We start from the raw sequence: 57113 nt of genomic DNA on the forward strand, positions 1-57113 counted from the left end.
TGGTGACCTCGTCAGGATTCAGAAATAACGCCTAATTAATTCAAAATCAATATGTTTTTATAAAGTGTTGCGGTAATCGCAACTGTTATTTTGTTTTACCTTTCTTGCCTTTGATTTTTTCCGACTCGATAAGTCTTATTCCCTCTTTTATTAGTTCAATTCCAGAGGCTTCATTTGAGCCTGTTCTTGTTTTTGAAAGACCCAGAATCCAGTCAGTTGACACGTCTGTTATCTCTGCCGCTTTTACAATCTGTTCAATCGTAAATCCACGTTTGCCGCTTTCAACTTCGATCAAATTGCTTTGTCGGATCCCGATCAGCTCACACCATTCTTTCTTAGTTGCTGCAACGTCACTTCCAACTGCCTCTTTCATCAGCTGCAGCATGCGTGTGTTCCATATTTTTAACTCTGTACTCAATATGAATATTTTATTACTTTTATAGTAAATTACGATTATGCTCAATCTGCAATTCGATACGCAATCTTATATTGATCATGCAAAGCGCGCCTTGGACCTGTTTAATCAACTCAAAGCGCACATTGAATTTGCGAATCCTCATTTCAAAGCTGATATCATGTTAAAATTCGAAAATGGGCAAACTGCTCACAAGTGCGAATTTTCTTTGTCATATCCTTTACTACACGATACCGATGAGTTCAGAGCCAAACATCCTCAAAGATTTACACCGCTTAAGGACTATCAAGGGCTACCACTTATCGAAGTTTCTGGGACAGTTCAGAAATTAAATCGGCCCACAGATCAAAAGGTTCCATAAATTCTGGCATTGGTAAGCTTTCACCAACACTCGCAAATCCATCTGTCAATAAAGCCAAAAAGTTTTGCTTTGATACTTCGTATGCTAAGCTCAAATCGAATATATTATAGTTTGCCGCGCCAGTTCCAAACCTATCTTCCGCGAGAAGATTAAAGAAGACGTTTGTCCCGTTTAAAATTATATATTTCCATCTAAAGCAAATTCCTGTAGGCATACGATCTTCACCATAAGTTATAACAGCACGAAAGCTTGCATCAGGATCCGATGCCATCCATCTATTTTCTGGATGATGTTCAAAATGCCTTAGAGTAATGTTTGATTTCAACTTCATTGCGTGTAATCAATTTGATTCCTTAATTGCTTTTTAGTTCATTTGTAGCTGATCTTTTCAGGCTTTTCCACTTGGAATCAACGTTGCATTTATTTACCATCAAAAAGTGAATTCGCCTGAGGTGGGTTGTGAGTAGGAAGGCCGTTTCCGGTCTTTAATTCTAGCTCTACGCTTCGGATGCCATTTAATGATCCTTTTAATGAACGATGATTTTGTCTTTCCAGATAATAGACCCATTGTTCACCCTGTTGCCCGTGATGCCCAACTATTACAACTTTCCCGCGGTTGATATCATAGTGAAAATAATCGATAGTTAGATACAGGTTGTTTTTCGTGTTCTCAAAACGTTTGTAAACATATTGGTCTCGAAATTCGAGTAATGACAGTTCTGCATCTGGTCTTAGTCTGCCTATGATTGGCTTTTCTGAAGCTGGTTCCTCACGGTATTGCCATTCTCCCGCCATTATGTAATAGCCGAATTCTTGATCATAACGGGAAATTTGATCCTTTAGCCTGTTGATTTCGGCCTCAAGCTCCATTTTCTGTGTCTTAAATTGTTCGTTTTGGCTAATGCTTTCTCGCTCATCTTGAATTACATTTTCAAGAAGTGAGGTTCTTTTTTTATATTCATTTCTTAAAGCCAAATATTTTCCTATTGGCACCGATCCGTCTTTTCTAATTGCTAGATTCCAGTTTGTACTCCAGTTGTTAATATATGAATTGAACGCATGGATACATGTTCGGATATATGGAAACCCAAAAGTATAAACCGAGGCACTAACTAACGGCCAAAGGTATTTCGTCTTCCAATTGCCAGTCTGCAGAATCAAATTGAAGACCTCAGATGCAGAATTCATGTAAAAAATACCAACTGGAATTCGCCAATTAAAAATCAGCCAAGCTATTAGAGCTGAACTGATAAAAGGATTTGACAGACGATCCTTGATTGCGTTAAAAAAATCTGTCACTTTATCCATTGATTAGCGGTTGTTGAAAAATCAGGTAATTATTTGCATCCCTTCTGTTCCGGATAGATATCTTAAATAGGTGCTGAAAATAGTTATTCAATATCAGACAGTAGTCTATCAATTTCATTATTTATGTTTTCAAACACTTTTCGTTGAACTTCAACGCCCAGCTCATCACAAACGAAGTCACACAGCCGCCTTTTGTTTAAAGTCGATATTGATTTAGGAGCTCCATATTCATCTGTCGAGTTGGATGTATTATAAAAACCTTGACGAACTAGATCAAAATCGGGAATCTCCTCCACTTTAAGTAAATTTTCTATCCCGATTTTATAGATGGTGTTTGTGTCATTTTTGGACATTCGTCTCGTTAGCAAGTTGCCATTTGCATCCTCTGGCTTATTCGTGTCACTGTCATAAAGCAAGATAATTTTTGAAGTAGCATGGTCTATGTTTGCATTAAAGAATGATTTAGCCTGGTTAAGGGCATTGTCACCGGTGTTTTCGGCTTGTCCTCTATCATTAAGTTTTCCTATCCAGGAAAATTTTATTGACTGATCTCGCTTGTTAAAGATTTCTAAGCATTTATTAAAATATTGCTCATCCGTTTCTCCCTCAACAAAAACTACTGCTTTCCCATCCAGAAGAATACTTGCCAAATTAAAGGCCTTTTGAATTAATTTCTCGTTTGACCAGGTGAAAAACTTAGGGTCAGTTGCTGCAACTATCTTCCCTTGATTATTTTTTTCCAAAACGATCACTTTGTCTTCTATCCGTTTGGAATTATGCACCACAAAGGGTGAATGTGTTGTTACAATTAGCTGCGATGTCTGGACTCCTTCATCAGTCGTAAAAAGTTTTCTAAAGAAGTTCATAATTTCCAGTTGCCATCGTGGATGTAGACTGGTTTCTGGTTCATCAACTAAGACAACTGCACCCTTCGTCAAATTGTAATCTTTTAAAAGAAAGCTTCCTCGGAAAACAATCTGCTTTTCACCTGAACTTAATTGTTCAATGGTCATCGTCTTTCCGTTCTCCTCAAATACGATCTTTTTTCCTTGTTCCCCATTTTGGATTCCAACAAAGCGTTTGTTTGGAAAAATTGAATGAAACGCGTTGGTAAATCTACGAGTTCTAATATTCATTTTGCTTTCGTCGATTGGCTGACCAACATGCTCTTTTGCCCAGTTTGTAAATTCTATCGCATCCGAATTTTGGATATCAACTAATAACTGAGCAATCTCGGTTGATAATTTACTGTTGGATCTTTGGCTTCCATTATGAGCTCTATCTACGTCCGCGTTTGTTACACTTTTAATGGACTGGGGATTAAAATTGATTTCAACATCTGAATATATTGATCGTAAAATGATAGTGTCGCGGCGGACCAGGGTACCATCGCCCAATAGGATGCTCCCATCTTTAGTTTTACCGTATATTTTTATTTGCTCATAGTTATTAATTGGCCTGCAGCTTTTGACAATTGTAAGAATGTTTGTCAGTCCTTCCCGGGCAAAAGCGGAATTAGACGCTTGTAATGATTGCATCTCAATCGGGCTAAATTCAAATTCAGCCGTAATAACAGTTGGGCTATCGATTGCGGTAATGGCCAAATGTGTAAATTCATAGATTTCACTTAGAAGTACGGATTTGCCCGTTCCATTTTCCCCAGCTATAATGATATTGTTAACACTATTTCCATTTTCGTCGATAAAGTTAACATTCAAATCACCAAGAACAGGGTGTTTGTCAAATTGGATATGACGAATTTTCATACTTAAAAGATTGGTTTTTGTTACTGTGATGACTAAGGATAAAAAGACAATCTATCGCAGGTCTCGAACAACTCTGTCGGCCGACGTATAATGCGTATCCAATGGAACATTAAGGTCAAGCGAGCCATTTAAGTAATAAAGCGAAAATTCCAATCACAATTGCAGCGGCAATAACTCCTATGATAGTTAGTTGCCTGTCGTTAGTCTTTAAAAACTTATAGGCGGCATGGACATCCGAGCTTCTTTGACGCTCAGGAGTATTTGCTAAATAAATTTCCTCAGCGTAAGAAAAGTCTTTGCTTTCGTACGCATGATAAAATTCGTTTTTCCATTCATTGTATTTCTGGATGTCCTCACGCATGCTTTCTGCCTCAGTTTGTTTATGCAGCTTCTCTGGATTCCATTTATTTCCGCATGATAAGCATGTAATATCAATATCAGAACTGCCATGAAAGCCTGCAAGTAAACCCACTCCGCCAGTTAAAAAAGCGCCAGCGACACCTTTCGTTGCACTATATCCTTTCTTCTGGGCAGTCAATTGAGTAGATCCGCATTTTGGACATTTGATTTCGTTGGTCATCGGGTGAAGTTTTTTTAAAGTTTTAAAATTGATCGTAAATCCTTTCTATATATGTATCTCAAACTTCTTTGGCGGAGCCATCTCCCAGTCCATCTTTCTTTTCACAAGCCACAACTCTCTAATATCTCCCATATGCAACCCAAATTGCGGGAAGAATTCTTCGTTGTCACTAATGGCAACAAACTCACTGTCGCTTTTTCGGTAAAGTCGTTTGAGCATAACTCTGTCTTCTGTTACTATTACGTACACGTAATAGTTGGGGACTTGGGCGTAAGAATCTTTTTCAACTAACTCTCCTAAAACGTGGTAGCCGTGTTTTAAAGTGGGTTCCATGCTTTCTCCATCAACCTCGAAAATTCTATACTTGTCTCCCCGGTAAGGCATTCCTGGGATGTAGATTTTCTGTAGGGATTTCACGAATACTGGATTAAAGTAGTGCTTCGAGTAACCTGCTTGAGCACCTATGGGTACGTATGTAATTCCTTCTAGTTCCGGATTAGTTTCAATCTTGGGTTTGCGGATAGACTTTTGATCCGCAGTCTCTAAGTCGTCTGTTTTTGGTGTTTCGTCAGAATCTGATGTTTTAATGAAATTCAACAATTTTACAGTGTCTTCACCTTTAGGCTTTGTCCCCTTGCTTTTCCATTGATATATGCGATCCTGAGGAATGTCAAGCATTTCGGAAGCTTTAACCACGGAAATTTTTCTTTTTTTCAAGAGCGTAAAGAACTGATCTAGAATGTTAGATTCCATTAATGCAATAATGTTTCAAAAATAAATTAAGTAAAACATCAGATTTTTCTTTGAAATTCTGATAAATGTCAGATATTTGTGTTGTCATTGTGACAAACCAAAATAACAATAAAAAAATGGCAAAACAAAGAATATCAGATAAGGCAATAACGGCAATTCGCCAGGATAACGGATTGTGTGCGGCAGTTTGTGATGCTATTGGAATTAAGGTTATCTCAATAGATCGATATATAAGAAGAATGTCAAATAGTTTGACATCACATCATGTAGTAAAAATTATTGCTGACAGGACGGGTCTTTCGATTGAAGAGATATTAGAAGATCGGGCCGAATTGTCTACAAATGTATAAAGCAAAATTCCAAAACGCAACATTAAAATTTCCTGATATGGCTTATGGGTTTTCTGACTATATAGCAATTCTACTGAATTCAGACAATACGGAATTAGTAAACAAAGGGGTTCGATTCTCGATTGTTCATGCTTCAATCCAATCTCTTAAATCATTAAACACAGAGTGTGCATCGAAAGAGGTAAGAGACCGAATTGACAAGATTTCTCTCAAAGCATTAGACTACTTAGAAGCAAATATTGATACAATAATGACTGTCTCGAAGGACAATATCAATGATAAGCCTTCCCAAGCTCAGCAGGGGTTTTTCCGGGCCGTAGAGGCTTTTTTTCAAGCGCTGAAACCGGAACGGTTAACTGAGAAAAGCCACCAGCCTGATTCTTAGACAGTATTAAAGCAAAGTCGCCTGTTTTTAATGACGGTATACCATCGGCTAAAAACGCGGTGAGGGTTACAGGAAGTCCTTTGAATAACACTTCCTCCATGATCTGAAATAATTGAACTGACATTATTCTTTGTTTTTGTGGTTACTAACAAAGATACGGATTCCCGGCGGGTAGGCACATAACGTTCGAGTCGTTAGCGGGAGCAAATTTTCATAGCGATGTCTCAAATAACAATAGAAAGCAAGGCTTTCAAGATCATCATGGATAAGCTTGATTACTTGGAAAAGACAATCAAGGTAATGAGCTCAAACAATGGCTTTTCAAAGTGGATGGATGAAACAGAAGTGATAGCCATGACTGGACTGTGCAAGAGAAGTCTGTTAGAAAAAAGAAAAGCCGGTGTATTCAACTGGTCATCTGCAACAGGCAGAAAAATAAAGTATCTAAGAAAGGATGTAGAAGGATACCTAAATAGAAACTCAACTCTCATCGCAAAATAAACCCTATAGCCATGAACGCACAGGAAATGATCAAACTGCACGAAAGAGCCATCGCTTGTCTGGTTCTTATCGATTCGCCAAACAGCAGTGAATTTGACAAAGGCGTTTTCCAAAAAGCTTACGCTAATACAATGATGAAATTGGCGCAGCCTGGAATTGAAAAAGCTTTACCTGAGTTAAAGAGTGATGTTCCTTCACTTGCAAACATGGGAGTTAGAAAAGACGGAACTATCGCTTACTGTTAAAAAAAAACAAACCTGAAACACTTTTAAATAGTTCAACCATGCCACTTATAATATCAATACCGGTTGCCATCGTAGTCATAATAGCTACACTTTATGGAATCGTTTGGGTTCTACACTATGGATATGAGTTTAAAGAAGATCCTTTTGAAAAAGCAAAGGACGAAGAGTACTTCAAGCGAGTATTGGATCAACCTGATTCTGCAAAGAAGCCAGTTAAAGGCCTCACTGAACTTACAGAACATCTTTACTATAACTAGTTGGGGGATTGCGTTCCCAAATAGTGGACACGGACACTTAAAACCACCGGTGAGTTCTTTCATGCAATCAATTGTTAGATGATCCTACGGAGGATCAAACTTGAACGATTGCCCCGTTCCTGAAATTGCGGGGCAATACAGCGAGGTGGCGGAAAGTGGCAGACGCTTAAAAGATGTGCTCGAAAACGATAGGTCTAAAAGCCAACAATATTCTTGAGCTGCTTTGAAAATCTCTTACAGCACGTGATGTAAGTGCGCAGGTTCGAATCCTGTCCTCGCTTCTTTCATATGGCAAGCTATATACCTGGTTATTCTTGGCCGGGTAATTAATCTGTTTGGCTGCGGGTTGCTGCTACCTAATGTGCCGAAAACTGAAAAAATGCAGCGTAACTGGAGTGGCGAAATAGTAGACGCACATAAAGCAAATGTTCTTTATGGTTCACGTAATCAGAGGATGAAATGAATACAGGTTCGAATCCTGTCTCCGGTTCACTTTTCAGATGTTGGATGTTTTAAGGGTTTAGGCCCGGCTATTCTTGGCAGGGCTTTTATAAAAACGAATTGGAAACAGGGGTAACTACGCATGATGCAGCGTCCAGACATGACAAACGTTACAATTCCCGGTGTGTGAGTGATCGCTATCCGGGAGCAACCTCAAGGCGGACGATAGCTAGTGATGATTCGCCCCTAAGGTAAAGCGCGCGCTGCGGGGCATAAGTAACACACGCTCCATGTGGGTCACATGGTCTAAGCCGGTCGGGTAAGTGCCGGCATCTTTTAGAAAAAAATTCAATTAAGAAAATGGTAACTGATAGAGCACTTGAAGCTATTAGGCTTTACATGCAAGGGTATTCGCCCAGGCAAATACTGAAAATCCTAAAGTCAAAATTTAGATAAATAAAAAAGCCTTGCTGGTAACAAGGCCTATTCTTAACAAAAACTAGAATTCAAATCATGGCAAAAGTACAATTAAAAAGTTTAACCCTGATCAACTTTAAGGGTATCAAAAATCTCGTCATTCACTTTAAGCACATCACAGACATTTTCGGTGACAATGGAACCGGCAAGACGACTGTATTCGATGGATTTACCTGGTTACTGTTTGATAAGGACTGTAACAACAACACAAAGTTCGGTATTAAAAACCTTGACAAAGACGGCAAAACAACAGATCAAACGGAGATTCATGTATCTGCTGAGCTTGATGTTGATGGTAAAATCGTTAGTCCAAAGAAAGTAATGCGTGAAAAGTGGACCACTAAAAAAGGTAGGTCAAAAACAGAGTTCACCGGTAACGAAAACATCCACTTCTGGAATGACGTGCCAGTTAAGCAATCTGAGTTCGACAAGAAAGTGTCCGACATTCTGGATGAAGGCTTGTTTAAGCTTATCACAAACCCGCTGTACTTCAACAGGAATCTCAAATGGCAGGATCGTCGCAATGTACTTATGGAGCTTGCCGGCAATATCAGTAATTCGGAGATTGCCGCGAGCAATGCAAAATTCCGGACAGTCTTGGATGCATTGTCTAATAAGACTCTCATTGAATACAAGCGTGAAATCGGAGCGAAAAAGTCCAAGATTAAAACAGAGCTTGATTCTATTCCTACACGCATCGATGAGCTGGTAAGAAGCCGACCTGAAATGATGGACTTCAATGCTATCCGTACACAGCTGCTGAGAAAGGAAACGGAGCTTGAAAACCAAGACAATTACTTGCTTGATCGGTCAAAAGCAAATTCTGAATACCACAATAAGGTAGTCGCCTGGCAAAACAACATTCACTCTCTTAAAAACTCAATGCGTAACATAGAGTTTGAAGAAAGACAAAAAGCCACATCATCAACGTCGCAGAAAGTTGCCCAGGTAAATAACCTTACAAGGGAAATATCAGATAAAAAAGGTGTGATCAAATCTAAGGCGCATGAACTAAATACGCTTGAACAGCAGTTGTTGAATTCAAATAGTGCAAGAGATATGATCCGGAAAGAATGGATGGACGAGAATGAAAAGGTGATGGAGCCATATCCTGAATTCACTTTTGACGAGAGCTCTTGCTTTTGCCCTACCTGTAAGCAGCATCTGCCAGATGGTGACATCGCGACAAAAAAGGGTCAACTGCTAACTAATCACAATGAAGCGCAAGCCAAATATGAGATCTCTTTTAATGAAAGCAAGACTAAGAAGCTTGCTGAACTCAATGCGAAAGGTGTTGCCGAAAAGAAGAATGGCGAAATCCTGGCTGAACGCATAGAAAAGGCTAAGGCTGCTTTGGTAATCCTTGAAGATGAGTTGAAGGCCTTGGAAAGTAAGTTGGCTTCATTAGAGTCCGATTCTGCACCGGTAATAAATGTTGATGAAGTTGTTGCCAATGCTTTGGTCACCAATCCTGAATATACAAAGCTCAAAACTGATCTGGAGCTGGCAGAAGCGAATCCTGTGAAAGAAGAAAAAGTAGATCTGTCATCGCTACAGCAAGCGAAAACAGCCATACAAGCCGAAATACAAGGATTGCAAAGGACTTTAATGAACGAAGAGTTGATCGAAAATGCCAACGTCCGTCAAGCAGAGCTGGAGCAGCAACAAAAAACTCTCGCCCAGGAACTTGCAGACCTTGAAAATATTGAGTTTACTCTGGACGAATTCAACAGGGCCAAACTTGACATGGTTGAAAGCCGCATCAACGGAAAATTCAAATATGCTAAGTTCAAACTCTTCGAACGCCAGGTAAATGGGGGAGAGGTTGAATGCTGCGAAACTACATACAACGGTGTTCCTTTCTCTGACTTAAACACTGCCTCTCAAATATGGGTCGGCTTGGATATCATAAACACTTTGCGCGAGCACTTCAATGCAGATGGGCCGGTCTTCCTTGACAACCGGGAAAGCGTTTGCCAAATACCTGAAACAACAGCGCAAATCATCAACCTGTTTGTTTCACCACAGGACAAAAAATTGAGAGTAGCATAGTCGAAACCTCTAACGTGTAACAAATTAATCAAACGATTTAATCATTCTTTTAATACGATAACATGAACGCAGAATTAGTAAAGCAAAATGAAGCCGCCGCACCGAGAATGGTGGTTGTAGATATGAACGACGTAGACCTTCCGGATCTGGATGACGCAGACGTCCTTCCAATGGAATTGACAACGTTTTATTGGACGCCTGAAAAGGCAGAGGAAACGAAGCGTGTGTATTTCGACTGCATTAAGTTCAGGGAAATGCCAGCGATTAAAGAAGGAGAGGAGCCGCAGATTTTGCCATGTGCTCATTTCTACGAAAAAATTGATGGTGAAATGATGGCCATCTGCAATGCAAGCAAAAGGCTGGTGGCGGCAATTGAAGGCAGCTTTGTTAAACGTGGAACTCCGTTGATCATTACTTACAAGGGCAAGCGTAAGAATGCTACCAATCAATTCCAAAGCGATTCCTGGAGCATTAAGCCTCTCATCCCTAAAGGATTGCTGATCGAAAATCATGTTTCCGATCAGATCACTACAAAGGCGAATGTTGGCGAGGAGATAGGCTTTGATGAAACACCCGCGGCAGAAGTAGTTAAAACAACTGTTAAAGCAACGCCAGACTTCTAATGAAATTAAAAATCATAGGCAGCAGCTCAGCCGGTAACTGTTACATACTGGAAAATGACAAAGAGGCTTTGATCATTGAGGCAGGTGTAAGGTTCGAAAAGATTAAAAAGGCTTTGAATTTCCAATTGTCAAAAGTCGCCGGCTGTCTGCTTACTCACGAACATGGAGACCATGCAAAGGGTGTGAACGAGGTGATGGCTGCAGGGATAGATGTTTACTCAGCACCAGGAACATTTGAAGTGCTGAAAATTAACAACCATCGTGCTAAAAAGCTCACCGTAGGACAGGTATTCAGTGTTGGCAGTTTCAAGGTGATTGCCTTCGATGTTAATCACGACGTAAGGCAACCAGTCGGCTTTATTATCAACCATGAGGAAACTGGGAATGTGTTGTTTTTGACGGACACATACTATGTAAGTAACAAGTTCAAAAACATTCACAACATCCTGATCGAAGCGAACTATTGCCTGGATATCATTCGCAGGAAAGTTGATGAGGGAAGGTTGAAAGACTTTCTAAAGGACCGTGTGATCCAGTCGCACATGAGCATTGACACATGTAGGAATACACTTCTTGCAAATGATCTGAGCAAAGTAAACAACATTGTTTTGATACACCTGTCCGATAGCAACAGCAATGCCGCGGAGTTTCAACAAAAGATATCACGTGCAACAGGTAAGACCGTTCACATAGCTGATGCTGGTATCGTAATCGAAAACTTTAATAAAACGCCTTTTTGATATGGAAGTAATGGTGATAATAAAGAACGGACAGATTTACAACAAATCGGATGTAAAGCAGGCTTTTAAACTGGCAGACGGAGACTGGAAAATGACTATAGAGCCTTACAGAGTTCGCAGTTTGAACCAGAATGACTATTACTGGAGTGTTGTGGTGCCGGCTGTAAGATCTGCTTTGAAGGACGTTGGATATAGTGAGATAAAGAATGATAAGCAAGCCCACGAGTTTATGAAGGCGATGTTCCTGGCTGAAAGGGATATCTCGCTGGACATGCTTTCAAAGCTGGAGGAAAAGAAGCTCACAACGACCACATTGAGCACTCTGCAATTCAATGGCTATGTCGAAGATATCATTCAATGGGCCGCGGAGTATTTAGGAATTGTTATTCCTCCGCCGATGAAAGACCCTGTAATGATAGCCAGCTACGACAACGAAGTAAATGCAACAATAATCGAGTAGTGTACTTAAAAGAAACGATAGTGAAAGCATGGGGCACAGCTCCAGCCAACCAGGAAGTAAAACTAATAGCAGAACATGGTGAGGTATTGATTATTGAGGCTCAGGATGGGAATAGGTTTTCAGTGAAGAGAGATCTGGTGAGCTCAGACGAGCAAGAAACAACAATCCAAGAAAGTAAAGAAGAGCCGGTAAAGGTGCAAGAATCAGCAAGACAAATCAAGTCAGTTAGATCAAAGCCGATATCAACCCCGATCCCACAGCAAACCACGCTTTTTTAAATATTTAAACAGTAACACCAATGAGCAGAAAATATTTGCCTCCTGTGCATCTAGCATGTGGAGACGACGAGATGCGGCCAGCATTAATGTACGTGGAGATTTTGGATGGTATAGCAACGGCCACAAACGGCTATATGATATGCCGACTAAATCTTTCGGAATACTCAAACCTTGATGAAACAACTCTTCAGCAGTTATCGGGAATGTACATCCATCGGGATGCATGGAACTTAATATGTGATGCAGAAATAATCACTCTGTCGGACGAGTATGACAATACCCTAACCTACGTGAAAGGTGGTGTAGAGGCAAATATCCAAATAAAGGGAGATAACGAGGTTAAATATCCGGATTATCAATCCCTCATTAATAAGATCGCTAATTCCAGGTTCGATAAGAAATCTTTTATCGGTTTTGATCCAAAGTGGATTGAGATATCGAAAAAGATTTTTCAGTCGAAAACTATAATCATCCGCTTTTACGAACAGGAAAGCATGTTCACGATTTTTCCGGGCAATGATTCAAAAGCCTTTATTGGAATCATGCCGATGGTTCTAAAGGAGGAGGATGCGGTAATTGATTTTTCACTTAGCTAATCAACTCCATGGAATCAGCAAACTCACCTCCGCTAATGAAAGATGCAAAACCAACATCAAAGCAGAAAGCAATCGAAATAACCATGTTCAAGCTCCAATACTCAGGAAAAGAAAAGATAGAAAAGACGCTACAGCAGTTATGGAACCAGGCTTATAGCGAAGGATTAAGAGACATGGACCGGATGCATGGCAAAATTGATAACAGCAAAACTTAGAACATGAATGCAATGCCAGGACTTCAATACTCATTTGAATCATACCCTGTATGGCTGTATGATATGAGTATTGAAAATGTCGAAGAAAGAAGAAAACAGCGCCAATATTTCAGAACCGCAACAGCAGCAGCAAATTTTTTAGGTATCGTCCCGCGACGACTATTTACAAAGGTCGCTACCAAGGAATACGCATATCATAAAGAAACAGGTAAGAAGTATGCGGTAAGAAAGGCGATCAGTGAAGGTGTCACGATTTAAGAATGTGTATTTAAGTCAGCAGTATCCAATGAATTATTTAGAGCTAATTAACCAATACTGGGACTTGAGGGAACAAGGCATTTTACTGGGTTCTGAAGGCGAATACTATTTGTTTCTATTACACAAATGTAATCGCCTTGCCTGGAAGAATCCGTTCAATCTATCGAATCAGCTTTGTTGTGGGTATTTGGGCATACAAGAAAAGAGCCTTATTAAATATCGGAACAAACTAAAGCAGGTGGGTCTTATAGATTTCAAGTCCGGAACAAAAGGTAATAATACAGAATACAGGATACACTTCCCAAACACCTGTAAAAAATACAGTGAATCGGGTAGCCTTTCGGGTAGTCAAATGGGTAGTGAATCGGGTAGCCTTTCGGGCGAAAAAAGGCCAGACAACATAAAACAAAAACAAGACTATACTAAACAAGACAATAGTGAAGTAATTACATCACCTCCGCCTGAAAATTCAGTTCCGCAGTTTAACCTGGGCAACTCGAATCTGTATCGCCAACCTAAAATACCAACCATAGAGGATGTTGAAAGAATTTTTATGCAGCACGGCGGCACAGTAGAAATGGCAAAAAAATTTTTTGAAAAAAATAATGCAGTCGGCTGGTTTATGAATAACAATCCGATTGTGCGATTTGAAAATCTGGTTCCTGGATTTATTCAATCATGGAGGAAAAACGAAAACAATGGAAAAGATCAATCAAGTGCTAAAAAACTTCAAGGACGAATCGACTATACAGGGGCTTTATGACAGCATAGAGCTCACCGAAGAGGAAATGCAGACGGCAATTTATGCAGCAAAGGCTGAAAAATACTGGCAATTGGAAGAGCAGAAAAAGAAGGATGAGAAAATAGCGGCCATGCAGGAGTGTCAACGCCCTTGGTCAACGGAAGAAATGTTTGAGCGTGCCGTTCACGAAGCAAGACGTTTAGCTAGTCTGTCCGACAAGGAACATAAGTTGGATAATTATGTGAGGCCCGTTTTCCAGCTGCTTGCTCAGTATTTCACCAACAATCCCGAATTCGAGAAGGGGGATTACAAGCTTTCCAAGGGCATCATGATTATCGGAAACGTCGGAGTTGGCAAAACCGATATACTTAAATCTTTTCGCCTCAATAAACGCCAGTGCTTCTTTCCGGTGAACTGCCTGGAGATTGAAGAAAGGATAAGGAAGAACGGTTTGGATTATTGGAAAACATATACTGGCTATGTTCCTGGCCACGGCAACACTCCTGGTGTTTTCATGCAGCCAAATATCGGATGGATGTTCGATGACCTCGGAGTTGAAGGAATCATTAAAGACTTCGGAAATGAGTTGGACGCCTTGGAGGTGATCGTTCAAAACCGGTATTCAAACCGCGAAAGGGTTCCATTCTCTTCGTTACAAATAACTACAAACCTTAACGGAGAGATGATCGAAAAGAGATATGGTGCCAGGATGCGAAGTAGGTTAAGGGAAATGTTTAACGTCATCATTTTAAATGGCGAAGACAGACGGGCATAATAAACCGACGTAATAATCATCGTATAGCCAGAAAGTTGTCTAGCAAAATTTTATCTACAAACAATTAAAAGTGTAAGAATCATGAAAGGAACTGAAAGTTTTAAATCTGTTATTCAGAACTATCTCAACAGTTTGGCTGCGAAAGATCCTTTGTTTTCTGAGACATTCAAAAAGGCAAACAAGAACATCGATGACTGTATAACATACATACTGAATACTGTTAAGGAAAGCGGTTGTAATGGCTTTGCTGATGAAGAAATCTTTAATCTGGCTGTGCATTATTATGACGAAGATAATATTAAGCCAGGCGACAAAATTGAAGCAACTGTTGTAGTAAATCACCATGCGCAACTTACGGAAGAGGAAGTAAAAGCAGCAAAAGAAGAAGCACTTCAGAAAGTCATCGCAGAAGAAACCAATAGGATAAAAAAGAAATCTCCATCGAAAGTCGCTTCCAAAGAAACAGAAACCAAATCAAAAGAGCTTTTATTATTTGAATAGTCATGAAAGCAAGAACCAAATTACAAATCAGGGTAAAAAGGCTGAGCGAAAAGTTACCGCGAATTACAAAGTCGCAGGAAGAGTGGGCCTATAGTGAGTGTCTTCCTCACTTGGCGTATGCGAATAAATCATCCGCGTTCTGTTTGGATTGTGGTAAGATGTTCTCATTGGAATTGGTTAACCGTAGCAAGCGAGCCACCTGTCCTCATTGTAACACAAAGCTTAAAGTTGAGTATACACGAAAAACAACACACAAGAAAGTGAACTATTTCGCTATCACTCACATCGTTGAGGAATTTCAGGTTGCTGAATACTTTGAGCTTTACGCTTATTATAAAAAAGGAAAACCGGTAAAGTACTTTCTTCATGCCATTTTGGAGGATTGGATCTTACCAAACGGTAAAATCACTAAAATCGGACTGCTTCACAATTGTACCGGGTATTGCGATTCTTGGACCGGCGACTGGGAGATCCGGGAAGATCGAATAAAATATTACTACAACTCAAGGAAGTATGATGTGTATGCAAGAAAGTATCATCCCGCGTCAGCCTTTAAGCCTGAATATTTAAAAATCGGCATTAACAAGCATCTCGCAGGGATGACCCTTATAGAAGCAATTACTATTATTCCTACAGAACCCAAAGCCGAAACCCTGCTTAAGGCGAAAAGGTTTGATTTATTGGAGACAATGGTAAGTAGCAGTGGCGCTATATCCCGGAACTGGCCATCAATTAGAATAGTGCTGCGGAATAAATACAAAATCAATGATGTATCTATTTGGTTTGACTACCTGGATCTACTTCGGTATTTCAACAAAGACTTGCACAATGCAAAGTATGTATGCCCAAAAGACCTGAAAAAAGAGCATGACCGCCTTGTCGCTAAAAAACGAGAACGCGAAAGGATGGAAGAGATTGAGAGAAAGCGAAAACACATCGCGGAAGCTGAATTGCTCTTCAAAAGTAAGATCGAAAAATTTGTTGGTATTCAGTTTAAGTCGGGGAATATTCTTGTTAAAGTGCTTGAAAGCGTGAAAGAGTTTGAAGAAGAAGGCGACATCTTGAAGCACTGTCTCTTTACAAATGAATACTACGCAAAAGAAGATTCGTTAATCTTATCTGCCCGCATAGATAACGTTCCCATAGAGACAATTGAGGTTAATCTGAGCAGCATGAAAATTGAACAGTCAAGAGGACTGCAGAATCAGCCAACTGAGTACAATCAAAAGATCATTTCACTTGTCAACAGAAATCTCGCCAAAATAAGAAAAATAGCACGTCAAAAAATAGCGTAAAAACAATTATGACACCATTCATGCAAGCCTTGCAAGCAAAGAAGGCATTTGGAAAGGCGACGCCTGAACCAAAAAAGGAAGTTAAAGCCATCCCGAAGGTTGCAAAGAAACGGGCGAAAGATAACCGGGAATATGCAAAGGTCAGCCGTCCTGTTTGGAAAGGTAAGCTCTGCCAGATTAGATCACCTGTATGTACAAAACATGCCGAAGGTTTTAACCATGCTGGCGGAAAAGAGACAAAAGAAAAGCTGCTGGACATAGCTAACGGCCAGGCTGCTTGTAATGCATGTAACGAGTATTGCGAGCAGCATCATGAGTGGGCGGTAAAGAATGGACTTAGAATAAAAAGAAATACTTAAATCAAATGATGAATGTTGCTGATAAACGCTTTTATGTCCGCATTAATGCAGGACCAAAACCAGGAGGTAATCCAACTATTTATCACAACTCTGGATTCCGGTTTGAGGCGTTCATGAAGTGGTGCTGGTACTTCGATTATTTGGCAGCATCATACAAAGTATCAAATCCAAGACATTATGTAAATGTTGACAAAGGTAACTATGACTACTTACCGCCTGTACAGGAAAGAATAAAAGAGGTCAAGGGGAAAATCGCTGGCAAAAGGAGAAAGTTGAGTGAATATGAAAATAAGCTCATGCAGGCGGAAAGCTCTTGGCGTGAATTATTTTCAATCACTGACGATCCAATGTATAAAAGGGCACTGGCAAAAATTGAAGCCCTAAGATCACAACTTGAAGTACTCGAATTTGAATATGCAGAACTAAATAAAATTGACACGAATGAAAATGATAAAAAATAATGGCGAACACGCCTTTGTAATAAGCAGGCCAACGATCACAAAACCTGAGGTAGTTCGAAAGTTTAAGAAAGACGGCATACAGTACTACGAGTGCACAGGAGGCAGAGTATTCATTGCCGCGAAATATGACGAAATGTTCGGTGTGAAGAAAGGTACTGTGAAGCCGAAAGGATATAAAGGCAGTAATAACTTCAAAAAGATGAAGGAGAATTAGCCATGAAACTGATACCAATACTATTTAGCACTCCAATGGTTCAGGCTATTCTGGACAGGAGGAAAACGCAGACAAGGAGAATTGTAAAACCTGCAATTGAGGATCTTGGTAACGGCCTTTTCCGATGGAAAAATAAAGGTTCATTTTTCCAAGTGGGCGCAAAAGACTTAAACGATGATTTTTTTGGGATAATAAAATCAGGAAAATGGCAAAAGGGAGATGGTCTTTGGGTAAAAGAGAGTTTTAAAGTTTTAGACTATTGGGAAGACAGAAAGGCATTGCATGTGATATACCAAGATCATAAAACAGATGTATGCATACTTACATATCAAGAATGGGCAAAGTTTAGTAAATGGGAAAATCAGGAGGGTAAAAAGCCATCATTGTTCATGTTTAAATCACTGTCTCGCATCTATCTCCAAATAACAGATGTAAGAGTTGAATGCTTACAGAACATTAGCGAGGCTGATGCGATAGCAGAAGGTATAATGTACCTGCCAAACCTTGGCGGTTACCATTGGAGCAAGGACTCAATATTTGCGTATGATACACCCCAATCTGCATTCAAGCACTTATTTATTTCCATCAGCAGTAAGCCGAATCCAATAAAAGATGATAACGGGAAAGTAATCCGTTATGAAGCAATAGCATGGGATGAAGATCATTTTGACTGTCATTTTTCAAAATACAACGGGATATACCGAGGAAAGGAACTGATTGTTACCGTAAATCCATGGGTATGGGTGGTTTCTTTCAAAAGAATCGAAAAGCCAATTGAAGTGAAGGGAATATAACATGTTTAGTCAAAACAAATCACTCAGGAGCATCATTGAAATCAGGATAGCCGAACGTGTTTTGAATGAGCTTTGCGATCTCTCGTTTTAGACCAATTTCTAACGAGTCATCGTCCGGCCAGACATTTAAACGGCCTTCATTATCGGCCTTTGGTAATATTAATTTGTGCGTAGGCTCGTACACAACGACATGATAATTGGTGCCTTGCTCTTGAGGTATACTCTCTGCAGTAAAGTGAATTAGGTACCGCTTGCCGCGGTAATCGAGTGGAAGTGTGATCATATGCTAAAGCTTTTTGTTAAAACGCAATTCAAATGCCAAAAATGAAATATATAAAACAACCCTTTAAAAAATGGCGGGTTCTGAAATACGAGCCTGTCTCACAGTTTGCCTTGACATATGAGCCTATAGTGTTCAAACTAACAGCCGAGGTTCATACCTGGTGGGGACTAATTAAAAGAATTGAAACAGAAACACATGTACTCGATCCCACATCTCACGACTTTGAAAAGACACTCGCTCAATGGGAAGAGCAAAAGACGTGGAGTAATGAACTTCTCAACAACAGAAAACTGGATGGCTTCTAATAAGTGATGATGCCGTCATCTAATAGTTTTTCCAAATGTTTTGCGACTTCTCGGAGGAAGTTAATGTCTTGGGCATTGTTGAAAATTTCAACTCCAGGGTTATATCCATGCTTTGGACGGATTCTAAATGCGGCTTCGGAGATGGGCTCGTTTTTTTCATCAAAAATAGGATAGTTACCGAAAGACACCAGCAGAACAGCATGGTCGACTTTACTTTTCTGTATGTCAAGAGTAACGATCTGATGATTATATGGCATTTTCTCAATCATAACCAAAATTAAGACAATGGTCAGTAAAATCGACAGGAAACATACAAGTGGAAACCGTGTGCTCGATCTGATAACAGACGGCCAGTCACAATGGAATTCAAAAAGGCCGAGTTAGATAGCCCGGCCGTGCTTGTTAAGATGATTTTAACTTTTTAAAGAAAAATACCACTGAATATACAAGGGCAAAGTGACAGAACTTTCCTTGTATCAAAATCGATAAAAATATCTATAAATAGGAACAACAACAGTGCCACTCAACAGAGCCCAAAAAAAGGCTGAGTTTCACAACCCAGCCCTAAGCAGAGAGCATAGCCACATAGGGAAATAGTAACCTAAACCGGCGCAACTGTGATGCGAAATGAAATTAAAGCTCTTACACGACAGCCGAACTTAAAAATCCGACTGTAAGACATGCGTTAACATCAAATGAACGTGAAATTTATGCGTATACCTGGAGCAACAATTGACGTGCCGCGAACGCAAGTTGGAAAAATTTGAAGAGTATTGAGACAGCCAGATATTGCAGGCGAGCAAGTTACGTAGCTTACGGATGATTGCCATGATCTACTGTTGAGGTTTACAAGATGTGGTCAGATTCTGCGAATTGGGGCGTTCTGGTGATCTCGATTGCAATTAAGTTCACCAACACTAATGCCATTTCCTTTACGAAAAAGGCCAGACTAGAAAGCCCGGCCACACGAACCAAAAAATTCGAAATGAGCATCAATTTATATTACTCATCAAGTCACATTACTCATTAAATGAATCAAACCAAATGCCACAGAAATACTTTACTTATTCCACTGATATACCAGCTCTAATGACAGTGCATACATCGTTAAGCTTTAAAAGGTGCGATAATATTCTACATTATAGGTAATACAACAACCCCAACATATTTACAACTGTAAAAACAAAATGAGAAAGGCATTCATAATAGAAGATATAATGAACTCTCCCTGTGCAGGATTAAACCAACACCTGGTACCTGCACAGGAGCCAGAGAAGAAGCGGTCAAAGTACGGCTCCAAGAAAGCTGAAGTAGACGGAATCAACTTCGATTCACAAAAGGAGGCGAAACGTTACAAGGAGCTGCGACTTTTACTTAAAGCCGGCAAGATCGGCATGCTGGCAAGGCAGGTACAATTTGAACTCAATCCAACCGGATCCCATTCGCTTATTTACATAGCGGACTTTGTTTACCGGGATATGAGCACCGGCAATCAAGTTGTTGAGGATTGCAAGGGGCATTTGACAAAGGAATATAAGAAAAAGCGTAAATTGATGCGCCAGCTATATAATATTTTAATAGCTGAAGTATAATGTTTATTAAAGAGTTTCGATAATCCTTAAAACCAGTAACAAAAATGAGCGGAAACTTAAATCTACCCCTCAGGACGGAAGTTTTAGAGAATTCACTTGTAATTGAGAATGCGGTTACAGAGTTGATAAAATTGTGTATGTCGATTGACAAAGTGGAGGTGCGTACCTTAGGTAATAAAAGCTTGACAATTAGCTTTCGAAATAAAATAGATCTTCTTTTCGATTTGGATATATTGGATAAAGATGAAAACAAACTGCTTAATGCGGTTATGGAGGTTAGAAATAAGTTTTTGCATGTCTATAACTGCGGTTCATTCCAAGATTGTGTGTCTTTAAATGAGAATATTGCAGACAGCTTTAAAAGTATTCTCAAGATCAAAGGTCGATCACTAACAGAGGAGGAGTTATTAGAAGGATACCGCCTCGCCGTTAAGACTTGTGTGGGAATCATTAAGCAGAAAATAAGAGACCGTGGCGATCAATTGACTGAAAAGGTTGAGTACGTACAACGAATGAAAAACGCAGCTGATCAGCTTCGTGAAGAATGGAAAAAAGATCTAAAAAATATTTTAAGTAACGTCATGTATCGTCTTATAAAGCATCAAGTAGACGAGGCAATATTTGAAGATGTGAAAAGTGCAATGTTTGAAGCAATGGAGAAATCTCAATTTCATCAGGTTGATATGGATGCATTTTCTTATGATGAATTTACAAAATATCTAAAACGCCGGTAATACTTGTTTATTCACAATTGTGGAATACTCATATTAGTTTATAAATAACTTTTATGAGTATTTTTGTTTTATATGGTGTTAAGCAAGAAAAAGTATGCTTTATTGGGGTATTTGTTAGCGAGTAAAATGCCCTCAATAGCGTCGTCTCTTCTTACTATGCACGAAGAAAGAGAAAACGACTTCTCGAAGATCCCCGGCCTTTATCATTTATTCTGCGCAATTAAAAACATCGATCCATTACTTTATTCCGGACCTCTTCATAAATCTGAAAAGGTTGAAGTAAGAAAAGAGTTTGTTGCCGTGATCCTTCACATGTACGATCCGCAAGTCTACGAGCAACCAATTGAATGCCTGGATATCCGTCCCGGCCTTGTTCGTCATTTGAGTGATGTAACGACCCAGGATAAAAGCAGGGTAAGCAGAATGATAAGGGAAGTAGTAACCATGGTGAAAGTGTACGATGATTTCAATGAAAGGGTAGAGGAATTATTAACTAAAATGAAAAACTAATGGCTGCACCGATCGGAAACAAATTCTGGGAACAAAGAAGCTCTCACGGCAGGAAGAGGATCTTTTCCAGCCCCAAAGTATTATGGGAAGCTGCATGCGAATACTTTGAATGGTGTGAAGAGAATCCGTTACCAAGTGTTGAGTTCAATGGAAAGGATGCAATCAAGTGTGAAGTTCCAAAAATGAGAGCATTCACCCTGCAAGGTTTATGTTTATTCCTAGACGTTAATACAAAGTATTTCAATGAGTTCGAAAAGGAATTGGAAGGGAAAGAAGATAAAATGAGCAAAGGCTTTTCCGAAATCGTTACGCGCATACGGGAAATAATTTTTAACCAGAAATATACTGGCGCTGCCGCTGGCATGCTTAATCCGAACATCATTGCCCGGGATCTTGGACTGGTAGATAAGAAAGACATGACGACGGACGGGCAGCGATTACCGAGCAATTCGGGATTAGACCTATCCAAGTTGCCGCTTGAAACCTTAATGGAAATTGCAAAGTACACAGACAATACAGAAACCGAAAATTAGCATCACACATGAACAACTGTATGCTGAAATAAGCCGGAGGTCGTTTTACCAGTTTGTAATCTACTTCTGGGATACTGTTATTGCTGAAACTCCCATATGGAACTGGCACGTAAAATACTTGTGTGATCAGCTTCAGGCAATCGGCGAAAGGGTGAAAGAAAGGAAGCCAAAGGAGTTTGATTATTTCCTCATAAACGTGCCGCCCGGATCCTCTAAATCAACCATCATTTCCGAGATGTACCCTGTGTGGTGCTGGACTATTGACGCGACGCAAAGGTTCATCTGTGGGAGTTATGCCAGTACGCCGGCTGAAGACATCGCAGAGAAGTGCTACAAGATTTATACGAGCGACAAGTATAAGAGGTTATTCCCCCATCTGCATGGGAAGAAAGCGGGTGGCGGTAAAACAAAGTTTAGTAATGGCTTAGGAGGGGAGAGATATACAACATCAACGGGAAGTGGTATCACTGGTATTCACGCACACCAATTGATTGTGGATGATCCCATGAGTCCACAGATTGCAGCTTCTCAGACGGAGCGAGAAAGGGCTAATAAGTGGGTACAGGAGACATTAAGCAGCCGTAAAGTCAGCCAGGAAGTAACCGTCACGATTATTGTAATGCAGCGATTGCATGAGCTTGATACAACCGGTTATCTGCTAAAAAAAGAGGAAGAGGGGCTAAGGATAAAACATATCTGTATCCCCGCAGAATTGAGTAATGATGTAAAACCGGCCGAGCTGAGAAACTTTTATGTCGACGGTCTTTTTGATCCTGTGCGGCGTACCAGGCAATCTCTGTTACAGGCAAGACTGGAACTTGGTAGCTACGGATATGCCGGTCAAATGCAACAACGTCCGTCACCGGCTGAAGGTGGAATAATCAAAAAGCACTGGTTTGCTATCATTCAGCGTGACCGGTTATTGGATTATACGATCCCACATTTCCAGCTTGATACAGCATACACTGAGGATGAGGAGAATGATCCTACAGCTGTTGTTTGCTATTACATGGAAAATGACAAGGTACATGTATACAATAGAATCAGCGTATGGAAGGAGTTTCCCGATTTAATAAAGTGGCTTCCTGAGTATGTCACGCAGAACGGTTACACAAACCGAAGCAAGATCTATGTTGAACCGAAGGCGTCTGGCAAATCCGTAGTTCAGACAATCAGGAAGGGAACAAAGCTCAATATCATCGAAAGTGCAGCGCCTGATGATGATAAAATGACCAGGGCTCACATTGTATCGCCAAAGATTGAGTCAGGACAGGTGATCCTGCATGCTGGCCAGTGGAGCGATCCATTCGTTAACCAGATAACCTCATTTCCAAACGCTCAGCATGACGACGAGTTTGACTGTTTGATTGCGATAATAATGCGGGAACTAATGGTAGAAAAGAAAACTAAAAAGAAGCTCGGCGGCTTCTTTCACTAATAAATCAATCTAAAATGGAACAGCAAGAATTAGAAACGCTAATATCCAATTTTGAAGAACTTAAAAAGAAAGTGGTTGCGACAAAACCTGCTTTCGATTTTGACAAGATCAGCAAACAGTATGACGTGTCAGGGCATGCCGTGATGAATGAAACACTCCGCCCGAAAAAGAAAGTCGAAACCGATGACGGAGCTTCGTTTGTTGATGTAGCCCGGTTGCCCGTACCCTTTCAAAAAAAGATTGTACAACTAGCAGCCGCTTTCCTTTGTGGCAATCCCATTCAGTTGGTAGCAAATCCGGAATCAGAGATCGAAAAGTCTCTGGTTGGAATCCTTACTAAAACATGGGATGATAACAAGCTGGATTATGACAGTAAAGGCATTCTCAAGCTAATGATGAAGGAAACAGAAGTCGCTGAGCTCTGGTACACCGAGCCTGTTGATGGCGAATACTGGAAAGGTACTTTTAACCAGGGGAGCAACTTCAGGCTCAGAATGAAAATACTGGCCAATTCGTTAGGGGATAAGCTCTATCCTGTTTACAATAACGCAGGAGATATGATTGCATTCGGCCGGGGCTACTTTTTGCCAGAAGGGGACAAAAAGATAGAACACTTTGATCTTTACACGGATAAGGCGACGATCAAAGGAAAGAAGACTGATGCTGGGTGGGAGACGACCCCTGAAACTAACATGATTGGGAAAATCCCCGTCATCTACTACAACCAGGATGCAGTTGAATGGGCAGATGTGCAGCAGCTCATTGAGCGCTACGAAACTTCAATTTCAAATCACGGTGACACAAACGACTATTTTGGTAGTCCAATAGTGTTTGTTGAAGGCGAAGTCACTGGGTTCGCAAAGAAGGGAGAACAAGGGAAGGTGCTGCAAGGTGAGAACGGCGCCAAGGCCGAATATCTTTCATGGGATCAGTCTCCCGAAAGCGTTAAGCTGGAACAAACAAATTTGCGATCTCTTATCCTTGATTTCAGCGATACACCTGATATTTCCATTGAGAAGATGCAGTCGCTCGGAACATTCTCAGGCATTGCTCTCAAAATGTTATTCTTGGGTGCACATCTTAAAGCCTCAGACAAAGAGGAGGTTTTCGGTAAAGGCATTCAACGTAGAATAAACTTCCTAAAAGCAGCTAATGCAATAATCAACTTGAAGCTTAAGCCATCTTTGACGCTTTCAGTTAAACCAAAGTTCACCTATTATCTGCCATCCAACGAGAAAGAAATGATCGATTTGTTAACCTCTGCGGTCGGCACAGGGAGGCCCATTTTAAGCCAAAAGACAGCTGTTGGGCTTAACCCACTTGTACAGAATGCGGATGATGAACAAAAGCAGATTGACCAGGAGAAGAAGGACGCTCAGGAAGGATTAAATGACTTAATGCAATAGGCATGATAAAATAATGAAGGGATTGCCTAAAAAAGCAATCCCCCGTCTCGAAGTGTATAGTAAGAGACAAAAATTAATCAATCTGCTCGATAGTTGCAAGCTTAAAAAACCGCAGAAATTGCAAAACATCAACGATCAATACGAGAAAAAGCACTTGCGCCAGCTCATTGAAGCGTCAAAGAGGATCCGTTCCATATATGACGATACAATTCAAGAGATCTCATTAGCTGCAAGTAAAATCAATATAGGTGGGAACGTCTTTGAGTTAAAGGACTATCCGGCCTTACAAAATCGTATTGACCGTGCCATCAAAAAGATGCATGGAAGCATCTACTCAACCGTTGTCAACGGAATAGAATCTTCCTGGGGACTGTCCAATGAAAAGAATAACACTCTGCTTGACGTTCGGCTGGCCGGTAAAAGGCTCTCTAAAAAGACTAAGGCAGTCTTATATGATCCAAATGCAAATGCCTTGGAAGCATTCATCAATCGTAAAGAGAAAGGCATTGATTTAAGCAAACGCGTTTGGAACACTGTTGATCCTTATAGGCATGAAATAGAACAATCCATGGGGCTCGGTATAAGCAAAGGACAATCAGCGGCAGAAATAGCGAGAGATATGAAGCAATATCTAAATGATCCTGATAAGCTTTATAGGCGTGTTAGGACAGCTGACAGTAAATTAGTTAACACAATCCTCGGCGAGACAAAAACTAAGGACGATACTGGCTCTTTTAAGCTTTCAAGAGCTGCCCAAGAATACAATCCCGGTCAAGGTGTTTACAGATCTTCCTTTAAGAACGCAATGCGTCTGACGCGGACGGAAACCAATATGGCCTATCGCAATTCGGACTTTCAGCGTTGGCAAACCATGCCCTTTGTCGTAGGTATCGAAATTAAGCTGTCTAACGCTCATCCGATGTACGACATATGCGATAAGTTGGCCGGCAAATATCCAAAAGACTTTCATTGGACTGGATGGCATCCGCAATGCATCTGTTACCAGGTGCCGGTAATGATGTCTGATGAGGAATATGACAAGGTCGAGGAGGCGATGTTGCGAGGCGAGAACCTTAACATCAAAAGCAAGAATGAAGTTGAAGACACGCCTGCAGCATTTAAGGAATACGTATTGATAAATAAAGACAGAATTGCCAAATGGAAGAGTAAACCGTATTGGGTAAAGGACAATTCAGATTATTTTAAAGCTGCTGGAGAGGATAACGAGAAGTTTAATACAAGTACTGGCCAGACCACACCAGCTGGAAAAAACATTCGCAGTCAATTTATCAGGGTAGACAAAAAGATATCCGACAAGGTAGACAACGCTCTTATTGCGATTGACAGCGTACACGGTGACGGGATCCTTAACGATATTCCTTTTAAGCCAAGCAAGAGTAGGGAATTCGCTGCTGCATTTGCTTCAATTGGTGGCAGGCCGCTTGAGATACTTCTTTCCAATTCTCCCCATCCCGAGTTAAGTATTATTCACGAGATGGGCCACTATTTTGACCTGCATGCTATTGGAAGTGAAAGAAGTTGGGCCAGCTTATCTGCAGATCTACCAATGGCTAAAGTTATGGAGGCCGCACAGCAATCAGATGCTATTAAAAACATTCAATCCATTCTTGACAATGGATTTATGACCTTTGACAATAAGGATTATTCGTTGGATGATAGGCTAAGGAAGCATTTGCGGTACTTAAATAGCCCAAAAGAAATATGGGCTCGAAGTTATGCTCAATACATTGCGAATAATGCAAATAGTGCGAAGCTTACAAAGTATTTGGACAGTATAATCTCAAGTGAAGAACCATTGGGCTTTCGCTCACAATGGCTTAAAGAAGATTTTAAGAACATTGAAAGTTCTATTACTGAAATGATGCTGAAATTAGGATGGATGACTAATCGATAATAAGGTTAGGGTCATTATTATCTGCTATAGCGATAATCCGGATTGCATCATCGCGATCTTTTGCAGCGCGCATGATTTTCACCAAATAGAATATTTCTTCCTCTTTGGATAGTTCAATGCCTGCATTGACTTTGGCCATTATTTCATCTAAGGAAAATTCCATGATGTAAAATTATAAAAGTTTGTCTTGTTCTTGATCGTCGTTATTTGCCATTTTGATGTATTGCAAAGCTTCCTCACGGCTATTGGCTACTTTGAGAATTTCAACCATGTAAAATGCTTCTTCTTCTATAGTTAAATCGAAGCCAGATTCAACCTTGGCAATGATTTCATCTTTTGAGAATTCCATAGTCGGATTGTATGGAGGTTTAACGCTTTCTGTTGGCTCTATTAGTTTTAATTAAGCCCAAAAACTCTTCGGCGACCTCCACGTTATATCTCAATATAATAGTTTTCGACCATTTTGACAATACCTCATTTTCATATTTTTCATTGTGCTTAAGGCGATTAGCAAGCCTAAATTCATGTTGCAACTCGTTGATGACATACTCATGAAAAGGCAAAAAAGATGCTTTAGCTTCAGCTTGGATGCTACTAACAATTTTATTAGCATGAAATCTACTTGAACTCAACGCCAATAGCAACTCCAATCTATTAACAACCGTCACATAGTTGCCTCTTGTATTAGTAATATCCAGGCAGCCAGCAAGCTCAACGTTTTCAATATTTCCTATCGCTACATATTTCATTTGCTTATTCAGGTTTTGCACACAAAGCATTTGTTAATTGACATAATGATCGGTTAATAGGGCTTTAGGTATTGCCAAAAAACTAACATAGTTGTATTTGTCACGCCGATATCTGAGAAGCATGATTCATAAAATTTCAGAGTCTTACAACTTGTTTGATGGAGCAAAAAAACTGGCCAACCGACTTTATGTTTGAAATAAACAGCAAATATAGCAACAAAACCGCAGTGTTGCTATATCATATTTTACTCTACCCAATAGTTTGAACATTTTTGAATCTGAAAATTCAAAAAGAAAGTTCTTACACATGAAACAGAAACTGCTGGCACAACTGATTGTAAAATATCCAGGGGTGTCAAGGATATTCCTGGGACTTTATGCAGACAAATTATCCGCAAAAGTAACAGAGGAAAGTCAAATACAGGGCGTCATTGACGAACTCGAAAACCTTCCAATCTCAATTCCCGATTTAGCAGCAGAATTCCAAAAAGAAGGCGACCGCAGGGTTACCGAAGCTCAAAAAAAGGCGGCTGAAAAGAAGCCTGGCGAGGGTGGTAAAACTGAAGAGGACAAAACAGATCCAAAGACGGACGACACAGCTACGTTACTGAAAACTCTCTTGCAAGAGGTACAGACACTAAAAGCTGATAAGGCTAAAACAAGCATGCAAACAAAGGCTGCTGAAAAGCTTAAAGACATTCCTGCACGGTTTTACGATAAAAGAGCTTTACCTGAAAAGGATGAAGATCTTGAAGCATTTGTTCAGGAAGTTAACGACGACTATAACGCGTTTCGTCAGGAGATGGTTGACAAAGGTCTCGCAATTAACACGCCTCCTGCAGGTGGTAAGAGCGCCGCCAGTGCAACAACAGTAGACCCTGATATCGTTGCATTCGGCAAGAAACAAAGCGAATCAGTTAAAAAGTAAAATCTTAACAAAATGGGCGTAGGCTTCAAAAGAAAATATGGAACCAGTGACATTCCTGTGTTCCAGGGCTACGGCAAGGACATACAGCTTGCCCAGGGCGGTTTCCTGCTTGATACAACCGGTTTAGTAATCGGCACTGTACTTAAAGCAGGGACTCCAATGACGTTTGATGAGTCAACCCGCAAAGCGAAACCAATGGCAACAGCCGTGGTTTACGAAAATGCTGGTGGCACCGCAACGCAGTACAAGGTGAAAAAAGGCAGCATCCTTAAGGTGGGTGATAACCTTGCCAAAAGCAAAGGTGGTGCAGCATATGCAATCACTGCAATTGATACCTCAAATGCGGATTATGATCTGTTGACAGTAGGTACAACAATCGGCGCTGCTACAGCTGGAGACGTATTGTTTGCTTCAACTGCTACCGGTGCAACATCTGCTGCTTTGCCTGTTATCAAAGGCGTGTTATACGCTGATGCAGTAGTAGACTCTGGCGAAAGCGTTTCAGTTGCCATTCGTGCTACTTTGTACGCTCGCAGAGTTCCATACTCTGTAGACATCGCAGCAGCATTGCCTGGCATAATTTATTCTCAGTCGATGTAATTCCAATACCTGGGAAAAACCAATTTTTTAACTCTCAACTATTTTTAAAAATGGCAATAGTACCATCAGTGTTCGGAGACTTGGCAAAGCAGCAAAATTTACAGGCTTTGATCGACAACTCTCTGGATGCTCTGTATACAAAGTCAATCTGGAGGCAGTATCTCGATTGGGGACTTCCTCAAATGGAATTGACGTTCGCTACCGCGATTGGCCGTTCCCGCATCGAAGCCGCCGCTTCAATAGTGGATCCGGATTCACCGGCACCAAAGAGAAGCAGAGGGAAGCTGGAAATGTTGGAAGGTAAGATTCCAACAATGAAGCAGTCTTTTGCTCTTAACCAAAAGGATTACAGGGCGCTCAAAGGTTTGGAAAACCTGCCGATCGCAGACGCCCAAAAGAAGCAGCAGCTGATTGAAAAGCTTTGGAAAGACGTTACCAATGCTGCCGCGTCTACAGACCGCAGGCTGGATATCATGTTCCTGCAGGCTGTTTCAACATTCCAAATAAGCATTAATGTATTGAACAACCCCGATGGCTCTGCCCTCGGCGCAGTTGATCTTTTGGCAGCACCTGAACAAACAAGAAAGGTTTCTAAAGTGTGGACTGATCCAACTGCAGATCCTTTCAAGGACATCAACGATGTAGTTCTGTATGCTGCTCAGTCAGGTCGTGCATTCTCCGAAATCTGGATCGATATGGAGACTTGGCTGGCAATGAAAAACCTTGCAGCTGTTAAATCTGCTATCTCCGGATATCAGAATCCTGGCAGCAACAAGAATTTCGTTGTAACCCTCACCATCATCAATGAATATCTGGCCGCTAACCAGTTACCAACTATCAAGGTAATCAATGAGCGCAGAGGTATTGAGCAGGATGGCATAATTCAAACAATCAATCCTTTCAAAAAGGAGAACGTTGTTTTCGTTCCTGCCGGCAAGCTGGGTATTGTTCACAATGCAATCGCTATCGAAGATATGGAGCCTATCCAGGGCGTTACATATGCGAAGTACGATCGCACTCTGCTTTCTAAGTGGAGAGATAACAACCCATGGCAGGAATTCACACAGGTTGAATTAAACGCTTTCCCTGCATTGGAAGCTATCGACGGCATATTCTTGTTAACAACAGATGTAGCTGCATAGTGACCAATAAGGAATACATATCAACTATTCTTGGAAAATTCGGTGTGTCAGCCGCTGAAATAGATATCCTCCTGTTGGAGCAATCAATCATTCCGGATGATCCGATAACGGAGACAAGATCATTAAAGGAGGCGATGTACAATCAGCTTCCTTTAATGATGGCCGGGTTGCAAGAGGTTTCCGAAGGAGGATATTCTGTAAAATGGAATATGGAAGGGGTGAAAGCCTGGTATTCCGCTTTAGCCTCTGAATTGGGCCTTGACAATAAGTTATTTCCAAAACCAAAGATTACGAGCAAGTCTGTATGGTAAGACAGTATCCTCATAGAATAGTGTTTACTGTTACGGGCAACAGTTATCGTAATGGGCAAGGTAATTGGGTTGAAGGGACACCAAGCATCATTGAATATCCTGGAAGAGTTGAAGCAAATAGCAGTGGAGGCTTCCTGACGGACGAAGACGGTAAACGCTTGGAATACAGTTGGACTTTATATATGCCTTTGCCTGTTCAGGATGTGCCTGCGGGTTGCAATGTCGAAGTTTTTAGTGGTGCAGATAAAATCTGTAAATCTAAACTTAAACGCTTCAGCATAGGCCAGTTAAACGCGAGGGCTTGGTTATGAAACTTGTGCCAAAGTTTTCCAAAGCAGACATTCAAAAGTTCCTTGAGGATAAAATGAAAGCACTTGACACTGCAACCCTTACCAGGTTAAAACGTATCGGCGAAACATTTGTGAAGAACGCCCGTGAAAATGGCAACTACACTGATATGACAGGTAACCTTAGGAACTCCATTGGATATGTGATTCTGCGTGATGGTGAACAGCTCTTTCAAAATTTCAAAAAAGCAGCACGAGTAAAGTCTGATACTACAGGCGCTAATACTGCTCAACGTGTGGCTCTGGAAGTTGCAGCAAGTTTTCCTCGGGGTTATGTACTCATTGTTGTGGCTGGTATGGATTACGCCGCGGCAGTCGAAAGCCGGGGGAAAGACGTAATCACAGCAAGCAGCATCACCGCAAAGAACGATTTGTCAAAAGCAGTTGACGCAATTAAAAGAAGTTTAGCGCGATCATGATAACCACATTCGACATAGTTGACATCGTTTGGAACCAGATAAATAACTCGGAGTTGAAAACAATCATCACCGGTGATGTTTACAAGGAAGCCAGACCAGTCAATAGTAATGTTGAAGATATCGTGATTAACTGTCTTCCGGTAAATAATGAACAACTGCAGGAAGCTGTGGCTAACGTCAATATTCACGTTCCAAACCTTAAGATTAAGGTTGATAACATACAAGACTCACAACCCAACTTAGAACGCTTAAAAGACCTTACACGGATTGCGGTTGACCTTCTAAGTGCATGGGGTGAAGATTATAACTATGAGGTTCAACAGCAAGTATTATTCTCAGAAGGTGATCAGCATTATTTAAACATAAGAATCGAATTCTTTCACATTAACTACAACTAAAATGGCAAAGAAAGCTTTTTACGGTTTAGAATATATCAAGATGGGCAATGTCGCACCAGACGGCGGCATGGGTACATCTCTTACGACGCTTGGCGGTATTGTAGAAGGTACACCTATACTGGAAGTTCCCGAAGGCACTACAACAGACTTCAATATTGAAGATTCTGATGAGCCTTATTACAGCGTCACTGTGCCTGGTAAAAAGACGCTGAAACTGTCTGTGTATGATATCGACGTATACATATTGCAGAAATTATGGGGCGGGACAGTAATCCCAGGGGCAACTCAGACGGATCCTCCTACATGGCAAGCTCCTGCAAGCCAGCCACAGATCGAGCAAAGTGTTGAAATAAAACACAGATTGGGAGGCGTGATTAAAATTGCAAGAGGCAAAGTTGTCACAACCAGCCAATTGAAATTTCAGAAGAACGGCCTTGGTCAACTTGATCTGACCATTACCATCCTGGCGCCAGAAAAATCAGGTGTTCCTTCATGGTCAATGACAGCAGGTACAACAGATACTCCATTGACATTTGATACGGCACAGACGTTTACATCAGTAGCTAATAAAACTGACTTTGGTGTAACAACCACATTGCCTGCAACGAATGCAACAGTCAAGTTTGAGTTCAACAAGGTAGCAAGCCCATCTGGCACGCCGATGAGCATGAACATCAAGGCTGGTGGTGTGCAGGTAGCGCTTGTGGATTTCCCATCCGACTACAACGGTCAGCCGTTCAGATTCACAAATAGTTCCGGCACGAAGTACACAGGAAACTTCACCAATGGTGATTTTATCCTGAGCTAAGATAACGGCCCGGGTAACCGGGCTTTTGTTTATTAAAAAAACTTCATGCAATGGCGACAAATATCATAGCGGGGCCGAATAGCGTAGTCGCTTTAGATACTGCCGACAATGTCAGCATGAGCGCTCTTGGGCTTACAGAATCAAACTGCGTTGCCGTTTACAGAACGCTGGGCAGTTATCGATCATGGGTACCAGGAAGGCCGGTTAATAGCTTCGATAAACTTGAAAAAGGTGTCGGATATATAATCATTGCCAAAGAACCTCTTGATCTCTCTCAATGGTTTGCTCCACCGGTACCGCTCGGTGGTGGCACAGGAGGCGATACCCCTACAATAGACTACAATTGGCTTGATGACTCAGATGAAAACATTTAGCGATGTCAATTAAAATTCAAGAAACCAATGTCACTTACGCAACGTTGTCGGATGCCCTTACAGCGCTTCCGGCAACGTTCGATAAGGACTATACCATATACAGCACCGAAGATATTAACCTTTCTTCAGCGCTTACAATTCCTTCTAAAACCACTGGCTCCTTCAAACTGACGATTAAGTTTGATTTACAGACCAGGAAGCTTTACACGGATGGCTCTCAAACCTCAGTGCTTGTTCTTGGCGGTGTAAATAATTTTGTATTGGACACCTGTACCGTTCAAAGCCCCAATTATGCCAGCTCCACTGCAATCGCTTGCCTTGTCAACGGATCCTGTAATTCGATCTCGTTTAAGAATATCAAATTTGACGGTTGTAGAAAAGCGGTTGGTAATGGAACGTCGTTTGCCGGCGTTGTAGTTTCTCTTACTTTGGATGGATGTAGCTTTCAAAATTGTTCGGCTGGCGCAACAGATATTGGAGCCGGAACGTTTACCAATGCAGATTACTCTCAGCCATCTACTGCGTACAATTACACCAACGTAACAGTTAAAAACTGCCAGCTTAAGGATGTAAACAACAAAGCAGTTATTCCATCGACGACCTACAGCACAGACGTTACATTGAAGATTTTTAAAGCCTACAATGTAACTATCCAGGATAATGTGCTTGATACAACCACAGCAAAGGGCTTTGATATTGAACACTGTCAGAATGTGCTTGTTCAGAGAAATATTATTACCAAAGCAGCTTGGAGCAATACAAACTCTAACGTTGTGCTGATTAATAATAGCCTTAATGTTCGTGTTCAGCGCAATGCCATGTTTGGTAACAGCGCAACGGCTAACTGTCTGCAGCTTAACTACTGTAAAACGCTGTTCGTAAATAACAATACAATTGATTGCGATAACGGTCAGCCAATATCTGCAACCTTCTTTTTAGACTGGAGAGAGCTGTTTAACAACATCTTTTGGACTCGCGGTTCGTATATCCAGCTTATAAATTCCACAACGGGCCTTGACTATGTTACTGAATTTAAAGCGGCTGATTATAACTACTACCGTGTAGATGGCAGTACACAATCTCTAAAAGTTCAGGTTGGAGCAACAACGGGCGGTACTACCGTCAATATCAAAGGCAACTCTGATACTACATTAACCACCTACCGCGGTAATGGCTATGAAAACCATAGCTTCTTTGTTGTATCTAACTCGGCAACCGCAGACAAAGCTGAAATATTCAACAAAGGTACTTATCCCACAAAGCCTGACTACTGTGTATTGCCCACTGCCACTTCTGTTTACCAGAAAGCGGATGCGACAAAAGGCGGCACAGCAGACGTCAGAGGTTGGAACCTTCAGACGTTGCGTGACATCGGCGCCTATGACTATAGTGCAACGGATCCGAACGCATCACATAACCCACCACAAATATCTGTTTCATCCAACCGTCTGTTCGGAATTAAGAGTGATACGACTTTTTCGTTTTCTGGTACAGTGAACTATCTTGATTCCGGTGCAACAATAACAGGCTGGTCCTGGAACTTTGGAGATGGTACTACGTCAACGTCCCAGAATCCCACAAAGAAATACACGTCATTGCCGTCGTCTGGTAACACATTTACAGTTACGTGTACTGCTACTGACAGTAATGGCCAGACAGATACAAAGAATCTGACTGTGACTGTCTATAATGATGGCGTTGAAATTATTGGTGGGTTCTTTGGTGGCGAGATTTATACAGGCGCGTCAGCGTTATCGAGTGCGGTTACCCGGGTTTCTCAGATTGCACTGATGTCGAACGTAGCTATTGCCATCAAGACAACAACAATCCAAAACTTTTTCTACTATAACAACGGTGACAGTGGCCCTTATCGTGTAAATATCTACACAGATATGACCTTCACCAGCAACCAGAAATGCTGGGTGCGTTCTCAGACAAGTGAAAACGGTGTTTGGATCCAGGGCCGCACAAATATTTTGTGGGAAAATTGCAAGTTTACAAGTGCGACTGGACTCGGAGGGGTAAGGTGTACTAATGGCCGTTCAAATGTGTTCAGGTATTGCGACTTTATGAACTCTCAGTACGGTGTATATTTAACCGGCGCGGATGGGTATGAATTTATTGATTGCAACTTCCAGGATGTAACAATAAGCAAGGTTTATCTTAACACCTGCAGCAATATCACTTTCGTAAGGTGTAATCTTGTTTATTCAGGTACAGGTACAGAAAGCCTAAACTCCGGAACAAAACAACATGTCACTATCGGTAACTGTTCCAATATCCGTTTCCTCAACTGCAACGTAGACGGCAATGGCAGCTGGGATTGCTTTATAAAGGGTAACCAACTGAAGGATATTCTTGTTGATGGCTGCACCTTCCAAAGCTTTAAACAGCAGCTGTTTTATTTTATCAATGGTCCGGCCGGCCAGTATAATGCTGAGAGGGTAATCATCCGTAACAATCTTTTCAAGAATTCAATGATCACTGCAAGCCGTGGATCGACAGCTGCATTTGACTTTACTGCAAGCTATGACATTACATTCCAAAACAACACGATGTACGAAGATCGTGCTGGTAACGGCGGCTTAAGGGTTTTTAATATAACAGGAGGCACTTCTAAAGTTCAGGCAAATAATAACCTGTTCTTTATACGGGATTCTAACCAGGTTGTGAACTCTGACTCATACATCTTCAAGATCAATACTGCTGAAATAACAACTGGAGAAAAGGCGCTGATCGCTGACCGAAACTATTACATGTTCCAGGATGGAGCCCGTAATAAGATCAAGTGGGGGAATGTCGATAACGTGTCATACAAAGACAGGGCTTCAGGTGTAGGCTTGGGACTTGAAGGCGCGAATTCTGTTCAGTATGCTAGCGATACAGCTTCAACTGTGTTGATCAATACTACAACGCTCGAGCCTTTATCCGGCTCTCCATTAAACGCAATGGGCGGCAGTACACCATTGAGCAAATATGACTTCGATCTGAATGTTCATAATGCAAACGGGACAGTTGGTGCAAAGGAGTTCACAAAAACAGCTTACAGCTTAACAGCGGCTTCATTCCTTGTTACAAACCTTTCTCCAAAAGCAAATGGGTTGCAGTATACGTCAGCCAACGCCTCTTATACGATCCCGTCCCTGGATATTCTCAATTTCAATAATGAGTATGCGCCATTTGTAAAAGACTTCAAATGGGAATTGACAGCGACTGGATATGCAAATACGTTATACTCAAACGCTTTTAATCTGTCGTTCACAGATCAGAAGACATATACTGTAAAGCTCACGTTGATCAAGAATGATAACAGCTCATTAGTTGTCACAAAGACAGGGTTCTTTGTTGTTGGTATGGCAAGGCCGATTCCGAAATTCAAGCTCTCTTCTTATCGTCCATTTGTTGGCGATAAGATTGATTTCATAAATGAAAGTCAATTTGGTACCTCGTACGAATGGACGATAACAAAATCTGGGGGAACAAGTGAGGTAATCACCACAGAGAATATCATACAAAAACAGTTTAGTGATGCTGGTATATATGATGTAAGGTTGAAGGCGACTAATAATGTTGACAATGATTTTGTTGAATATCGCCGGACGATCCATGTTAACGCTGCATTCAATACTCCTTATCTAAACCAACAAACGGAGCGTAATATTTATTACAACGACGAAGTTGTAAACATTCAACAATTTTCCAAGTTTAAAAAGAAGTCTGATGTTCATCGGTGGAAGCTATACGACAGCAATACAGGTCAACTGGTTTATAGCAATCCTCAAAACTCGCCAACCATTCCTGCGGGAAGATTATCAGGAGGCGATTATGATGTTTTATTTACCATTTCAAATAAATATGGAACGACTGAACATTTCAAGCGTCGTGCATTTTGTGTATTGCCAATTCCATCGACATCTACCAGATTTAATAAGGTTTGCACAATTACTGACAGGTTCGTAGACCCGACAAACGGAAGCTCTTACGATGGTTCACGTGTGGATGGTACCGCCGACAGTATTGCACCAGGTACGATTATCTCAGTAACAGGCGAAACAAGGAGGCTGGAATTAACCTACCTAAAGGGAACTGCGGAGTTGCCAATTGTAGTTGTTCCTGGGCAGAATGAGTTTGAAATAAAGATGAACAGCTTTAACGGTATTCACCTTGTAGGATGCGAGCACGTTGTTATAGCCGGCCAGCTAAACCCCGGAGGCAATCCATATGGCTTCAATGTTCACAACGATACAACCGGAATTTCTGTTCATGCGTCAAGCTCCTGTGTAAATGCGGAATATCTATCGACCTATGTTAGAGTAATGGGGTGTGAGCTTTGGAATAGTGGTTTTTCGGCAATGAGAATGAAGACAGAGCCTTATGGTAATTACCCGCAAGGCTGGAGAGGTACCGGCTTTATACAAATGGATACATTTATCCATGACAATTTGATTTACGACTCTGGCGGTGAGGCAATGTATTTGGGAGGAACTCAGGCTGATGAAGCATCTAACTATTATACTCCTAGCGGGCCGGATATCAATGGCAACACCGTTTCAAAATGTTTCTGGACAGCGCTTTTCAATACGAAAGTTTATAGAAATAGAGTTGATAGTTCAGGATGGGATGGCATTCAATGCGGTAATTGCTTCAGAGGCACTGAAGTGCATGATAATATAGTGCTTAATACTGGTGTGGCCCAAGTAGCGAATCAGAGTGCAGGCATGAGCATCAATAACGGTTTCGTGGGGGATATCTACAACAACATTGTAGATAATAATATCATCATGCAGCCTTTCAAGGGTAGGACGAGAGTATTTTGTAATACTATAATTAAGTATTTAGGTAACGACGCGTTTTATATAATTGATGATGGCTATGTAGCCCTGTGGGATTTCGATAAAACGCCGACTATCGCTCCCTATGGTGGCCAATGGGATGGATCGACTTACTACGATGGATCTGCTACAGAAATTCAGTTCTTTAATAATACACTGTTAACGAACAGGATGGCCTTTTACTTCTTAAGTAAAATGCCTTCTAAGCTGATGCCAACAATTAAGATTTATGGTAATCTGGCAATATATACGCCTCTTTCTTATAAAAACTTTGATCCGAACGTGTCACCACAGGCGCCGGCAACAATGCAACAAGCCAAGCTGCTATACAAAGCCAGCGAGGTTGGCGCCTTCGTACAGGATAACGGTGTTGTATTTCAAAATATCGTTCGCAAACTGGATGATATAGATGATCTCGAAATCTCCAACCTTGTAAAAGGAGATGCAAGCATCTCGCCGGGATCCGCTGCTTTGTTTGCAATGCAACCAGATGCAACCTATGCATCTATTATTGCAGCATTACCGGGCGGTAAGCTTTACAGCCAGGAAGGATTAAGAAATGCCGATGCAAGCGGAAAAGTTACAGTGGGAGCAAATACAATACCTTCTTATACTGGTCCGGCATGGGTTCCTACTTACTACAACTTCAAAGGGGGTGATACAGCTGAGAACGATGCTTATCTCGGAACTGCCAATGAAGTGACTGCAGATGTGGAAGCCAAAGTCATGAGGCTCCATAACGGTATAGCCCAGGGTGGTGTGAGCAAAACTGTGCCGGCTGGTCAAACAGGCTACTTCATACATGGTTCAACAAAGTATTGGGTAAAGGATGGCCAGATAACAGGATATGAGGGGCAGACGCCTGCAAATACTGTCGCAAGCATACCTCAGAACTTTGCCGCAATTGCTGGTACTGGCCAGGTTGTTTTGACTTGGGCTGCATCAGAATCAAATGGAGGATCTGCTGTAACTGGATATAAACTTTACAGAGGTGTAGCCTCTGGAAGCCTGAATTTATTTAAGACACTTGGCAACGTTTTCACTTATACAGATACTGAAGTAACAAACGATACGAAATACTTCTACCAGGTTGTTGCTATCAACGGCATCGGTGATTCATCAAGAACTGTGGAAAAAGAAGCAACTCCGTATACGGCAAATAATGCGTCGTCGTTCTTAGCTGTGCCTGCAACAGGCGCGGGATGGGATGTAAATTATCCGAACCAAAAAGGATGGATGTATACGCCTGCAACCTATAACAACGGCAATACAAATCTGTACCCAATGATCTTGAATCTTCACGGTTCTGGTGAAATTGCAGCTTCGAATGCTACACCTCCTAATGGCATTGATAAGGTAATTGCACAGGGGCTTGCTCTTCTAATCAAGAACGGTCAGATAATGAACTGCTTGGTTTACAGCCCGCAAATTAATAATAGCAGCTGGAACAGTGATCGTCCTGCTCGTGCGCTTGCTTGGGCAATGGCAAACTACCGTGTCGATCCAAACAGGATTTATATCACCGGTTTAAGCCTTGGCTCACAGGGTGCCTGGTATCAGCGCATGCAGAATACACAATTGTTTGCCGCAGCGATCATGGCATGTGGAAGCTGTACACCGACCAATAGTATCGGGTATGGTAACGCTCGTCGGGTTCCTTCACTGTGGATAGGTGGCGATCAGGATACAACTCAGCCATTCTACCAATTAGGAGCAACAAACACTCCGGTTGCGATCATTACAGCAATGAACAATACCAGCTCTAAGCCTAAGATATCCGACAAGATGACGATCGTTAAGGGCGGTACGCATAGCGCTACAGTTTGGAATGATCGCATGTACAATAAGGCAACCGCAGGATTCGACTTTGAAGCATGGTTCTTAAGGCATTCATTGATTGCAGCTGATACTGCCACCAATTATGTAACATGGATTGAAGGGGTGATTGTAGCATCAAAATGGGATGAAGCTCTCTTTGCAGTTGCCGATGTTCAGGCATGTATTAATGATCTTTCTGCAGGCACAGTTAAAACGAATCTACAGTCTCGCTTGAATGTTGTCACAGGTGCGATTGATAACCAGGGCAAGCGTTATCTGGTGAATCTTGGTGCGGCCGGTGGAAATTATAATGCTTTGGCTTCTGGAGCCGCTGGCGCTTCTGTTGGTACGCTGAAAGACAATTTGAATTCAAATTCTGGTTATGGACTTCAAGTTGTATCTGCCGGTACCAGTGGAGCAACTGAGTATGCAACTGGCAACTACTTCGCAGATAAGTACTTTGGATTCTCCACTTATATCCTGCAGGCTGGATTTGTGGTAAATGGCGTTGGTGGTCAATACAAGTTCACAGGTTTGAATGCTGCCAAAACCTACAGGTTAATAGCCTTTGGCGGCTATGATAAAACCGATCCAAGCAATCCGGCTGATTTGACAATTACCGTGAACGGAACATCTAAGTACATTTTTACACCAGGTAATACGAGAGATTATATTGAATTCTCCGGCATCACAGGTGTGACAGAGCTGCTATTTAAAGCCCAAAGCTCACCGAATGTAACAAATGGCTCACTGATCACGAAGACTGCTACCGGTGCGCTTCAAACTCCAGCAACTAATATTTCATCATTCAGGGCATGCGATGCTTACTTAAGCGCCGTAATGCTGATTGAACAAACAACAATGGCATAATATGTTTAGAGCAACAACATATCCGGAATATATAGAGGTAGACGGCATTGCTACCGGTGTAATGGAATTTGATGACTTCCTGGCCACGGCCAGGGAGTATCAGCAGGCAAGTGTCAATCGTGGTCCGCATCACCGTGTGTTCGTTAACGAATTAATTGTTGAAGCGGATCCTTTGATGAACATCACATTACAAACCGGCCCCGGTAGCGAATTGGATCACCTTGTTTTCTGTAATTGTGATTTCAGAGGGTTAACAGTTACCACTGCGGAACAATTTTAAAAACAGCTTTTAAATCTTTTGACATGGCAGACGTACAGTTTATAGGAAAGACAACAGAAGAGCTTGCAACATTCGTTGGCAGGCCTCGACAAGTGGTAATCAATACCGACACAGGTCAAATGATCGTATGCGACGGTCAAACACCTGGAGGGATACCACAGGCAAAAGCAACTGGCTTCAGTGGGACTGTGGCAGTTACTTCCGGGAATCTAACTGTTGTAAACGGTTCTATCGTCTCAGGATTAATCACTGGCTAAAACCAATATCCAATCATGACACTACTTGACACAAATGACAGCTTTTTTCAAAACGTCGGCGAAAAGCTGACACTTATTGGCGCCCTGGCGTTCTTCCTCTATTATTTCATGAAGGAGCTGAAAGAAGTGCGCATGCAAATGGACACGCTGAGGAAAGAATATGAGGCAAAGCATGATGCAATGTTTGAACGGGTTGTCGAGTGTGAAAAAAAGAGCACAGAAGCCCTCAATAAGTGCAGTGACAGTAATGATCGCCTTGCAGAGGCGGTTGAATCTTTAAAAGAAAAAATCACTCTATGAAACAGCAATACGAACGGCTCATTATCGTCGCGCTATTAATAATCATAGCTGTATTCGCCCTGCAGACCTGCTTTCGTAAAGAGAAACAGGTTACAGATCTTAAGCAGGTCGTTAGTGCAAAGCAAGATACTTTGAAACATTACAAGGATGAAGCAGGCCACGAACATGGTCAAAAGGTTCTGGCGGAAGCAGATATGTCATTACTCAAAGTCGAGTATCAGAAACAGATCGATAGTGTTACAGAGCTTCTGAAGATCAAGGAAAGCCAGCTGGCATTCTATACGGGCTTTTCCACTGAATCAAGCGGATCCATTAAACCAAGAGTTGACACGGTATTTATGCCTGATTCCACAAGAGAATTCAATATTGATTTCTCGGATAGATGGATGTCTCTTAATGGTAGAATCGGCAAGTCATCCAATATAAATTACCGAATCACTGATTCGTTGACGGTTACTGTGTATAGTAAGAAAAAGAATTTCCTGTCATCACTTACTACTTATATCGACGTGTTTAGCATGAATCCAAACGTGAAAGTAACGGGATTGACAGGGTTTAAAATCCCGGTTAAGAAACCTGGTCGTTTTGGCATCGGTCCATATTTCGGTTACGGTTATTCTGATGGGAAGTGGTCACCTTCTGCCGGTGTTGCAATACAATACTCACTCATTCGATTTTAATATGAAGGAACAAAAAGAAGCGCTTAAGAAAGTTGCTGAAACACTGTTAGATGAGCCTGTGATCATCAAGATCACACAGAAACCAAAGTATTTCTTTCAGAAGCCGAAGGAAAAGGAATTCCGCGTCGAGAAATTATGTCTTGGTTCACTTATCCGGATATCCAAGATTCTTTTGTCAATTGATACGGAGATGTTTAAGCAAGGAAGCTTTGTTGAGAATTGCATGAAAGTGATGGCCGGGAAAGGTGACTTGATGGCTGAGATTATTGCGATAGCCATCGTCAACAGAAAAACGCCACCAAGCAAAAGCTTGATCAACCTGATTATGGAGGAGTTTACGTCTGCAGATATGCTGACCGCTCTTTCGGTTGTCATTAAGCAGATGGATATAACAAGTTTTATGAACTCTATCATCTCGATAAAGGGGACAACCCTTCTGGAGATGAGCCCGACGGATCAGGGGAGAAAAATAGCCCCTGGAGTACAATCGGAGGGGTAATTAAGTATTTCCGGTTTTCATGGGATCATGTAATGTGGGAAATAAGCTACCCGAATTTATTAATGCTTCTCGCTACAATACCGAAGTATAAGACGGACAAAAAGAAGAAAGTAAATGAGTCGGACGCGGATGATGATGAGATTGAGGTAATCGACGATGTACAGGATTTAGCGGACTTTATAAACAGTAACTAATATGCCAGTATCAATAGGTGGTGCTTTAGAGTTTGATGCAGTGATTAATATGTCGCAGTTTGGCGCTCAAATCAGAAGGATAGAGGCTGAATTGCAGGGCATTGCAACTACCGCAAAAAATAGTGGTGCGGAAACTGAAAGGTATTTATCAAAGCTTGCAACTGCAGCCGGTGCTTTTTTCTCTTTGAGTGCCGGCAAGGAGTTTATAACAAATGTTGCTAATGTTAGGGGTGAATTTCAACAACTGGAAGTTTCTTTCAGAACAATGCTCAAAAGCAAAGAAAAGGCAGATGAGCTTATGTCAGAAGCTGTTAAGCTGGCGGCAACAACTCCGTTTGATTTGCAAGCCGTAGGCCAAGGTGCCAAGCAACTATTGGCTTACGGATTTAAAGCTCAAGACATCACCAAAACGCTGACCATGCTTGGAAACGTGGCTTCTGGCGTTTCCGCTCCATTGGGCGACATTGTGTATTTATACGGCACATTGCAAACGCAAGGTCGTGCATATACCAAAGATATCATGCAGTTTACTTCGCGTGGTATTCCAATCATAGATGAACTTGCTAAGCAATTCGGCGTCACAAAAGACAAGGTTCAAGAATTGGTAGAAGCCGGCAAGGTTGGATTTCCTGAGGTTGAAAAGGCATTTCAAAACATGACTGGCCAGGGTGGTTTATTCTTTAACCTGATGCAGGAGCAAAGCAAAACAATCACGGGGCTTATTTCCAACATGAAAGACTCTTGGAGTCAGATGCTCAACGAAATCGGGAAAGCCAATGAGGGTACAATTGCCTCGGTGATTAAGTTGGCAACCTCAGCCATTGAGCATTACCAAGATGTCTTAGATATTATCAAAGTATTGATCGCAACTTACGGAGCCTATAAAGCGGCCGTTATTGCAGCAACCGTCGCGGAACGAATTCAAGGTGAAATGATGGTTCAGCGAGCTTTAGCGGGGGCAAAGCTCAATACTATGCAAGCTTTAGGAGCTGTTCTGACTATGAACTATCAAAGAGCGATGGATGCGTTAAATAAGACTTTGTTAGCAAATCCCTATGCTATTGTTGCTGCGGCTATCGGAACGTTAATAGCTGCAATCGTTGTTTATCGTAAAGAAGTTGTAAGTGCCAAGGATGCTACAGAACTTTTGAAAGATGTCCATGAGAAGACTGCCGACTCCTATGCAGAACAGGAAGCTAAGATCCGGCCATATCTCGAAGTTTTAAAGGAAGGCAATCTGACTGAGCAAAAGCGCGTAGACATTTACAACAAACTGAAAGAGATAGACCCCAAAATTATCGAAGGTATTAACGCGAAAAAGCTTTCCTATGATCAGTTGGCCGACAGTGTTGATAAGTACCTTACCAACTTGCGAAAGCAAATAGCATTTGAGGCGAATGAAAGTGCATACAGAGCTAGTGTACAGCAGGAGAATTTAATTAAGAAACAGATCGAAAAGCAGCAAAAGCTTGTAGAACAATACCAGAAGAGCGCCAACTCGACACGCAAAGGTCCGATCATAGCCGGATCTGGATTAGGTGTTGGCAACGTCGAAGACTCCTTCGATAAGTTAGCTGGAGCAAATGAAGAACTAGCCCGCTTGAATAGCCAGTTAAAGTATCAGGAAGAGACAACGAAAAAAATAGGGGATGATGTAAAAAAAGTTGTCAAGGAAACAACAGAGGATTCGGCTAAAAATGCGTCTGCTGCAACAGTTAAAAATAAAGCCTGGTATGATGCGGAAATTGCACGATTGAAAGATTTACAAGCGCCATTGGCTGTCGCATCTAAAGAATATAAAGCCTATCAGGCCCAAATAGAGAAGCTTCAGGATGAACTAAACCCAAAAGCGAAACATCAAGAAGATCAGGAAAGTAAAATTAATACCCTGTTAGAAGCGAGGAATTCTATACTGGAGAGAATAAAAAGTGTTCAGCGCGATGCTACACAAAGCGGCCTTATAAAAGAACAAAGTGAAATTGACCGTATCAATGAAAAATATGAGAATGTCATCGCTTCGGTGGAAGAATACAACAAGAAGGTTACTGATTTTAATACGAAAAACAAAACCAATGTTAAAGGCATCAGCCTATCGGATATTGATGCTATCAACAAAGCAAAACAGACAGAAGCTACAAATGCACAATATAAAATTGACTCTGAAAACTACCTGAAAAGCCTTTCATTAAAGAGAGAAGCCTTTGAAGCCTTTCAAAAAATACAGGCTGAAGGCAATGAGGAAATGACTGCAGTTGCGCGGGATCAGTATAAAGACCAGATCGGTGACTTTAATTCTTACGTTGACTACCTGAAATCAGAGAGGTCTAAGTTGATGGCTGCGTTGGCCATTGGTGGTCCGAATGTCGGCATAAGCAATTCTTTGCTATCCATTAATCAACAGATTACAGAGCAAGAGACGAAGGATGAAAATGATAGGAAGGCGAAGACCATTGCGATGTATCGCGATTTAATACATTTGGCACAGAGCTATTCATCTCAAAAAGCTGCGATTGAGAAGAAATATGCTGACTTAAATGGCGCACTGGATAAACAACAGGACGTAATTGGTAAAGAGGAATATGATAAGCGATTAACCGCATTAAAGGAAAGTAAGGCTGCTGAGCTTGCTGAGGTGGAGAATAGCCGTTTACGCCAAACGGAAGCCTATAAGATAATGGGTCAAGACATACTGTCTCTCACCCGTGAGCAGCTTAAGCAGAGGCTTGACGCTTTACGAGAAACGCTTAAGAGGGGAACGACAACAGATAAAGACGGAAATAACGTCTTGTTAACCCCGCAGATGAAAGCGGATCTTGAAGGGGTGATAGAACAGGGCGAAAAGTTTTACGGAGATACCAAAGAGATATTCGGTGTTTCTGTTCGACAAATGGAAAAGATCGCGGGCTATGGATTTGACATAGGCAGCGGTTTTCAAGCTATTGGTGATTCACTAAAAGACATTAATCCTGGCCTTTCCGATACCCTGCAAACGATGGGGGAAATCGCCAATGTTGGAGCAAATGCATTGACTGCAGTTGCAGGTTTTGCTTCCGGCAATATTGCTGCCGGTATTTCTGGAACAATAGGATTTATCACTGGAATTATTAAATTGTTTTCAGCGGCGAAGCAATCTCAGAAGAAAGCCTTGGAGGACTTAAAGAAATACCAGGATGACCTCATTAAAGGAGAGATCGCATATAATGAACTGCTGCGTGAAAGACAGAGAACACAGGAAGATATCAGTAAGCTGACGGTGCAGGAGCTAATGCAACGTGAAAAGATGCTTGATATCCAAAAGCAACAGGCGCAGGCGGACTATGACAGACTGCTTGCTCAAATTCAATCATCCGGCCAACAAATCACCGGTGCTCATACAGAAAAATATGGAGGTTTTCTTGGTATTGCTCGAAAAACCAAAGTCGTTAACGAGCTGGCAGGCCTTTCCGGTGCTGACTATGATCAGCTTGAAAAACTGTTCACAGAAGGGAAACTAGACGATGCGACAAAAAGCTGGTTTCAGGAACTGCAGAAGGTGCATGATGAGTTAAAAGGCATTGGCGAAGATGCTGAAGCAGCACAGGAAGAATTAAATCAACGATATACTGGCACAACTGCAGATTCGATTGTAGATGGTATCGTTGATGGTTTCAGCCAAGGCCTTGACAGCGCTGCTGACTTTGCAGACAATTTCCAGGATCTGATGAAGAAGGCTGTGTTGAATTCTTTGAAATATCAAACCTTGCAGAAGCCACTCGAAGATTTCTACAAGCAGTTTGCCGCGGCAACGGAAAGTGATAACATGCTTACAAATGATGAGCTTAATGCTCTTCAAAATACTTACAGCGGGATTATTGATAACGCAGCTCAGCAATTCCAGAAGTTGCAAGACATTACCAATCTGGATTTCTCTAGCAATACAGATACTGCAAATTCTGTAAAAGGTGCCATCAAAGGCATGTCTGAGCAGCAGGCTGACCTGTTAGCTGGGCAGTTTGGCGGCATGCGAATGACTTTGCTTGATCAGTTAAATGTAGCTCGTCAAGGATTGGTTTCCTTACAGCAAATTGAACTCAATACGAGTTACATTCTCCAGGTTAAGGATATTTTGTATACAATGAATCGTGATGGCATAAAAGTTAAGTAATATGACAAAGATATATTTGGACGGCATAGATATTCAAACTGTATTCGGTATCTCAATCGAAAGCGGTACAGACGACTTTTTGAAATATCCTGCAAAAAAAGATTCGATAACGCACGACTGGCAGGACGCGAACGGATTGGATGTCGATCTTACCAAAATGTTTTTCAATGCCCGTAATATTTCACTCCGCTGCAATGTTATTGTAGACAATGAAGAGCAGTTTTGGCAGAATTACCAGTCGTTTCTTGCACAACTCGCAAAGCCGGGATATAGAAGAATTCAAGTGTCACAATTCGGAGAGAAAAGTTTCTATTGTTACTACAAAGAATGCACAAGCTTCACCAGGTTCACGCGGATCAAAGACAACGGACTTTCTCGTATTGGGTGCAAGTTTACTCTTAACCTAGTGGAGGGGGAGCCGAATATTGATTATAACAACGTTTTTATTGTTGACGAACAAGGGAGGTTTTTAGTATCATGACAACCATTGAAATTTTCAGAGGATCCGGATATTTAACAACGATCAAGCCAGAGGATAATTCTGTTCAGGTAAAGAAAATTATGGGGGAGAATGAGCTAAGGATCTCGTTCAAGCTCAATCTTTATATTGACTTTCTGGTTAATGACTTTTGTACTGTATTTGGCGAAAGGTACCAGCTTAACCAACCTCCAACGGTGAAAAAAGTTGCGTCAACGTTGTATGAGTATGATATGGTCATGGAGAGCGAAGCTTCAAACCTTGCAAAAGTTCAATATTTATTCCTGGGCGATGATAACACACTCAAGGAAGCGGACTTCTCTCTGATGGGAAACGCTGAAACGTTTCTTGATCTTTTAATTCAAAATGCCAATCGTGTCGGTTCAGGATGGATAAAAGGACAGGTGATCAGTACTATATACAAAAACCTTACTTTCTCCGCTGAAAACTGTTATAACGTATTGGGGCGTCTTTCGGAAGAATTTGAAACTGAGTTTTGGGTTGATGGCAAAACTATCCACGTTACCCGCCGTCAAAGAGATAAAGGATATGTTTTCCAGCATGGCAGAAACAAAGGCCTGTATGACATCACCAGGCAGAATGTTGATAGCAGCAATATAGTGACGCGCCTTTATGCGTTTGGAAGCGATAAAAACATCCCTTCCGACTACCGGAACTATAGCAAGCGGTTAAAGATGGATGTTGACTATATCGAGGAGAATACACAGCAGTACGGCATTATTGAGTCTACTCAGATATTCGATGACATCTATCCACATCGTACCGGTACCGTTACATCTGTAAATGCCACAGATAGTAAAAAGTTTATCGATACTACGCTTGACTTTGATATTAATGACCAGCTGCTGGCTGGGATTTCAGCTAAGGTTGTGTTCAATACTGGCCAATTATCAGGCTACACTTTGGAAATTAGCAAATTTGACAACTCCACAAAAGAGTTCACATTGCTCAAGAATAAGGATGAAAGGACGCTGGAAATTCCAAATGATGACATCAGGCCGGCTATCGGTGATCAATATGTTTTGGTTGATATTAAAATGCCGGACAGTTATATCACAGCAGCAGAACAGCAATTGAAGGCAAAAGCATACGAGGTGCTGGCTTTAAATAGTGGTCCTCAGCTGTCCTATAAACTTTCAGTAGATCCAGTCTTTATGAAAAAGAAAGGCTATAGCTTGAGCATTGGCGATCTTGTTTGGCTGAAAGATGACGAACTGAATGTGAGGCGCAGGATCCGCGTAACATCATGCGAACGCAACATTATTGATGAAAACCGTTACAATATTGAAATAGCTGATGCAGTACAGGTGGGTACCATTGCCAAGCTGATGACTACACAGTCAAATACCGGCCGGGATGTGAATGATCTTGGCAGGAGTGTACAAAATAATGCAATTCTGAATGGAAATGTTATTGGCACATTGAAGTTCGATTCCATCCCTGTCACGTCGACTACAACGGGCTTCTCTCAAATATATATCGAGGACTCAACGGGTAAACTTTATAAGAAAATATAGCAACGAAAGTTCTATGTTGCTGTATTTTCTGTGATGCCCTTTTTTATCCTTATTAGGTTGCAGCTAAATCTGCAGAATGGCTGACTTAATCACTGTGAGGATTCCAGAACTACCTGAGCAACCAGGAGAAACACTTTCACTCGAAGACAAGGTCCCTGTATTTATAGCGGCTGAAAATAAAACGAAACACTGCTCAATAAATTCACTTCGTGATTTAATTGTTGTAGGAGATGATGGCTCTTATGCACCTGTTTATAATGGTGGTTCTGTAATATATGTTGTTCCATCTGCACAGAGTGGAACGGCCACAGCAAGTATTCCAACGCTTGCAGGAATGAATTTTAATCTTTACCGTAATGGTGTTCCGCTTCTTCCTACTGAATACGAGATACTTTCTGCTGGTGGATTTAAGTTAAAAGCGGGATTGCTAATGAGTGCCGCCGAACGCTATGAATTGCGAGTATTTGAACTACAAGGCGGGAATGCCGGTTCTGGGGCTGGAGGTCTGGTAACGGGTAAGGTAGTCGTTACAGCGAATAAAACGTTGGCCGCAACTGATGCAAACAAATTGATCCAGATTCGCGGGGCAAATAATATACTGACAATTATCCTTCCGGACGGCGACTCCGTTCCGGAAAACACAATCATACCTATAGAGTCCACGATAAATAACCTTAAGCAGCATAAGATTCAGACACAAAATGGCCAGTACATCTACTTTAAGAGCACATCAAAAACTTATATGTGGATTGGAGTAAGTGAAATGCTGTTTCTGTATTGGGGAGGTGATGGCTGGTATGTATTTGGGTACGATGGCAACTTTCTCAACTTAACGCAGCCGGTGGCAGCTTATAAGGTTGGGTTCAATCAATATAAAGCTGACGGAAGTATTGTTAACAGAGCTGACTGTCCAAAGCTTTGGGAAGAGGTATTGACATTGGGTCTTTCGCTTGTGGATGATGCAACGTGGTTAACACCATCTGTTACTCTTGGAGGCAGAACTGTAGAAAAACCATATCGTGGGTGTTTTTCAACAGGGAACGGAGTCGATACACTTCGTTTGCCGGATCTAACTAATGTCGCTTTACGTGGCCTAAAGGCGTCGGATTCGGATCGCTATTATAACAATGCCGGCGGCTTCCAACGTAATGAATTCGAATCACACGATCACGATTCAGGCATTTATAACAATTCACAGGACTACGACGATGGTGGATCGACTCCAAATAATATTGGTACTACAGCGACTAGTCAAAAGATAAAAACAAGTAAATCCGGCGGGACTGAAACACGCATGGACAACGTAGGTGTGATATGGGTTATCAACTACTAAAATTAAAGCAATGATCACAGGCGAAATACTTAATAAAATATGTACACAAATAAGCGCTGCAAGGGCGGCACAAATAGCAGATGTCATTAACCAGGTTTTTCCTGCATATGGCATGACAGATCCTCGAGTAATGCAGACGGCAATAGCACAGATAGCACATGAAAGCGGTGAGTTCTCAATCAAAAGCGAGAACATGAATTACAGTACTCCGGAAAGGATAATGGCAATCTGGCCGAGCCGGTTTAAGACGGTGGCTGATGCAAAGCCTTATGTAAGGAATGCACAGGCGTTGGCTAATAAGGTATACGGTGGAAGAATGGGCAATAACCAGCCTAATGACGGATATAACTTCCGCGGTGGTGGTTTTATGCAGTTGACCGGCCGTGAAAGCTACGAGAAATATGCTCGCTTTAAAGGGTTGTCAGTTGATAAAATTCACGAACAAATAAAGACTTCGGACTTTTTCGCAATGGATAGCGCATGCTGGGAGTTTGCAGTTGATAAGGCCTTGATTGATGAAGCGCTTGCTGGTGACTTCTTAACCATTACGAAACGGATCAACGGCGGTACGATTGGCCTTGCAGAAAGACAGAAGTATTATCAACGAGCAAAAAATTATATTGAATAAAACGGTGGACGGCGTTTCCGAACAAATTTGACATGTCAGTAAAAGCAAAATTTAAATGCGACGGCATTAAGATTGACGAGCTCAACGAAGGGAATAAATATGTTACCCTGTCAGTAGTAACTCACGGCAGTGAAGAAAATAAAAGTTTTGCGAAGTATACCCCTGCGGGGCAAGTGGCTATTAATATTAGTCGTGAGACATCCGCTTATGATTATTTTAAAGAAGGTAGCGAGTACTATTTAACCTTCGATGAAGTACCGCAATAAAGATTTTCTCATAGCAGTTAGTTTTGGTAAGGCCTGGCATTTTTATGCTGGGCTTTGTTTTTTTTCTTCATTTATGTAATTTGCAATTACAAAATCCTAAACTAGCTGCCGTTAGTCCTTTGCTTGCTAATCTGCGGAAATAGTTTGATTTGGCTCCATAATCCTTTGTAAATCAATGATAAAATATTTTTTAACTGAACAAGTTGGTATTGTCAAGTTAATGGTACTATATTTGTTCTTAACTTATAGGTTAAGTTGAAAGCAACCTTTGAACCGATCGAAGATTTGTGTTCCGACTATTTAGCAACTTATTCAGTCTATTTGGACGACAACCCGATCACAGAATATGAACAATTTTATGAAAAGGAATTTCCAAACCATGCCGAGGAAATTAAAGAGATCGACTACATCCTTTACCAGTGTACCTACAGGGGCGCATTGTCCAACTTTTTTTATAAGCACGAAGGCGCCGCATCCGCAATACCCTATGTAAAAGCCGAGATAATTGAAAAAAATACTATTGACTTTGGGATTCGATTGTATTGCATTCGTCTAAGAAACGACATGCTTATACTTCTCAATGGAGATGTAAAAACACACATTGATCCCGCACAATGTCCGAAGGTATCCCGACATTTCGCTCTTGCACATCGTCTAGGTCGTGCAATCGATAAAGCGCTTGGCTCACGGGATCTTATTTTTAATCATAGAGAATGCTTGCAAGGGGAGGAAATTAATATATGAAACTTAAAAATTTTAAAGAAAGAATAGATTCTGTATCTGATCTTAAAAAGCTAGAGATCAGTTTTAACATGGATATTTTAGAAAGGCTGCAAGAATTGCTTGACGCTAAGTTTGAAGGAAATCAAAGTCTTTTAGCTAAAAAAATGAATGTATCTGAAGCTGTGGTTTCTAAGTGGTTCAACGGCGTCCAAAACTTTACCACTCAAACTCTCTTGAAATTTCAATTGGCGTTTGGAGAACCAATAGCAGTCGTTTGTACCGACAAACCTAGTTCTGAATTTAGAACCGTCAAAATGAGTCATGAAGTGCTTAGTAAAACTATTATCGTTTCGGTTGAAGGAGGAATGACTGAAGAAATTAAATTCAAAAAAAACAAAGTATCAAACGAACTTCATGGAGAATCATCAGGTGTTTAATATTTCTGATATAATGCTACAAGATATCGTGGTTACGCATGCTGCGATTGACAATGAGAAGGGGTTGAGTTCGTTACCTGAGGGTTATTCTGTATCATACACATTTGGGTTTGAGGCCTCCATCAGCACTGACAATAAAACTTTAAGGGTTGTGTTCCATTGCTCAGCTGAGGCATTTACAAAAGATAAAAAGGACAGTTTTGGAGTAAAGGCAACCTTCGCAATAATTTACAACTTCCTTGTATTGCAAAATGTCGAGAGTATGGTAAGAGATTTAGGAGACGACCAAATTGAATTTAATTCCGATGTATTGTTAAGTCTTGCAAATATTGCGTATTCGACGTCTAGAGGTATCATATTTACTAGGTGCCAGGGTACTATTTTAAAAAAAGGAATTTTGCCCATTTTGCCAACAGATCAACTAAGGTCTCTTATTCTTGCAAGTGAATAGCAATTGGCTCGTGTCAATGGATAAGTTAATATAAAGATTCAAAACTCAGTTTAATAAGAGCCTCATAGTGATATGAGGCTTTTTTAATTTATACTAAAAGATCGGCTTACACCCTTACAATACGCCAGTTCACATAGACCAAACGCCAGTTCATCAAACATATTTGCTCCGGATGGAAGTTGTTTATACTTTCATTTCGCTGATTTTTTTTCGTCGTGATGATCATACATGCCCGGCATCACTTGTCGGGCATTTTTTTGTCGCACTATAGTTCAACGTTTGTCACCAAAAAGGAGAAACTTGGCTAAATTACATTTAACATCCTCTTTTCTTAATGGCTTATTAGTAATAAACCGGCTGTTATTGCGAGTAATTTTGTTAATCTAAAACTGATAAATGCTTACCTAAAATGTGGCAACTGAAAAAGAAGTTCAAGGATAGAGTTCACAACAAAGCAAACTGCAAAGTAGAACTTAACCCTGACAAATCATTAGTACAAAATAAGATAAGCTATCCGATTATTTGGAAAGGATGGATTGGGATACAAATGGTTAAGATAATTCAAATTGGACCAGCTCCAACACATGAAAGCTTTGTCTTCGAGGTCTTTCCAAAAGAATACGCTTGGTTACAAAATAAGATTATTGAATGGATTCGTGATTATTTGAATACCGCAGGACGCGCCAATATCGATAAAAACGATTGAATGAGATGAGCTTCAGCAAGCGATAGTCCCGCCTTTTGTTGCCGTAAATTTTTAACAATTGTCATTTTTATGTGTTAATCTTTAAAAAGAACTTCAGGTGATGTCAATCAAAAGTAGGTCCGGCTTTAATTAGTCGGGCCTTTTTTTATTCCTGTAACTATTTGAAAATTGATATATGTGTGTATTTTTGCATCTAGTTTTTTAAGGGTTTAGGGTTGAAAAAGAGGCGTTTGTTTTCATCCGCCTCTATTTTTTTTGTCAAGCTTAGTTTTTACTGCAGATTAGATTTATTGCCAGAACGATGCCGCCAGCCATAGCAATGACAAACATTATTGATTGCGCTCCGGTAAGTTCGATATATCCCGCAGCGGTTAATATCGAAAAGGCACAAACTAATATAAAAGCTATATAGCCAATGGTTTTTCTCATTTTTGGAGAGGGCGTTAGTGTGGCAATAATACGCAACACGGGTAATTGAAGATAGTAAATTTATACTCAGTTTTTTAAAGCTTTGAGGATAAAATACACAGAGATGGGCAACTTTATCTCATTATCGATTCTTTAAATGACTGGAACGTGCAGGCATTTTTTTTGATGGTATAACTATCATGAAACCTTCTGTGCATAAAATTCAAATAAAGGCATTTAATAAGACCTACAATGGTGAGATCTGGGCTGATCCCTTAGTTAAGCCTGCTTTATGGCCATATAGATGGTGTGTTGTAATGGACGATTGCTCAACTTTTCTGATTGAAAAAAAGGGAGATGAATGGATTGCCCTGACAGATATGAACTCTGGGTTATTGGCTAAAATCGGAAAATGCGTAGATGGGCTGTTGGGGTTTTATATCAAATAACTTAAGATGTATTAATAGAAAAGGTCCGGTTTAACTAGCCGGACCTTTTTATGACTGATTGTTTATTTAGTGATTCTGAATGTTTTCATTGTTTTTCAATATGCTTCCAATTTTTTCCGCGATTTCATCACTAAGCCTATCGTTATAAGAGTTCAGTTCTTGATTTTCACTATACATAAGCGTGTACTTGCCGTCTTTAATATTTAGCTGAAGCTTTTGGTCATTATATTTTAAAACTTCAATTGACGGCCCGGTAATTTTAATCTCTCTAATGCTGGTCACTGACATATCAAATTCAAAAACCAGTTTTACTGTGACGTCTCCTGATGCAGTACTAATTGAAAATCGTTCAGTTTTCATAACGCGAGAGTTTAAGAAATGAAATTAACAATATAATGACCAATCACTACCGGAATTAAAATTTGCCTATTATTGCGCCAGTTTTTTAAGGGTTTAGGGTTGAAAAGGGGCGTTGGTTTTCCTCCGCCTCTATTTTTTTGTTATCGAATAATTATTAAATTGATTGTTGGTGAAAAACTGAACACTTCAGGGAACTTTTTTCTCTCAACTACTGCTGGCAATTGTAAAAGCATATAGGCATTTGTTTTGATGCCTATGTAAAATGAAACCTGTTGTACATAAAATAAAAGTAAAAACATCTAATAAAACGTATAATGGTCAAGCTTGGGCCGACCCTTTGGTGAGTCCAGCTTTGTGGCCTTATCGATGGTGTGTCTTAATGGATGATTGCTCAATTTTCCTGATTCAAAAGAACGGAGATGAATGGATAGCCTTCGCAGAATTGGATTCTGAACTATTGGCTAAAATTGGCAAATGTATAGATGGTCTTCTGGATTCGTATATCTGACGCTTAAGGATGTAATGACCTTATATTATGTCTGCATTGGGCTTAATTGGTCGGATCCTTTTTGTCTCCTCTTTCACTCAATAAGTAAAATCCTCCTATTAGTAAGACGCACATTGTACAAGATAGAACGGCAACTTCCATTCCTGTTAAAGATCCCAATAGAACGGCAGTAGTTATCAATGTTATGCAAGCTAAACCGATTAGGGTAAAGCCAATCTCTTTTTTCATAGGTATTTTTTGCAATTATTATGCGGCTACGGAAAATCAATTTAGTGGATTTGAATGCGATGCATAAACATCTATTTGCCCTAGCTCTTTTAAGGATTTAGGATTGATTTCCTCAACAGTGTTGTTGAGGCTTTTATTGACAAGACTGACCTCGACAATTTAGCCTAGTCAAGTATTTCTTTTTGTAGACAAATGTTGAATTATTGAATTAGACATTAGGGGATTTTTTTTAAAACAAATGCTAAAAAAATTAGTATTATTTTTGTCGATATAGAAAAATTTATGAGCAAGTACAGGTTCCGGAAGATGTATTTTGTATGTAATCACAAGCGTGTAATTGAGGATAATGTCACATTTTGTCAAGCATTTCGTCTAAAGAAGGATGCAGATATTATAAGGGATCAATGGGATAGGCCAAACATGGAATGGAATAAAAGTAGCTTACCTGACAACCTAACTGTTGAGGGATTTTATTTGATTCACGAAAGCTTATTTGACAGGCTTCTGAAAGAACACGGAATTGACGTCGGTGATAGTAATATGAGAATTTGCTAAAAGGTAAATAAGCAAAAAGCTACTAACTAATGGGCATTTTGCTCAAATCAGATACCTAATCACAACAAAGCTCAGCTTTGCTTGTTATAATTTAAGTGTTTTTGTACAATGTCAATCTGCCCCGCTTAATTGAGCGGGGCTTTTAAAACCTTTTTAATACCCTTCTACTACAATATATACAGATGTTTTGGTTGAATTTTATAGCGGTTTTTTAACTTCAATTTTGCGGCCCGTTGAAAAATACGGGCCTTTTTATGAGATTCTGAATTTAAGAATCGCGATCACCCATTTTGCCAATTTTGTCCTTATTGCGGTAGAAATATGTTCTAAGGTTTAATAAAGCTTGATCGATAATTTTCAAAATTGCGCCGAAAAAGGACGGACTCTCAAATTCAAACGTTAAATTGTGGAGAGCTTTTGTCTCGAACCCACTTAAAATGATCAAAGAATATAAAATATTAGAGTCTCAGGATATCGCAGAGTTGCAGCTACAGATTAATACTTTAATTTACCAACATGTCGGTTGGGAGCCGTTTGGCTCATTGATTAACGTTGGAAGAATTTTTTATCAGGCTGTGATTAGGCGGTAAAAATCAGAGTGCTTAGTTGCACTAGATCAATCAACATTAAGTTCAATTGATGATTTTGTATATTCGGTGTTTTCTGTTTCGACGTTTTGTTCATTGAGATAAATCCCCCTGTTACTCGTTTTTTTTTGCTAACTTATAATCAAAACAAATGACCATGGAAAAATCAGAATTTTCCAGTCAGCTCCTACAAAATGAAACAGCTCTAAAAAAATTAGCATTTCGGCTTACGAGCAACTCACAAGATGCAGCTGATCTACACCAGGAGACACTTTTTAAGGCGCTTGAGTACCGCAATTATTATAAGAATGGAACAAACATAGCCCCGTGGCTTTATGTAATTATGAGAAATATTTTTATAAATATGTTCCGTCGTAAAAAGCGATCGTTGAAATTATTTCAAACGGTCTCAGATAAAATGGAGAACAGAATTGATCTTAGTTATGGAATAGAAAATAATGTTGGGGCTATCTTGTTACAAATAGAAAAATTACCAAGTATCTTAAAAACGCCTTTAGTTTTATGTGTAGAAGGTTACAAATATACAGAGATCGCAGAGCTGCTAGATAAGCCACTAGGCACAATAAAGA

General features: G+C 40.8%; 67 protein-coding genes and 1 pseudogene (1 of these 68 running past the window's edge). 56 read left to right on the forward strand and 12 right to left on the reverse strand.

Annotated features, from left to right (window positions below):
- Window positions 1-85 precede the first annotated feature (85 nt).
- The 6 genes from QTN47_RS27250 to QTN47_RS27275 form a co-directional block, all read right to left on the reverse strand.
- Window positions 86-385 (reverse strand): helix-turn-helix domain-containing protein, encoded by a 300-nt coding sequence (locus QTN47_RS27250; RefSeq protein ID WP_369332628.1) that lies wholly within the window; start codon window positions 383-385, stop codon window positions 86-88.
- A 329-nt stretch (window positions 386-714) separates the two neighbouring features.
- Window positions 715-1107, reverse strand: a complete 393-nt coding sequence (locus QTN47_RS27255; RefSeq protein ID WP_369332629.1) for a hypothetical protein — start codon at window positions 1105-1107, stop codon at window positions 715-717.
- Between the two features lie 89 nt (window positions 1108-1196).
- Window positions 1197-2084, reverse strand: coding sequence for a hypothetical protein (locus tag QTN47_RS27260; protein ID WP_369332630.1), 888 nt, complete (start codon window positions 2082-2084; stop codon window positions 1197-1199).
- A gap of 83 nt (window positions 2085-2167) precedes the next feature.
- Window positions 2168-3850, reverse strand: a complete 1683-nt coding sequence (locus tag QTN47_RS27265; protein WP_369332631.1) for an AAA family ATPase — start codon at window positions 3848-3850, stop codon at window positions 2168-2170.
- 115 nt (window positions 3851-3965) lie between these two features.
- Window positions 3966-4430 carry a hypothetical protein gene (locus QTN47_RS27270; protein WP_369332632.1) on the reverse strand — a complete coding sequence of 155 codons (465 nt, stop codon included), beginning with the start codon at window positions 4428-4430 and terminating at the stop codon, window positions 3966-3968.
- A gap of 45 nt (window positions 4431-4475) precedes the next feature.
- Window positions 4476-5183: a S24 family peptidase gene (locus QTN47_RS27275; protein ID WP_369332633.1), complete on the reverse strand. Its 708-nt coding sequence runs from the start codon at window positions 5181-5183 to the stop codon at window positions 4476-4478.
- A gap of 65 nt (window positions 5184-5248) precedes the next feature.
- On the opposite strand from QTN47_RS27275, the gene QTN47_RS27280 reads away from it, so the two are divergent.
- From QTN47_RS27280 to QTN47_RS27385, 22 genes and pseudogenes are all read left to right on the forward strand, one after another.
- Window positions 5249-5533: a hypothetical protein gene (locus QTN47_RS27280; protein ID WP_369332634.1), complete on the forward strand. Its 285-nt coding sequence runs from the start codon at window positions 5249-5251 to the stop codon at window positions 5531-5533.
- Entirely contained in the window at window positions 5526-5918 is a 393-nt protein-coding gene (locus QTN47_RS27285; protein ID WP_369332635.1) for a hypothetical protein, read from the forward strand. The genes QTN47_RS27280 and QTN47_RS27285 overlap by 8 nt, the downstream gene beginning before the upstream one ends.
- A gap of 219 nt (window positions 5919-6137) precedes the next feature.
- A complete protein-coding gene (locus QTN47_RS27290; protein ID WP_369332636.1) occupies window positions 6138-6419 on the forward strand; it encodes a hypothetical protein in 282 nt (93 codons plus the stop codon).
- 11 nt (window positions 6420-6430) lie between these two features.
- Complete coding sequence (locus QTN47_RS27295; protein ID WP_369332637.1) at window positions 6431-6664, forward strand: hypothetical protein; 234 nt, start codon at window positions 6431-6433, stop codon at window positions 6662-6664.
- Between the two features lie 38 nt (window positions 6665-6702).
- A complete protein-coding gene (locus tag QTN47_RS27300) occupies window positions 6703-6921 on the forward strand; it encodes a hypothetical protein (protein ID WP_369332638.1) in 219 nt (72 codons plus the stop codon).
- Between the two features lie 139 nt (window positions 6922-7060).
- Window positions 7061-7202 (forward strand): annotated as a pseudogene (locus QTN47_RS27305).
- A gap of 673 nt (window positions 7203-7875) precedes the next feature.
- Window positions 7876-9891: an AAA family ATPase gene (locus tag QTN47_RS27310; RefSeq protein ID WP_369332639.1), complete on the forward strand. Its 2016-nt coding sequence runs from the start codon at window positions 7876-7878 to the stop codon at window positions 9889-9891.
- Window positions 9892-9953: 62 nt separating this feature from the next.
- Window positions 9954-10514 carry a hypothetical protein gene (locus QTN47_RS27315; RefSeq protein ID WP_369332640.1) on the forward strand — a complete coding sequence of 187 codons (561 nt, stop codon included), beginning with the start codon at window positions 9954-9956 and terminating at the stop codon, window positions 10512-10514.
- Window positions 10514-11254, forward strand: a complete 741-nt coding sequence (locus tag QTN47_RS27320) for an MBL fold metallo-hydrolase (RefSeq protein ID WP_369332641.1) — start codon at window positions 10514-10516, stop codon at window positions 11252-11254. Before QTN47_RS27315 ends, QTN47_RS27320 begins: the two co-directional genes overlap by 1 nt.
- 1 nt (window position 11255) lies before the next feature.
- Window positions 11256-11714: a hypothetical protein gene (locus tag QTN47_RS27325; RefSeq protein ID WP_369332642.1), complete on the forward strand. Its 459-nt coding sequence runs from the start codon at window positions 11256-11258 to the stop codon at window positions 11712-11714.
- The gene (locus QTN47_RS27330; RefSeq protein ID WP_369332643.1) at window positions 11714-11992 is read left to right on the forward strand and encodes a hypothetical protein; all 279 of its coding nucleotides are present in this window, start codon (window positions 11714-11716) and stop codon (window positions 11990-11992) included. Before QTN47_RS27325 ends, QTN47_RS27330 begins: the two co-directional genes overlap by 1 nt.
- 20 nt (window positions 11993-12012) lie before the next feature.
- Window positions 12013-12588: a hypothetical protein gene (locus QTN47_RS27335; protein ID WP_369332644.1), complete on the forward strand. Its 576-nt coding sequence runs from the start codon at window positions 12013-12015 to the stop codon at window positions 12586-12588.
- A gap of 8 nt (window positions 12589-12596) precedes the next feature.
- Window positions 12597-12803: a hypothetical protein gene (locus QTN47_RS27340; protein ID WP_369332645.1), complete on the forward strand. Its 207-nt coding sequence runs from the start codon at window positions 12597-12599 to the stop codon at window positions 12801-12803.
- Between the two features lie 3 nt (window positions 12804-12806).
- The gene (locus QTN47_RS27345; protein ID WP_369332646.1) at window positions 12807-13061 is read left to right on the forward strand and encodes a hypothetical protein; all 255 of its coding nucleotides are present in this window, start codon (window positions 12807-12809) and stop codon (window positions 13059-13061) included.
- A gap of 4 nt (window positions 13062-13065) precedes the next feature.
- Complete coding sequence (locus QTN47_RS27350) at window positions 13066-13824, forward strand: hypothetical protein (RefSeq protein WP_369332647.1); 759 nt, start codon at window positions 13066-13068, stop codon at window positions 13822-13824.
- Entirely contained in the window at window positions 13760-14578 is an 819-nt protein-coding gene (locus QTN47_RS27355; protein WP_369332648.1) for a P-loop NTPase family protein, read from the forward strand. Before QTN47_RS27350 ends, QTN47_RS27355 begins: the two co-directional genes overlap by 65 nt.
- Before the next feature lie 81 nt (window positions 14579-14659).
- Window positions 14660-15079 (forward strand): PcfK-like family protein, encoded by a 420-nt coding sequence (locus QTN47_RS27360; protein ID WP_369332649.1) that lies wholly within the window; start codon window positions 14660-14662, stop codon window positions 15077-15079.
- 2 nt (window positions 15080-15081) lie between these two features.
- Window positions 15082-16374 carry a PcfJ domain-containing protein gene (locus QTN47_RS27365; RefSeq protein WP_369332650.1) on the forward strand — a complete coding sequence of 431 codons (1293 nt, stop codon included), beginning with the start codon at window positions 15082-15084 and terminating at the stop codon, window positions 16372-16374.
- A gap of 8 nt (window positions 16375-16382) precedes the next feature.
- Window positions 16383-16733 (forward strand): hypothetical protein, encoded by a 351-nt coding sequence (locus QTN47_RS27370; RefSeq protein ID WP_369332651.1) that lies wholly within the window; start codon window positions 16383-16385, stop codon window positions 16731-16733.
- Window positions 16734-16738: 5 nt separating this feature from the next.
- A complete protein-coding gene (locus tag QTN47_RS27375; protein ID WP_369332652.1) occupies window positions 16739-17194 on the forward strand; it encodes a hypothetical protein in 456 nt (151 codons plus the stop codon).
- On the forward strand, window positions 17175-17408 hold the full coding sequence (locus QTN47_RS27380; RefSeq protein ID WP_369332653.1) for a hypothetical protein: 234 nt from the start codon (window positions 17175-17177) through the stop codon (window positions 17406-17408). The genes QTN47_RS27375 and QTN47_RS27380 overlap by 20 nt, the downstream gene beginning before the upstream one ends.
- 2 nt (window positions 17409-17410) lie before the next feature.
- On the forward strand, window positions 17411-18202 hold the full coding sequence (locus QTN47_RS27385) for a hypothetical protein (RefSeq protein ID WP_369332654.1): 792 nt from the start codon (window positions 17411-17413) through the stop codon (window positions 18200-18202).
- A gap of 19 nt (window positions 18203-18221) precedes the next feature.
- Here the strand turns inward: QTN47_RS27385 and QTN47_RS27390 are convergent, their stop codons facing one another.
- Window positions 18222-18485 carry a hypothetical protein gene (locus QTN47_RS27390; RefSeq protein WP_369332655.1) on the reverse strand — a complete coding sequence of 88 codons (264 nt, stop codon included), beginning with the start codon at window positions 18483-18485 and terminating at the stop codon, window positions 18222-18224.
- A 41-nt stretch (window positions 18486-18526) separates the two neighbouring features.
- On the opposite strand from QTN47_RS27390, the gene QTN47_RS27395 reads away from it, so the two are divergent.
- The gene (locus QTN47_RS27395) at window positions 18527-18790 is read left to right on the forward strand and encodes a hypothetical protein (protein ID WP_369332656.1); all 264 of its coding nucleotides are present in this window, start codon (window positions 18527-18529) and stop codon (window positions 18788-18790) included.
- On the opposite strand, the gene QTN47_RS27400 is transcribed toward QTN47_RS27395, so the two are convergent.
- Entirely contained in the window at window positions 18787-19059 is a 273-nt protein-coding gene (locus QTN47_RS27400; RefSeq protein ID WP_369332657.1) for a hypothetical protein, read from the reverse strand. The two genes, QTN47_RS27395 and QTN47_RS27400, sit on opposite strands and share 4 nt — an antisense overlap.
- Before the next feature lie 918 nt (window positions 19060-19977).
- Between QTN47_RS27400 and QTN47_RS27405 the strand changes: the two genes are divergently transcribed.
- The 7 genes from QTN47_RS27405 to QTN47_RS27435 all read left to right on the forward strand — a co-directional run bounded on the left by QTN47_RS27405 (window position 19978) and on the right by QTN47_RS27435 (window position 26918).
- A complete protein-coding gene (locus tag QTN47_RS27405; RefSeq protein WP_369332658.1) occupies window positions 19978-20382 on the forward strand; it encodes a DUF1064 domain-containing protein in 405 nt (134 codons plus the stop codon).
- Window positions 20383-20426: 44 nt separating this feature from the next.
- Complete coding sequence (locus QTN47_RS27410) at window positions 20427-21116, forward strand: hypothetical protein (RefSeq protein ID WP_369332659.1); 690 nt, start codon at window positions 20427-20429, stop codon at window positions 21114-21116.
- Between the two features lie 72 nt (window positions 21117-21188).
- Window positions 21189-21626, forward strand: coding sequence for a hypothetical protein (locus QTN47_RS27415; RefSeq protein ID WP_369332660.1), 438 nt, complete (start codon window positions 21189-21191; stop codon window positions 21624-21626).
- Window positions 21626-22159: a DNA-packaging protein gene (locus QTN47_RS27420; RefSeq protein ID WP_369332661.1), complete on the forward strand. Its 534-nt coding sequence runs from the start codon at window positions 21626-21628 to the stop codon at window positions 22157-22159. Before QTN47_RS27415 ends, QTN47_RS27420 begins: the two co-directional genes overlap by 1 nt.
- A complete protein-coding gene (gene terL, locus QTN47_RS27425; protein ID WP_369332662.1) occupies window positions 22122-23597 on the forward strand; it encodes a phage terminase large subunit in 1476 nt (491 codons plus the stop codon). The genes QTN47_RS27420 and terL overlap by 38 nt, the downstream gene beginning before the upstream one ends.
- Window positions 23598-23611: 14 nt before the next feature.
- A complete protein-coding gene (locus tag QTN47_RS27430; RefSeq protein ID WP_369332663.1) occupies window positions 23612-25003 on the forward strand; it encodes a phage portal protein in 1392 nt (463 codons plus the stop codon).
- A 22-nt stretch (window positions 25004-25025) separates the two neighbouring features.
- Entirely contained in the window at window positions 25026-26918 is a 1893-nt protein-coding gene (locus tag QTN47_RS27435) for a hypothetical protein (protein WP_369332664.1), read from the forward strand.
- Here the strand turns inward: QTN47_RS27435 and QTN47_RS27440 are convergent.
- The 3 genes from QTN47_RS27440 to QTN47_RS27450 are packed head-to-tail and all read right to left on the reverse strand — an operon-like array spanning window position 26908 to window position 27667.
- A complete protein-coding gene (locus tag QTN47_RS27440) occupies window positions 26908-27081 on the reverse strand; it encodes a hypothetical protein (RefSeq protein ID WP_369332665.1) in 174 nt (57 codons plus the stop codon). The genes QTN47_RS27435 and QTN47_RS27440 overlap by 11 nt on opposite strands.
- Before the next feature lie 9 nt (window positions 27082-27090).
- Window positions 27091-27267 (reverse strand): hypothetical protein, encoded by a 177-nt coding sequence (locus QTN47_RS27445; RefSeq protein ID WP_369332666.1) that lies wholly within the window; start codon window positions 27265-27267, stop codon window positions 27091-27093.
- Window positions 27268-27286: 19 nt separating this feature from the next.
- Window positions 27287-27667, reverse strand: a complete 381-nt coding sequence (locus QTN47_RS27450) for a hypothetical protein (RefSeq protein WP_369332667.1) — start codon at window positions 27665-27667, stop codon at window positions 27287-27289.
- A 307-nt stretch (window positions 27668-27974) separates the two neighbouring features.
- Between QTN47_RS27450 and QTN47_RS27455 the strand changes: the two genes are divergently transcribed.
- The 25 genes from QTN47_RS27455 to QTN47_RS27580 all read left to right on the forward strand — a co-directional run bounded on the left by QTN47_RS27455 (window position 27975) and on the right by QTN47_RS27580 (window position 54285).
- Window positions 27975-28595 (forward strand): hypothetical protein, encoded by a 621-nt coding sequence (locus QTN47_RS27455; RefSeq protein ID WP_369332668.1) that lies wholly within the window; start codon window positions 27975-27977, stop codon window positions 28593-28595.
- Between the two features lie 12 nt (window positions 28596-28607).
- A complete protein-coding gene (locus QTN47_RS27460; protein ID WP_369332669.1) occupies window positions 28608-29195 on the forward strand; it encodes a hypothetical protein in 588 nt (195 codons plus the stop codon).
- Between the two features lie 50 nt (window positions 29196-29245).
- Window positions 29246-30337, forward strand: a complete 1092-nt coding sequence (locus QTN47_RS27465) for a major capsid protein (RefSeq protein WP_369332670.1) — start codon at window positions 29246-29248, stop codon at window positions 30335-30337.
- Window positions 30337-30648, forward strand: a complete 312-nt coding sequence (locus tag QTN47_RS27470) for a DUF6706 family protein (RefSeq protein WP_369332671.1) — start codon at window positions 30337-30339, stop codon at window positions 30646-30648. The genes QTN47_RS27465 and QTN47_RS27470 overlap by 1 nt, the downstream gene beginning before the upstream one ends.
- A gap of 307 nt (window positions 30649-30955) precedes the next feature.
- Window positions 30956-31414, forward strand: a complete 459-nt coding sequence (locus tag QTN47_RS27475) for a hypothetical protein (protein WP_369332672.1) — start codon at window positions 30956-30958, stop codon at window positions 31412-31414.
- Window positions 31411-31812 carry a hypothetical protein gene (locus tag QTN47_RS27480; protein ID WP_369332673.1) on the forward strand — a complete coding sequence of 134 codons (402 nt, stop codon included), beginning with the start codon at window positions 31411-31413 and terminating at the stop codon, window positions 31810-31812. Before QTN47_RS27475 ends, QTN47_RS27480 begins: the two co-directional genes overlap by 4 nt.
- A gap of 1 nt (window position 31813) precedes the next feature.
- On the forward strand, window positions 31814-32620 hold the full coding sequence (locus QTN47_RS27485) for a hypothetical protein (protein WP_369332674.1): 807 nt from the start codon (window positions 31814-31816) through the stop codon (window positions 32618-32620).
- Between the two features lie 50 nt (window positions 32621-32670).
- Window positions 32671-32994, forward strand: a complete 324-nt coding sequence (locus QTN47_RS27490) for a hypothetical protein (RefSeq protein WP_369332675.1) — start codon at window positions 32671-32673, stop codon at window positions 32992-32994.
- Between the two features lie 2 nt (window positions 32995-32996).
- Complete coding sequence (locus QTN47_RS27495) at window positions 32997-40514, forward strand: PKD domain-containing protein (RefSeq protein ID WP_369332676.1); 7518 nt, start codon at window positions 32997-32999, stop codon at window positions 40512-40514.
- A gap of 1 nt (window position 40515) precedes the next feature.
- The gene (locus tag QTN47_RS27500) at window positions 40516-40794 is read left to right on the forward strand and encodes a hypothetical protein (RefSeq protein WP_369332677.1); all 279 of its coding nucleotides are present in this window, start codon (window positions 40516-40518) and stop codon (window positions 40792-40794) included.
- 23 nt (window positions 40795-40817) lie between these two features.
- On the forward strand, window positions 40818-41051 hold the full coding sequence (locus tag QTN47_RS27505) for a hyaluronate lyase N-terminal domain-containing protein (RefSeq protein ID WP_369332678.1): 234 nt from the start codon (window positions 40818-40820) through the stop codon (window positions 41049-41051).
- Window positions 41052-41066: 15 nt separating this feature from the next.
- A complete protein-coding gene (locus tag QTN47_RS27510; RefSeq protein WP_369332679.1) occupies window positions 41067-41351 on the forward strand; it encodes a hypothetical protein in 285 nt (94 codons plus the stop codon).
- Window positions 41348-42031, forward strand: coding sequence for a DUF6549 family protein (locus QTN47_RS27515; RefSeq protein ID WP_369332680.1), 684 nt, complete (start codon window positions 41348-41350; stop codon window positions 42029-42031). The genes QTN47_RS27510 and QTN47_RS27515 overlap by 4 nt, the downstream gene beginning before the upstream one ends.
- Before the next feature lies 1 nt (window position 42032).
- A complete protein-coding gene (locus QTN47_RS27520; RefSeq protein ID WP_369332681.1) occupies window positions 42033-42530 on the forward strand; it encodes a hypothetical protein in 498 nt (165 codons plus the stop codon).
- 195 nt (window positions 42531-42725) lie between these two features.
- Window positions 42726-46868: a tape measure protein gene (locus tag QTN47_RS27525; protein WP_369332682.1), complete on the forward strand. Its 4143-nt coding sequence runs from the start codon at window positions 42726-42728 to the stop codon at window positions 46866-46868.
- A 1-nt stretch (window position 46869) separates the two neighbouring features.
- Entirely contained in the window at window positions 46870-47349 is a 480-nt protein-coding gene (locus QTN47_RS27530) for a hypothetical protein (RefSeq protein ID WP_369332683.1), read from the forward strand.
- The gene (locus QTN47_RS27540; protein WP_439100202.1) at window positions 47346-48884 is read left to right on the forward strand and encodes a phage tail family protein; all 1539 of its coding nucleotides are present in this window, start codon (window positions 47346-47348) and stop codon (window positions 48882-48884) included. Before QTN47_RS27530 ends, QTN47_RS27540 begins: the two co-directional genes overlap by 4 nt.
- A gap of 76 nt (window positions 48885-48960) precedes the next feature.
- Window positions 48961-50217 carry a hypothetical protein gene (locus tag QTN47_RS27545; RefSeq protein WP_369332684.1) on the forward strand — a complete coding sequence of 419 codons (1257 nt, stop codon included), beginning with the start codon at window positions 48961-48963 and terminating at the stop codon, window positions 50215-50217.
- Between the two features lie 10 nt (window positions 50218-50227).
- Window positions 50228-50845 (forward strand): glycoside hydrolase family 19 protein, encoded by a 618-nt coding sequence (locus QTN47_RS27550; RefSeq protein ID WP_369332685.1) that lies wholly within the window; start codon window positions 50228-50230, stop codon window positions 50843-50845.
- A gap of 32 nt (window positions 50846-50877) precedes the next feature.
- Window positions 50878-51111, forward strand: coding sequence for a hypothetical protein (locus tag QTN47_RS27555; protein ID WP_369332686.1), 234 nt, complete (start codon window positions 50878-50880; stop codon window positions 51109-51111).
- 255 nt (window positions 51112-51366) lie between these two features.
- On the forward strand, window positions 51367-51855 hold the full coding sequence (locus QTN47_RS27560) for a hypothetical protein (RefSeq protein WP_369332687.1): 489 nt from the start codon (window positions 51367-51369) through the stop codon (window positions 51853-51855).
- On the forward strand, window positions 51852-52271 hold the full coding sequence (locus QTN47_RS27565) for a helix-turn-helix domain-containing protein (RefSeq protein ID WP_369332688.1): 420 nt from the start codon (window positions 51852-51854) through the stop codon (window positions 52269-52271). The genes QTN47_RS27560 and QTN47_RS27565 overlap by 4 nt, the downstream gene beginning before the upstream one ends.
- On the forward strand, window positions 52249-52722 hold the full coding sequence (locus tag QTN47_RS27570; RefSeq protein WP_369332689.1) for a hypothetical protein: 474 nt from the start codon (window positions 52249-52251) through the stop codon (window positions 52720-52722). Before QTN47_RS27565 ends, QTN47_RS27570 begins: the two co-directional genes overlap by 23 nt.
- Before the next feature lie 409 nt (window positions 52723-53131).
- The gene (locus QTN47_RS27575; RefSeq protein ID WP_369332690.1) at window positions 53132-53428 is read left to right on the forward strand and encodes a hypothetical protein; all 297 of its coding nucleotides are present in this window, start codon (window positions 53132-53134) and stop codon (window positions 53426-53428) included.
- Window positions 53429-54036: 608 nt separating this feature from the next.
- The gene (locus QTN47_RS27580; RefSeq protein ID WP_369332691.1) at window positions 54037-54285 is read left to right on the forward strand and encodes a hypothetical protein; all 249 of its coding nucleotides are present in this window, start codon (window positions 54037-54039) and stop codon (window positions 54283-54285) included.
- Between the two features lie 66 nt (window positions 54286-54351).
- On the opposite strand, the gene QTN47_RS27585 is transcribed toward QTN47_RS27580, so the two are convergent.
- Window positions 54352-54645: a hypothetical protein gene (locus QTN47_RS27585; RefSeq protein ID WP_369332692.1), complete on the reverse strand. Its 294-nt coding sequence runs from the start codon at window positions 54643-54645 to the stop codon at window positions 54352-54354.
- Between the two features lie 2035 nt (window positions 54646-56680).
- On the opposite strand from QTN47_RS27585, the gene QTN47_RS27590 reads away from it, so the two are divergent.
- Window positions 56681-57113, forward strand: partial view of an RNA polymerase sigma factor gene (locus QTN47_RS27590; protein ID WP_369332693.1) — the 5' portion only. 53 nt of this gene lie beyond the right edge of the window; 433 of the gene's 486 nt are visible here — the first part of the coding sequence; its start codon is at window positions 56681-56683; its stop codon lies beyond the right edge, outside the window.

It is taken from the genome of Danxiaibacter flavus (genome assembly GCF_041060425.1).
GTDB lineage: Bacteria > Bacteroidota > Bacteroidia > Chitinophagales > Chitinophagaceae > Danxiaibacter > Danxiaibacter flavus.

Bases quoted from the DNA above. Each gene is read 5' to 3' on its own strand.
- QTN47_RS27525 (WP_369332682.1), top strand. From the start codon at position 42,726: ATGCCAGTATCAATAGGTGGTGCTTTAGAGTTTGATGCAGTGATTAAT.
- QTN47_RS27585 (WP_369332692.1), bottom strand. From the start codon at position 54,645: ATGAAAACTGAACGATTTTCAATTAGTACTGCATCAGGAGACGTCACA.
- QTN47_RS27445 (WP_369332666.1), bottom strand. From the start codon at position 27,267: ATGGAATTCTCAAAAGATGAAATCATTGCCAAGGTTGAATCTGGCTTC.
- QTN47_RS27405 (WP_369332658.1), top strand. From the start codon at position 19,978: ATGAGAAAGGCATTCATAATAGAAGATATAATGAACTCTCCCTGTGCA.
- QTN47_RS27280 (WP_369332634.1), top strand. From the start codon at position 5,249: ATGTCAGATATTTGTGTTGTCATTGTGACAAACCAAAATAACAATAAA.
- QTN47_RS27475 (WP_369332672.1), top strand. From the start codon at position 30,956: ATGAAACTTGTGCCAAAGTTTTCCAAAGCAGACATTCAAAAGTTCCTT.
- QTN47_RS27400 (WP_369332657.1), bottom strand. From the start codon at position 19,059: ATGATTGAGAAAATGCCATATAATCATCAGATCGTTACTCTTGACATA.
- QTN47_RS27410 (WP_369332659.1), top strand. From the start codon at position 20,427: ATGAGCGGAAACTTAAATCTACCCCTCAGGACGGAAGTTTTAGAGAAT.
- QTN47_RS27275 (WP_369332633.1), bottom strand. From the start codon at position 5,183: ATGGAATCTAACATTCTAGATCAGTTCTTTACGCTCTTGAAAAAAAGA.
- QTN47_RS27390 (WP_369332655.1), bottom strand. From the start codon at position 18,485: ATGATCACACTTCCACTCGATTACCGCGGCAAGCGGTACCTAATTCAC.
- QTN47_RS27355 (WP_369332648.1), top strand. From the start codon at position 13,760: ATGGAAAAGATCAATCAAGTGCTAAAAAACTTCAAGGACGAATCGACT.
- QTN47_RS27315 (WP_369332640.1), top strand. From the start codon at position 9,954: ATGAACGCAGAATTAGTAAAGCAAAATGAAGCCGCCGCACCGAGAATG.
- QTN47_RS27480 (WP_369332673.1), top strand. From the start codon at position 31,411: ATGATAACCACATTCGACATAGTTGACATCGTTTGGAACCAGATAAAT.
- QTN47_RS27270 (WP_369332632.1), bottom strand. From the start codon at position 4,430: ATGACCAACGAAATCAAATGTCCAAAATGCGGATCTACTCAATTGACT.
- QTN47_RS27415 (WP_369332660.1), top strand. From the start codon at position 21,189: ATGGTGTTAAGCAAGAAAAAGTATGCTTTATTGGGGTATTTGTTAGCG.
- QTN47_RS27365 (WP_369332650.1), top strand. From the start codon at position 15,082: ATGAAAGCAAGAACCAAATTACAAATCAGGGTAAAAAGGCTGAGCGAA.
- QTN47_RS27300 (WP_369332638.1), top strand. From the start codon at position 6,703: ATGCCACTTATAATATCAATACCGGTTGCCATCGTAGTCATAATAGCT.
- QTN47_RS27290 (WP_369332636.1), top strand. From the start codon at position 6,138: ATGTCTCAAATAACAATAGAAAGCAAGGCTTTCAAGATCATCATGGAT.
- QTN47_RS27340 (WP_369332645.1), top strand. From the start codon at position 12,597: ATGGAATCAGCAAACTCACCTCCGCTAATGAAAGATGCAAAACCAACA.
- QTN47_RS27310 (WP_369332639.1), top strand. From the start codon at position 7,876: ATGGCAAAAGTACAATTAAAAAGTTTAACCCTGATCAACTTTAAGGGT.
- QTN47_RS27505 (WP_369332678.1), top strand. From the start codon at position 40,818: ATGGCAGACGTACAGTTTATAGGAAAGACAACAGAAGAGCTTGCAACA.
- QTN47_RS27500 (WP_369332677.1), top strand. From the start codon at position 40,516: ATGTTTAGAGCAACAACATATCCGGAATATATAGAGGTAGACGGCATT.
- QTN47_RS27420 (WP_369332661.1), top strand. From the start codon at position 21,626: ATGGCTGCACCGATCGGAAACAAATTCTGGGAACAAAGAAGCTCTCAC.
- QTN47_RS27520 (WP_369332681.1), top strand. From the start codon at position 42,033: ATGAAGGAACAAAAAGAAGCGCTTAAGAAAGTTGCTGAAACACTGTTA.
- QTN47_RS27320 (WP_369332641.1), top strand. From the start codon at position 10,514: ATGAAATTAAAAATCATAGGCAGCAGCTCAGCCGGTAACTGTTACATA.
- QTN47_RS27385 (WP_369332654.1), top strand. From the start codon at position 17,411: ATGAAACTGATACCAATACTATTTAGCACTCCAATGGTTCAGGCTATT.
- QTN47_RS27380 (WP_369332653.1), top strand. From the start codon at position 17,175: ATGAAAATGATAAAAAATAATGGCGAACACGCCTTTGTAATAAGCAGG.
- QTN47_RS27545 (WP_369332684.1), top strand. From the start codon at position 48,961: ATGGCTGACTTAATCACTGTGAGGATTCCAGAACTACCTGAGCAACCA.
- QTN47_RS27255 (WP_369332629.1), bottom strand. From the start codon at position 1,107: ATGAAGTTGAAATCAAACATTACTCTAAGGCATTTTGAACATCATCCA.
- QTN47_RS27370 (WP_369332651.1), top strand. From the start codon at position 16,383: ATGACACCATTCATGCAAGCCTTGCAAGCAAAGAAGGCATTTGGAAAG.
- QTN47_RS27285 (WP_369332635.1), top strand. From the start codon at position 5,526: ATGTATAAAGCAAAATTCCAAAACGCAACATTAAAATTTCCTGATATG.
- QTN47_RS27345 (WP_369332646.1), top strand. From the start codon at position 12,807: ATGAATGCAATGCCAGGACTTCAATACTCATTTGAATCATACCCTGTA.
- QTN47_RS27440 (WP_369332665.1), bottom strand. From the start codon at position 27,081: ATGGAATTTTCCTTAGATGAAATAATGGCCAAAGTCAATGCAGGCATT.
- QTN47_RS27360 (WP_369332649.1), top strand. From the start codon at position 14,660: ATGAAAGGAACTGAAAGTTTTAAATCTGTTATTCAGAACTATCTCAAC.
- QTN47_RS27555 (WP_369332686.1), top strand. From the start codon at position 50,878: ATGTCAGTAAAAGCAAAATTTAAATGCGACGGCATTAAGATTGACGAG.
- QTN47_RS27430 (WP_369332663.1), top strand. From the start codon at position 23,612: ATGGAACAGCAAGAATTAGAAACGCTAATATCCAATTTTGAAGAACTT.
- QTN47_RS27465 (WP_369332670.1), top strand. From the start codon at position 29,246: ATGGCAATAGTACCATCAGTGTTCGGAGACTTGGCAAAGCAGCAAAAT.
- QTN47_RS27510 (WP_369332679.1), top strand. From the start codon at position 41,067: ATGACACTACTTGACACAAATGACAGCTTTTTTCAAAACGTCGGCGAA.
- QTN47_RS27495 (WP_369332676.1), top strand. From the start codon at position 32,997: ATGTCAATTAAAATTCAAGAAACCAATGTCACTTACGCAACGTTGTCG.
- QTN47_RS27490 (WP_369332675.1), top strand. From the start codon at position 32,671: ATGGCGACAAATATCATAGCGGGGCCGAATAGCGTAGTCGCTTTAGAT.
- QTN47_RS27450 (WP_369332667.1), bottom strand. From the start codon at position 27,667: ATGAAATATGTAGCGATAGGAAATATTGAAAACGTTGAGCTTGCTGGC.
- QTN47_RS27260 (WP_369332630.1), bottom strand. From the start codon at position 2,084: ATGGATAAAGTGACAGATTTTTTTAACGCAATCAAGGATCGTCTGTCA.
- QTN47_RS27530 (WP_369332683.1), top strand. From the start codon at position 46,870: ATGACAAAGATATATTTGGACGGCATAGATATTCAAACTGTATTCGGT.
- QTN47_RS27485 (WP_369332674.1), top strand. From the start codon at position 31,814: ATGGCAAAGAAAGCTTTTTACGGTTTAGAATATATCAAGATGGGCAAT.
- QTN47_RS27565 (WP_369332688.1), top strand. From the start codon at position 51,852: ATGAAACTTAAAAATTTTAAAGAAAGAATAGATTCTGTATCTGATCTT.
- QTN47_RS27250 (WP_369332628.1), bottom strand. From the start codon at position 385: ATGCTGCAGCTGATGAAAGAGGCAGTTGGAAGTGACGTTGCAGCAACT.
- QTN47_RS27580 (WP_369332691.1), top strand. From the start codon at position 54,037: ATGAAACCTTCTGTGCATAAAATTCAAATAAAGGCATTTAATAAGACC.
- QTN47_RS27575 (WP_369332690.1), top strand. From the start codon at position 53,132: ATGTGGCAACTGAAAAAGAAGTTCAAGGATAGAGTTCACAACAAAGCA.
- QTN47_RS27515 (WP_369332680.1), top strand. From the start codon at position 41,348: ATGAAACAGCAATACGAACGGCTCATTATCGTCGCGCTATTAATAATC.
- QTN47_RS27375 (WP_369332652.1), top strand. From the start codon at position 16,739: ATGATGAATGTTGCTGATAAACGCTTTTATGTCCGCATTAATGCAGGA.
- QTN47_RS27335 (WP_369332644.1), top strand. From the start codon at position 12,013: ATGAGCAGAAAATATTTGCCTCCTGTGCATCTAGCATGTGGAGACGAC.
- QTN47_RS27455 (WP_369332668.1), top strand. From the start codon at position 27,975: ATGAAACAGAAACTGCTGGCACAACTGATTGTAAAATATCCAGGGGTG.
- QTN47_RS27295 (WP_369332637.1), top strand. From the start codon at position 6,431: ATGAACGCACAGGAAATGATCAAACTGCACGAAAGAGCCATCGCTTGT.
- QTN47_RS27550 (WP_369332685.1), top strand. From the start codon at position 50,228: ATGATCACAGGCGAAATACTTAATAAAATATGTACACAAATAAGCGCT.
- QTN47_RS27265 (WP_369332631.1), bottom strand. From the start codon at position 3,850: ATGAAAATTCGTCATATCCAATTTGACAAACACCCTGTTCTTGGTGAT.
- QTN47_RS27325 (WP_369332642.1), top strand. From the start codon at position 11,256: ATGGAAGTAATGGTGATAATAAAGAACGGACAGATTTACAACAAATCG.
- QTN47_RS27395 (WP_369332656.1), top strand. From the start codon at position 18,527: ATGAAATATATAAAACAACCCTTTAAAAAATGGCGGGTTCTGAAATAC.
- QTN47_RS27570 (WP_369332689.1), top strand. From the start codon at position 52,249: ATGGAGAATCATCAGGTGTTTAATATTTCTGATATAATGCTACAAGAT.
- QTN47_RS27540 (WP_439100202.1), top strand. From the start codon at position 47,346: ATGACAACCATTGAAATTTTCAGAGGATCCGGATATTTAACAACGATC.
- QTN47_RS27460 (WP_369332669.1), top strand. From the start codon at position 28,608: ATGGGCGTAGGCTTCAAAAGAAAATATGGAACCAGTGACATTCCTGTG.